This is a genomic window from Vagococcus sp. WN89Y (assembly GCF_052220145.1).
Classification (GTDB): Bacteria; Pseudomonadota; Gammaproteobacteria; order Enterobacterales; family Enterobacteriaceae; genus Kosakonia.
Map to the genome: position 1 here is coordinate 1 of NZ_JBQPOM010000032.1, position 56,922 is coordinate 56,922.

Sequence of the window (56,922 nt, forward strand, 5' to 3'; positions counted from 1 at the left end):
GAAAACCATCTTTACCGGAAAGATAATGTTGTACGGCAGCAAGCCGTAGCTCAAGTGAAAATTTACGACTACTCATAAAAAACTGCACCTCAGTCAGTTGGGTGTCCAACTTTTGGGGTGCAGTCCACGAGATGCCGGGCTTTTTGTTATTTAAGATAGGTAAACGCCGTGGTCACGCGCTTCACGCCGTTGACGCGGCTGGCAATATCGGCCGCGGCCTTGCCTTCGCGATCGGTGACCAGCCCCATCAGGAACACTTCGCCATTTTCTGTGGTGACTTTCACGTTTGACGATTTGACCTGGTCGCTGCCCAGCAGCTGAGAGCGGACTTTCGTGGTTATCCATGTGTCGGACGACGCGGTGCCCAGGCCTACCGGCTGGCCCTGACGAATTTCGTTAAAGACTTCGACCGCGCCTTCGGTACCGACGGCTATCTGTTTGGCTCGCGACGACAGTTCACTGTTCGGAGACTGTCCGGTCAGCAGCACTTTTCCCTGATAAGCGGTGACATTCACCCGCGCTTCTTTTTTGATTTGCTCATCTTTCGACAGCGCGCTATTCACGCGCAGTTCCAGCGTACTGTCATCCACCTGGGTACCGACGGTGCGCGGGTCCGTTGCGGCTTTGGTACCCACAGCCGCAGAACCTACCACTACTGCGCCAACACAACCTTGTAACAGCAGTGCGGAAATAAGGACTGCGAGGGGCGTAAATGCCTTCATGTGTACTCCTTAATCATCCTGGTGAGGGAAAAGCGTGTTATCAATCAAATCGCATAAGCAATTTACCGTCAGCATGTGCATTTCCTGAATGCGCGCGCTGCGGTGAGAAGGAATACGTATTTCAACATCTTGTGGCCCCAGCAAACCCGCCAGTTCGCCCCCGTCATAGCCCGTCAGCGCCACGATAGACATATCACGCGTGACCGCAGCCTCTACGGCTTTGACAATATCGCGCGAATTGCCCCTGGTGGAGATGGCAAGCAGGATATCGCCGGCATGGCCGAGCGCACGAACCTGCTTGGCATAAATCTCATCATGCAGACGATCGTTCGCTATTGCCGTTAAGACCACATTATCGGTATTTAGTGCAATCGCGGGTAAACTTGGGCGCTCGGTTTCAAAACGGTTAATCATGCTGGCAGCAAAATGCTGTGCGTTGGCGGCAGAGGTGCCATTGCCACAACAGAGGATTTTGTTGCCATTTAGCAGGGAGTGAACCATGGTCATGGCCGCACGGGAAATTGCGTCCGGCAGCGCTTCCGCCGCCGCAATCTGGGTTTGAATGCTTTCTGTAAAGCAAACTTTAATTCGTTCGAGCACGATAATCCCTATTAATTCAGCAATTATGAGTGGTCGTTAAACGCATTTTGTATCCACTCAAGATCATTTCCGGTGAAGGCTACCACATCAAACCGGCAATCCACAGTATCAAAACTCCCATTGTGCCGGGCAAGCCACAGGCGTGCGGTATGCAGAAGCTTCGCTTGTTTAGCGCGTGTGACACTCCCCGCTGCACCGCCAAAACTGGCCGACCGGCGGTAGCGCACTTCAACAAAAACGGTGGTGCGACCGTGGCGCATTACCAGGTCTATTTCTCCACCTCGCTCGCGGACGTTCGCGGCAATAAAACGCAGTCCTTTGCCTTCAAGCCAGCGACGCGCACGGGTTTCCCACGCGTCGCCGGTCTGTTTACGGCTTAATTCGCCGGGACGATTTGCCCCTGCTGGTATTTGAGCCATGACAACTTCCTGTTGATCACGCAGTCCTGATTAGCGGTTAAATCACCGGTATTCCCGTACAGCTCGAAACCCGGCACCTGGCGCATTTGCGAGAAGTTGTTCGCCAGCGTCCACGCATCCGCGCCCATGGCGTAAAGACGCGCCAGGGAGTAATCATTATTCACCGATCTCAGCGCCTGCTGCATTAGCGACGGGTTAGCGCCAGCCAGCATCGGGATTTCATTAAATTGCAGGCCTTCCATTTCGAGACGGAAATCTGGCCCCGCGCCGCCTTGTGCGCTGCGCGAGCTGGCATACAGCATCACGTTGCTCTGGCTGCCGGTACGCAGGGTAATCATCGGTTTCAGTAGCGCGATCTCATCTGGCGTCGCCACAATATACGCCGCATCGACTTTGCCGCCGCCGCTAATTTGCGCATCCGTCGGCGGCGCAGGGATGTTCAGACCGCCAATTGTGACGCCTTGCTGCTGCGGCAGGCTGGCGGTCACCGGGCTACCGGTCATGGCAATCCCGGAACCGCTGTTCAGGCCCATACGCAGCTCGGCGGTCGAGCCGAATTTTTGCTGCAATACGATACCGCCGCCCAGGTTTTGCCACTCCTGCGCAAAGGCGTTGCTGACACGCTCGCCCAGTGCGCTGCGAGGCACCAGCAGCAGAGGAGCCTGACGCCCCTGGGCATGGATATGACGCGCCGCATCGCGGGCTTCATCTTCCGGTGAGAGGGCGAAATAACAAATATTGGCGCGGTTCTCGACATTTTCCGGCTGGTTAAGCGCCAGCACATTGAGTGGGGTCTGGCTGCGCATCAGTTCCTCAACATTATTTTTCAGCAGCGGGCCGATAATAATGCTGGCACCCTCTTGCTGGACCTGGTTGAGCAACTGATCCATGGGCTGTGCGCTGGTGTCGTAGATTTTTAGCTCAGCGCCTGGGTTTGCCGGGGCGTTGGCGACCGTGGGTGAGGAGGCCGCGGCAGTGGTTTGCTCGCCAGAGGCTGTTGATGCATCGTCGGTGCTTTCTGCGCTCTGCGCTGCGCTATCGGGAGCCTGCACGGGCGAAGCTTCAGGCGCGGCGTTTTGCTGCGCCTCGGTAAGATCGCTGACGTTCGCCTGCGCAGGGCTGACCACATCCTGCGTGGCGGCCTGGGCTTCCTGCGTTGGCACCGCCGGACCGGACACCGCCGCCGCGCCGTTTTTCGCCGCTTCAAAACCTTGCTGAATGGCGCGGCCAAACACCGCCGCCTGGCCGTTTAACGGCAGCAGCAGCGCAATTTTGTTGGTCGATGCGGCCTGGAAGTTTTGCATGTTCGCCAGCTGCGTTGGCAGCATTTTCGCGCCCGGGTTTTGCGGGTAGCGAGTCTGCCAGTCAGCGAGGCCCGCTTTGAGCATACTGGCATCGCTGCGGTTATCGAACCAGACGCGTTGCAAATCAAGCCAGCCTTGCAGCGTGACTTCATCAGCATTGATAACCAGCGTTTTGGCTTCGTCCTGGGACATAGAGGCGAGCGCTTGCCATGTGCTGTCGATATTTTTTTGTTTTTCCGCCGGTGCGGTTAACAGCGGTTCTTGCGCAATCAGCGCGCGCAGCAGCGTCAGGGAAGGTTTGCCCTGCGCAGCGGCGATAGCAATGCGCCAGTAGCGCTCCTGCTGGGCCTGCTCAAGCTTGCCGGGATCAATCTTCTCAAGCAGTGCCTGCGCGCCAGGGGCATCACCCTGGGCCACTTTTAGCCCTGCGTCCAGCAATGCGCGCTCGTTGCGCTGGTTTTCATTCAGATCTTGCGGCAACTGGCTAAACACTTCGCTTGCCCGCTGGGTTTTCCCCTCGTTCAACAGCGCACGAATGGCGAGTAATTGCCAGTTGGTCTTGCTATCATCTGAACTTTGCTGCATTTGTTGCAGATAGTAACCAGAATCAGCCTGCGCAGCACCCTGCATATGACTGGCGCTTTGGTCTGTGGACTGCGTTCCGCATCCTGCAAAAATCAGGGCGGCCAGCACCACAGGCAGACAGCGTGTGGCTTTTGAGGGTAAAAATCTTGACGGTAGCATACTGTATCCAGTGACATTTTTTACGCAATGCTCAATATTAAATCGGCAATACGGATGAAACAATGAAACAACACGAATCAGCGGAGAATTCTCAAGGTCAGCTTTATATTGTACCCACTCCTATCGGGAATTTGTCTGATATTACACAGCGTGCGCTTACCGTGTTGCAAAGCGTTGATTTGATTGCTGCTGAAGATACCCGCCACACCGGTTTACTGCTTCAACATTTCGCTATAAACGCCCGTTTGTTTGCGCTGCATGACCATAACGAGCAGCAAAAAGCCGAAACGCTGGTGGCGAAGTTACAGGAAGGGCAAAACATCGCGCTGGTTTCGGATGCCGGAACGCCGCTGATTAACGACCCTGGTTATCATCTGGTACGCACCTGCCGCGAGGCCGGTATTCGCGTGGTGCCGCTGCCTGGACCTTGCGCGGCTATCGCTGCGTTGAGCGCTGCGGGGCTGCCGTCGGATCGTTTTTGCTATGAAGGTTTTTTGCCAGCGAAATCAAAAGGCCGCCGGGATGTGCTCAAAGCGCTGGAAACCGAAAGCCGCACGCTGATTTTTTATGAATCTACGCATCGTCTACTGGAGAGCCTGGAGGATATGGTCGCGGTGTGGGGCGAAGGGCGCTATGTCGTGCTGGCGCGCGAATTGACGAAAACCTGGGAGAGCATCCGGGGCGCACCGGTGGGCGAGCTTTTAGCATGGGTTAAAGAGGATGAGAACCGGCGAAAGGGCGAAATGGTGCTGATTGTCGAAGGGCATAAAGCGCAGGATGATGCGCTGCCCGCCGATGCACTGCGTACACTTGCGCTCTTACAGAGCGAGCTGCCGCTGAAAAAAGCCGCTGCGCTGGCGGCGGAAATTCACGGCGTGAAGAAAAACGCGCTGTATAAATACGCGCTGGAGCAGCAGGAGTAATGCTTTTATGAGCCAGTATGTGCCGCCCTTTACCATTACGCCGCAAATTCTTAGTCAGGTTGTAGAGATTGGGGAGCTTTTGGGGCACTGGGCGGCGCAAACCGGGCGCGCTTCGCCCTTGTTGCGTAAAAATAACCGTATCAGAACCATCCAGGCTTCTTTAGCGATTGAACATAACAGCCTGACGACAAACCAGGTCACTGCTTTGCTGGAAGGTAAAAGGGTGCTGGCACCTGTTAAAGATATTCAGGAAGTTCGTAATGCTATTAAAGCGTATGAACGTATGTCGTCGTGGAAAAGCCATCGTGCGTCAGATTTATTGAAAGCTCATGGATTATTGATGCAGGGTCTGGTGGATTATCCTGGGCGGTTGCGCAACAGTAATGTCGGTATTTATCGTGATACCCGGCTTATCCATATGGCTCCCCCGGCCTCCCGGGTACCGCTACTGATTGATGATTTACTGGCGTGGCTTAAAACGACGGATTTGCATCCGCTGGTCGCCAGTTCAGTTTTTCACTATGAATTCGAGTTTATCCATTCTTTCGCCGATGGTAACGGGCGCATGGGGCGCTTATGGCAAACGCTTATCCTCAGCGAGTGGCGTAGTGAACTGGCATGGCTGCCGGTAGAGACAATTATCCATTATCAGCAAGAGCGTTATTATCAGGTACTGGGTGAGTGTGACAGAACGTGCGATTGCACCTCTTTTGTCGCATTTATGCTGTCTGCGGTAACAGCGGCACTGATCGAAGGTCTGGACCCAGGCTTTGTGCTGTCGGAACAAGTGTCGGAAGAAATGTCGGAACAAATTTTCCCTGTTTCCCCTCGCGAGAAAGCGATTCTGCAGGCGCTGCGTGAGCAACCAGCACTGACGGCGGTGGCGCTTGCCGATAAATTAGGCGTCAGCGCCCGCAGTATTGAGCGTTATCTAAAATCGTTGCAGCAAAAAAATAAATTACAACGCATTGGCGCAAAAAAAGGCGGCTACTGGCAGGTCAATTAAACACGGCTTGCAGTTGGGGGGAGTTTATATGTCGGCACCAGGAAATTCGTACGTTGTTTACCGGGCTGGCGGGTTATGGCTTCTATTTCGCGTTTTTTGATAGATCATTTCTGTGCATCTTAAATAATCGACGCATTGCTTTAGCAATTCTCAAATTTTCCTGTTGGGTAAATTAGGCATGAGAAAGGATAAACAATGATTCCACTGGTTACTAAACGCGAGCCATTTATACAATTAGTCACTGACACAATTATACAGCAGGGTAAATTTCTGCTTCATTTTTTAAACAGTATTACAAACAGTACCGAAGTTAAAAATAATAATACGGAGCTTGATTTTCCTTTTTTTTATGAGGAGAAGCCGCAAAGTGGTTTTCTGCCGCGCGGGATAGATGAGAGTGCCTGGATCGCTTCGCTATTTTTATCTGGCTACGTGTTCTGTTTTTTATATCAAAATATGCCCGCGTTACCTTTTTTCTCGAAATCCTGTAACAATAATACGGCGCTACCGGTCGACTGGTTAACGAAAATGCCTGCGCATATTCAGGAAAAAGTGGCGCAAATCAGAGCGCTATCCGCTTTAAATTCGCAGCTCTCTTTTTACCATATTTTGGCTGGCGTAAGTTTTTCGGGCAATGAACAGCAAATAAATAAACAGCTTGATGTTGTAATGCGCAGAATAAACGATGAGCTTATTGATTTTTTTGACGCTCATCCTATGACTTATCATACGCTTTTCTTTAATAACGCCTTTACGCTGTTTGAAACGGAACCCGAAAGAATGATTTCGGGTAATGCTGCGTTTATTCAGCTCATTGCCCTGGCGAATAGCGTTCAGGATGATGCCATTCGCGCCAGAGCGCATCGTCTCTACGCCCGGTATCTGCATCACAGTGAAATTGCCTGTTATACGAACGTCCCAGAATTTGGGCACCCGGAAACTCGATCGATTGACTGGGAGAACAGGCATGCCAATAACTATATTATGTTGCCTGCCAGCTATTTTAAAATCGGTATGCTGGTTTCGCAGGATACGCTCCATAAAATGATGAGCACAGAGCCGGTAAAACCCAATAAATCTTTTTTTCATCTTTATACGCCATCAGGTGTGCAGCTGGATTTTGAAGAGTACCCGCTAGAAGATTTTTTTGCCGGGCATTATCCTCTGTTTTTAGAGTGCACCGAACGCGTATCGCGCGAAAATCACTTTGCTAAACTGCTGGGGAAAATCATTCCGCACAATGAGTCCATGCGCAATCTTTTTCTTTCGGCGCGGCAACAACGTCTCTCTGAAGAAAAGCTTATCGGGAGCACAAACAATACTAATTTACTCATGGTATTCGCTCCCCGGTTAAGAATCTCTCAGGGGCATGATGTGTTTATACTGGATGAAAAACATTGCCAGACATTATTAAAAACGTTTAAGTTTGCAGGCAAAAGCCCTACTGATCAGGCGAAAATGCTGCTAAGTCTGGCGACATTCTTTATAAAAAGCGCCGGGGAACATATTTTTGGCACTCGAGAAGAATCGCCTGAAGCTATCCGAATTTATGCCTGGGCGCTGATGAATAAAGCATATCAACTGGACAGGACAATTTTTAAAAGCGGTATTGAGGACTGGAGCAATGTTTTATTATCGGCGAGGGAACATCCTCAAAATAGTGATATTCTTGCCAGAACAATGATTGAGCATCATAAGCTGGAATTTCCTGACGTGCTGGCAGAGATTTTCCCGCCGGCCTGGTATGAATAAGCTGCGTTTGAACGGTAATGGTAGATAAAAAAAAGCATGGCCGGAGCCATGCTGAACGATGAGGCTTACATCATTATTTTAAGTATCAGGTTACCGGCGCCGGGTTGAATACCGCCAGCTGATTGTGCAGTCCCCATTGATCGGAGAAGGTCTTTTTGCGACCGCTGGCGACATCAAGAATAAAGTGGAACAGCTTCCAGCCCACATCTTCAATGCTCTCCTCGCCAGTAGCGATAGTCCCGGCGTTGATGTCCATCAGATCATACCAACGGTTTGCCAGCTCGGTACGGGTGGCCATTTTGATTACCGGCACGGCGACCAGGCCATAAGGCGTACCGCGACCCGTGGTAAACACCTGTACGGTGATACCTGAAGCTACTTGCTGCGTACCACAAACGAAATCGCTCGCCGGTGTTGCCGCATAAATCAGCCCGCGTTTTGTCGGGCGCTGGCCCGGAGAGAGCACTTCAGAAATGGCGCTCTTACCCGATTTGGCAATCGAACCCAGCGCTTTTTCAACCACATTTGCCAGGCCGCCTTTTTTGTTGCCCGGCGAAGGGTTAGCGCTGCGGTCAGTTTTGCCCATATCCAGGTAGTTATCGTACCAGGCCATCTCTTCAAGCAGGCGCTTGCCTACCTCTTCGTTAATGGCGCGCGGTGTCAGCAAATGGATGGCGTCGCGCACTTCGGTCACTTCTGAGAACATCACCGTTCCGCCGCAGCGGATAAGCAGGTCGGAGGCATAGCCGACCGCCGGGTTTGCCGTCACACCAGAGAACGCATCGCTGCCGCCGCACTGCATACCGACAACCAGTTCAGAGGCCGGGCAGGTTTCGCGTTTGCGCTGGTTCAGTTTTTCCAGATGGCGCTCGGCAACCTGCAAAATATCATCGACCATGGAGCGAAAACCGACATGGTGCTCATCTTGTAAACGCACAATGCTGGCACCGTCTGCCGGGATCGCTTGCACATCATCGGTACCCTGTAACAGACGCTCCGGCTGGAGTTTTTCACAGCCGAGACCAATCACCATCACTTCGCCGCCGAAGTTTGGGTTCAGCGAGATATTATGGATGGTACGGATGGGGATCACCGCCGCCGGGGCGTTAATCGCCACGCCACAGCCGTATAAATGGTTCAGACCGACCACGCCATCTACGTTCGGGTATTTCGGCAACAGGTCGCGCTCGATAATTTTCACCACATAGTCCACCACGCCAGCCACGCAATGTACGCTGGTGGTCAGACCGAGCAGATTCTTGGTACCCACGCTGCCATCTGCGTTGCGGTAACCTTCAAAGGTGTATCCTTCCAGCGGCGGGAGCGGCTCCGGCACTTTGGTCGCCAGCGGCAGCGTATTCAGCGGCGGCGCTTTTGGCAGCTCCACCATGGATTCATCAATCCAGCTACCGCGAGGAATATCGCGCACGGCGTAGCCAATCACTTCACCGTAACGCACAATTTCGCCATGATGGGGAATATCCACAAGCGCCACTTTATGGCCCTGCGGGATATGCTCAATTAGCTCGAGACCGTCAGGAAAACGGGTTCCCGCCTTTAATCCATTGTCATTGACGATGATAGCGACATTATCCGTGTCGTGTACCTTAATATAAAACGCCCCAGGCGATTGCTGTCTAATTTCAATGTCGGACATTCTCAAGTAATCTCCAGCTAGCTATACGATGCATTACTCAAATAAAAGAGGAACCATTTTTGAGTCAGTAATTATTTCAAAAATAAAAATCTCATTTGTTGAAAATAAGAATGTCAGGAGTCCTCATAATAAAATGTGATCAAAATCACTTATTTTTGTGATTACCCGGCTGGCGGGGCTGGATATTGCAAGATCTGTGCATTAGCGCCCAGGCGTATGTGCAGATGCATAAAATAATCTTTTCGAATAATGCGAAAATTGAGCAAGCCACCAGTGTGTGGCCCAGGGGCGCTGATTATACTGAGGGCTAATAAAATCGAAGTGCCAATTATCTGATATTAATTTTTGTGCTTAAACGAAATCAGATAATCAAGATCAAAATAATTATATTCTAAATTTAGCGGTGCCCGAGGAAATTAAAATGACTATTGAACATACCGTCGAAACTAAACGGGGAATACCCACCCGTTATTTAATTCTGCTGATAATATTTATTGTCACCGCGGTCAACTACGCAGACCGCGCGACACTCTCTATTGCCGGAACTGAGGTCGCAAAAGAGCTGCAACTTGATGCCGTCTCTATGGGATACATCTTCTCAGCATTCGGCTGGGCCTATTTGCTGATGCAAATTCCCGGCGGCTGGCTGCTGGACCGTTTTGGTTCGAAAAAAGTTTATACCTATAGCTTGTTTTTCTGGTCGCTGTTTACCTTCTTACAAGGCTTTGTTGATATCTTCCCTATCGCCTGGGCCGGTATTTCAATGTTTTTCATGCGCTTTATGCTGGGCTTTTCCGAAGCGCCTTCCTTCCCGGCGAACGCCCGTATCGTCGCGGCATGGTTTCCGGCTAAAGAGCGCGGTACCGCATCGGCCATTTTTAACTCTGCTCAGTACTTCTCTCTGGCGCTCTTCTCGCCACTGCTGGGCTGGCTGACTTTTGCCTGGGGCTGGGAACATGTCTTTACCGTGATGGGGGCCATCGGTTTTGTCCTGACGTTCGCCTGGGTGAAATACGTCCATAACCCGACAGACCACCCGCGCATGACCCGCGAAGAGCTTGACTATATCTCGCAAAACGGCGCCGTTGTTGATATGGACCACAAAAAAGCCGATGCGGGCAAATCCGGTCCGAAGATGGATTACATCAAGCAGCTGCTCTCCAGCCGTATGATGCTCGGCGTGTTTTTTGGGCAGTACTTCCTGAACACTATTACCTGGTTCTTCCTGACCTGGTTCCCGATTTATCTGGTGCAGGAAAAAGGCATGTCGATTCTGAAAGTCGGTTTCGTTGCCTCTATCCCTGCGCTGTGCGGCTTTGCCGGTGGCGTGATGGGCGGGTTGTTCTCAGATTACCTGATTAAACGTGGCTCAACCCTGACCGTGGCGCGTAAAGTGCCTATCGTGCTCGGCATGTTACTGGCCTCCAGCATTATTTTGTGTAACTACACAAATAACACGGCGCTGGTGGTTGCACTGATGGCGCTCGCGTTCTTCGGTAAAGGTTTTGGTGCGCTGGGCTGGCCGGTTATCTCTGATGTGGCACCGAAAGAAATTGTCGGTCTGTGCGGTGGCGTATTCAACGTATTCGGCAACGTGGCGTCTATCGTAACGCCGCTGGTTATCGGATACATGGTTAAAGAGTTGCATTCTTTCAATGGTGCGCTGGTGTTCGTGGGCTGTTCTGCGCTGATGATGATGGTCTGCTACCTGTTCGTGGTAGGTGACATCAAACGTATGGAATTGAAGAAGTAAGCAACAACTAAATAAAGGTACAAAAGATGAATAACGATATCTTCCCAAACAAATTCAAAGCCGCGCTGGCGGCACAACAGATTCAAATCGGTTGTTGGTCTGCGCTGGGTAGTCATATCAGCACTGAAGTTCTGGGCCTGGCAGGCTTTGACTGGCTGCTTCTGGATGGCGAACACGCCCCTAACGACGTGCTCACTTTTGTACCGCAATTAATGGCCTTAAAAGGCAGTGCCAGTGCGCCGGTGGTGCGTGTGCCAACGAACGATCCGGTCGTTATCAAGCGCCTGTTGGATATCGGTTTTTATAACTTTCTCATCCCGTTTGTGGAAACCGAAGAAGAAGCGGTGAACGCTGTCGCCGCCACCCGTTATCCGCCGGAAGGCATTCGCGGTGTGTCCGTTTCTCACCGCGCAAATATGTTTGGCACCGTGCCGGATTACTTCCGCCAGTCCAATGCGAACATCACCATCCTGGTGCAGATAGAGAGCCAGGCAGGCGTTGATAATCTTGATGCCATTCTGGCGACCGAGGGCGTTGACGGCGTGTTCGTCGGGCCAAGTGATTTGGCGGCCACGCTTGGCTATATCGGCAACGCGGCGCACCCGGAAGTGCAGCGTACTATCCAGCACATTTTTTCTCGCGCTAAAGCGCATAACAAACCGAGCGGTATCCTCGCGCCAGTTGAGGCAGACGCGCGTCGCTACCTGGAGTGGGGAGCTACTGTCGTTGCCGTTGGTAGCGACCTGGGCGTGTTCCGTTCGGCTACGCAGAAACTGGCCGAAGCCTTTAAAAAATAATTAAACCACCATTTATAGAGAGAGACGCAATTATGACGATGAAAGTTGGTTTCATTGGCCTGGGTATTATGGGTAAACCAATGAGTAAAAACCTCATTAAAGCAGGTTACTCACTGGTGGTCGTGGACCGTAACCAGGAAGCGGTTGCTGAGCTGATCGCCGCAGGCGCAGAAGCGGCGACCAGCGCGAAAGCGGTGGCTGAAAAATGTGATGTGATTATTACCATGCTGCCCAACTCCCCGCATGTAAAAGAAGTTGCGCTGGGCGAAGGCGGGATTATTGAAGGCGCGAAAGCCGGCACCGTGCTTATTGACATGAGTTCTATCGCGCCGCTGGCAAGCCGTGAAATCAGTGAAGCACTGAAAGCGAAAGGTGTGGAAATGCTGGACGCGCCGGTAAGCGGCGGTGAACCAAAAGCTATCGACGGCACGCTCTCTGTGATGGTGGGCGGCGATAAAGCTACCTTCGATAAATACTACGATCTGATGAAATCCATGGCAGGTTCCGTGGTGCACACCGGTGATATCGGTGCGGGCAACGTGACCAAACTGGCAAACCAGGTGATCGTGGCGCTGAATATTGCCGCCATGTCTGAAGCCCTGACGCTGGCGACCAAAGCAGGCGTGAACCCGGATCTGGTGTTCCAGGCCATTCGCGGCGGTCTGGCTGGCAGCACCGTGCTGGAAGCGAAAGCGCCGATGGTGATGGATCGTAACTTCAAACCAGGCTTCCGTATTGATCTGCATATCAAAGACCTTGCTAACGCGCTGGATACTTCTCATGGCGTCGGCGCTCAGCTGCCGCTGACGGCGGCGGTGATGGAGATGATGCAGGCGCTGCGTGCTGACGGCCTGGGCAACGCTGACCATAGCGCCATTGCGTGCTACTACGAGAAACTGGCGAAAATCGAAGTCTCCCGGTAAGCCGAAGGGCGCAGGCGCGCCCTTTGCACTTGCTTCTTTAGAAAGAGGCACAGTAAACGCAACATCATGGATGCTGCACTGTAGCGGGCAGAAAGCCTTGCCAACAGTGCGGCATCGCTAAAGATACTCTGTAGATGCCTTTCGTGGCACTGTCAGGCTAACCATTATGAAAATCGTAATCGCCCCAGACTCGTATAAAGAAAGCCTGTCCGCTACTGAAGTGGCTCAGGCGATAGAAAAAGGATTCCGGGAAATTTTTCCCGATGCGCACTATGTTTCAGTTCCGGTCGCGGACGGCGGTGAAGGTACGGTAGAAGCCATGATAGCCGCCACAAAAGGTGCTGTGCATACTGCGCATGTTACCGGCCCGCTGGGCGAAAAAGTTGCTGCCTGCTGGGGAATGTCCGGGGATGGCAAGACGGCGTTTATCGAAATGGCTGCTGCCAGTGGTTTAGCGTTGGTTCCGCCTGAACAGCGCAATCCGCTGGTGACGACCTCGCGCGGCACCGGGGAGCTTATTTTGCACGCGCTGGAGCACGGTGCTTCCAATATCATTATCGGGATTGGCGGCAGCGCGACCAACGATGGCGGCGCGGGGATGGTTCAGGCGCTCGGCGCAAAGCTTACGGATGCCAACGGCACAGAGATTGGTTATGGCGGCGGGAGTTTGATGAGCCTGAACGCTATCGATATTTCCGGGCTGGACCCGCGTCTTAGCCGCTGCACTATCCGGGTCGCGTGCGATGTGACTAACCCACTTATCGGCGAGGAAGGCGCTTCGCGCATTTTTGGGCCGCAAAAAGGCGCGACCGACGCGATGATCGCTGAGTTAGACCGCAATCTGGATCATTATGCCGATGTGATTAAAAAATCGCTGCGTGTCGATGTGAAAAACGTTCCTGGTTCAGGAGCGGCAGGCGGTATGGGCGCGGCGCTGATGGCGTTTCTTGGCGCAGAGTTGCGCAGCGGTATTGAGATAGTGACGCAGGCGTTGAATCTGGAGGAGCATATCCACGATTGTACGCTGGTGGTGACGGGCGAAGGGCGTATCGACAGCCAGAGTATTCACGGAAAAGTACCGGTCGGTGTGGCAAAGGTTGCCAAGAAATATCACAAACCGGTGATTGGCATCGCGGGCAGTTTAACCAGTGATGTTGGCGTGGTGCATCAGTATGGTATCGACGCGGTATTTAGCGTATTGACGAGTATTACTACGCTCGAAGAGGCGTTTCGCGGCGCGTTTGACAATATTTATCGCGCTTCGCGCAATATTGCCGCGACCTTGCAAGTTGGAATGTTGACGGAAGGGTGACAGCGAGGCGCAAACCCACTATACTGCGCGCCGAAGCTGACCAGACAGTCGCCGCTTCGTCGTCGTCCTCCTTCGGGGGAGACGGGCGGAGGGGAGGAAAGTCCGGGCTCCACAGGGCAGGGTGCCAGGTAACGCCTGGGAGGCGCAAGCCTACGACCAGTGCAACAGAGAGCAAACCGCCGATGGCCTGCGCAAGCAGGATCAGGTAAGGGTGAAAGGGTGCGGTAAGAGCGCACCGCGCGGCTGGTAACAGTTCGCGGCACGGTAAACTCCACCCGGAGCAAGGCCAAATAGGGGTTCACAAGGTACGGCCCGTACTGAACCCGGGTAGGCTGCTTGAGCCAGTGAGCGATTGCTGGCCTAGATGAATGACTGTCCACGACAGAACCCGGCTTATCGGTCAGTTTCGACTTTTCTAAGAAAACCCGTCAGTGAATAGCTGGCGGGTTTTTGTTTTTAGAGGCGGGCAGGAAGATGAATGACTGTCCACGACGCTATACTCAAAAGAAAGCGGCTTATCGGTCAGTTTCGACTTTTCTAAGAAAACCCGTCAGTGAATAGCTGGCGGGTTTTTGTTTTTGAGCGGGCAAAAAGATGAATAACTGTTTGATCAGCTCCCCGTTTCAGGTTATTCCAAATTCTCACCAGACTGCATAGCACAAACTTATCAGTGGCGTGAAAATCAAAAGACGGTCAAATAGTGGCTATTTCATTCAGGGGCGGAAATAGTTTTGATTTTCTATACATCAAGCGAATGAAATGAATTGCACAATGCACAAATAACGTATTGATATTAATAATTAATAATATCAAGTCAGCAGCAAATGTTACTTTCAATGTAAATCCAATGTAAATTGGAACATAAATTTTAAATGGCCTGTTGTAATTATTTTTTCATATTGTTTTAACAAACACACATTGATACCTACTCAACATATAAGGTAGTTTCTTTGCAGAAATGCTATTAATTTTATGCATTATAACGTAACGATAATTAATACTCTCTCACAAGGAATTGAGGTTAACGTCACCGAATGAAAAACGAACGGATACTTATTATCGCGGATCAAATACATGATGCACTCCCCATGCCTGTGAATAAATTCAGAAAAAAGCTTGAGGATGAATGCTTTGTTATTTGGAAATTACCCTATTTTAAAAAGGAAGATCTTACAGAAACTCCCGTTCTGCCTGATTACGTTAACTACGTGGAATCAAAAAACTCAGATTTACATGGGGCATATTTAGCAGCTCATTTTGAGGCAGGTTTATGGCCAGTAGTTTACCAGGGTGAGAATGACGGTCATCTTATTCGTCATGTTTGTCCAATGATGCAATCAGAGAGTGAAATTAGTTCTTACGGAGCCAAATTTGATTTCTATCCGCACGTTGATAACCCTGACCTGTCTATAACTGGTGAAACTCCATCACACAGATTAGGCTGTTGCCCGGATACGTTAACTTTATTATGTTTACGGAAAGAACATGGTGTTAATACCAGTCTTTTGCTATTGGATCAGGTAATATCTCTACTTTCTGAACAAACTATTGAGATACTTTCTCAACCACTTTTTATAATCAAAAGGCCAGCTAGCTTTTCCTCAGAATCTCTGGTTGAGGGGGTTCCTGTCATTGTTAATAAAGAAGGAACCTGGTACTCGCGCTTCGACTGGCATAATACAATGGGTATGACCCCAGCAGCAGAACTCGCACTGGAGAGGATGCGGTATATTACGCTTGAAAAAAAGCTATGGTTCAATGTACCTCTTGAACCCGGTGATGCCGTTACATTTTTGAATCAAAGAACGATGCATACCCGGAATGCTTTCGAACCTCGATTCGATGGTTCAGACAGGTGGCTACTCCGCATTTTTGGAATGAAAAACCGACCATTAGAGACACAGCTACTTGAGCCAGAGAGTTGTCTTCATCATTTGCGCACCCTTTAACGGAGTTCATCATGTTTGAATTTATAACCCCCTCAATATTTGTTGATGGAAGTATCATTGCAAAATATTTTGTAATTGGCATGTTCTTGTTAATTTTAGCTTCTTTTGTGGCTGGTTATATAGACGCAATTGCAGGAGGTGCAGGGTTAATACTCATTCCTGCCTTTATCCTCACAGGATTGCCTCCACAACTCGCTTTAGGGCAAGAAAAACTCGTCAGCACTGTTGGCACTATCGCTGCAATTAAAAACTTCGTTAAAAACAAATCGGTGATATGGTCCGTCATTCCTGCAGGCCTGGTATCTGCGCTCGCAGGTGCTTATGTTGGCGCAAAGGTGATACTATTACTTCCAGCCGAAACACTATCTATAATAATAGTTGCATTACTACCGGTAGGATTAATTGCGGCTACCGTTAAGGGGCGTATAAAAGATTCAGCTATAGAATCAACTAAAAACAGTTTTATTTCTATTTTTATTGTTTGTTTTATTGTCGGTTTTTATGATGGTTTTTTCGGTCCAGGTACCGGTAGTTTATTTATCATTGCTCTCACAGTAATCAATAAGTTTGGTTTATTACAGGCGTCAGCAACAAGTAAAATATTCAACTTCTCATCTAATATCGGTGCATTTATTGCATTTGCTATTGCCGGGAAAATGGCCTGCTTTATTGGTATTCCAATGATTATTGCAAGTCTTGCTGGTAACCATATTGGTAGCATGCACGCTATAAAAACAAACGGTGAGATTATACGAAAAGTATTGTTTGTTTCTGTAGGGGCAATGATGGTGACTCTTTCTGTTAAATACTTTGTAGGGATGTAATATTCTATAGCCGGGTATTTTCGTAGCCACTGGACTGGAGAGTTTCTTTTAACTTACCAGTGGCGGATGATTCAATTTTAACGGAAACAAACACCACATGATGGCGCTACCCATATCAGAGTTCATTTATGTGGCACCTAAACCCGCTGGCCTCACCGCGTTTTGCTTTGTGAACGGCGTCATTTTTTTGAACTGACTGTCCCGATAGAGTAGAGTTAAAAATAATCATCCGGAAGACGATGCACACCACTCACATAAAATCATTACGACAGGAGTTGGCACGCCGTGGACAAGAAACCCGTTATGATTATCCAGGCCGGAGCTGCTCCGCAGCCCCTGAGTGATGCGCACGGCGATATCCCTCTCTGGTTCTGCCAGCTGTTAGATTGTTCGCTGGAAGATGTCGACGTTGTGCGGGTTTTCGAAGGTGAAACGCTTCCCGAACCCGATGTCTCGCAGGTTGCGATCATCACCGGCTCCTGGGCGATGGTGTCAGACAAACTGCCGTGGAGCGAGAAAACCGCTGCATGGATCCGTGAAGCGATGACCATCAGCATGCCGCTTTTTGGCGTCTGCTACGGTCACCACCTGATGGCATGGGCGCTGGGCGGCAATGTTGAGTATCACCCCAAAGGCCGCGAAGCGGGCACCAAAACCATTTACTTAAATGAAGCGGGTGCAGGCGATCCGCTGCTCAGCCATCTCCCGGAAAACTTCCCTGCGCATCTGACGCACCGCCAGACCGTCACGCGTCTGCCGCAAGGGGCTGTGGCGCTCGCCGCCTCCGTTCACGATAACTATCAAATTGTCCGGTATGGCCCAAAGGCGGTTTCCGTTCAGTTTCACCCGGAAATGACGCCGGACATCGCTACCGACCTGTTACGTTTAAATCGGGCCAATATTGAGAAAGAAGGCACCGATGCCGACAGCTTAATCGCGGGCGTCTTACCGGCCCCCGGAGCGGCAGAAATTCTGCGCCGCTTCGCTCAGGAGGTTGCCGTGTGGAGTGAGCTAGCGCAGGCTTCCCAGTAGCCTGTCTTGCGCGGCACCCGCCACAAGCCGGGTGAGCTCTTCGCAGCGGATAATCAGCCCGTCCCGCAGCGTAAAATGCGCAAACACCTCAATGCGTGATTGCTGCCCCTCTTTTTTAACCGTCACAATATGATGCGTCAGAACGGTCGAACTCTGCCCGGCAATAGCGACCAGCTCAATATCCATCGCCTGGGTAAGGCGTTTAAGCGTGGCCATATGGCTGACAAAACCGGCGAAATCGAGCGTCTCACCGTCAACATATTGTTGATAGTCCGCTGAGAAAAAATCGCGGATTTTTGCTTCGCTATGTTCTGGGTGGCAGATGATTTCACGCAACGCCTGCGCGACATGCTGAATATTATTCATCGTATTTATCTCACTGATTGTCGTTATAAACAGCATATCGCCAGCACCGTGCGGTATATTAGCCGTAACAGGACAAAAAATACGGTGAATCGGCCATGTTGATTGTGCAAAGCCAGACGCTCTCACATCAAAGCAAACATCATACGCCGTGGCATCAACATGCCACCGGCCAGCTATTTGCCATCCGGCGCGGCATGATGATTGTGCAAACGGAGCGCGCGCAATGGGCGCTCACGCCCGCCACCATTGGCTGGTTTCCGGCGGGTTTGCGGCATTGCGCGTGGACGGTGGGCGAGACCGAAGGGTGTAGCGTGCAACTCAGCCAGGCCGATGTGCTCCCCACCGGCGCTGGCGTCTGGCCTGCCGATCCCTTTTTAATGCTGCTAATGGAAAGGGTAAGCAATATTGACCTGACGCATACGCAACTCTCCCGGCAACAGCATCTTCTGGCGGTCATAGCTGATGAGATTCGTCTGGCACCGGTTGCGCCGCTGCAACTGCTGCTTCCGACTGACCGGCGGGCGCGGCAGGTCGCCGAACAGTTACTGTTAGCGCCAGAGCGCAATCAGCAACAAGCAGCGCTGGCGTCGCATTGTGGCCTGAGCGTCAGGACATTGCGCCGGCTTTTTAGCGAGCAAACCGGCCTGAGTTTCAGCCAGTGGCGGCAGCAGGCGAGGATTCTTGCTTCGATGGGCTGGTTGCTGCAAGGAGAAACAGTGAGTGAGGCGGCAGCAAAGTGCGGGTACGATAACGTCAGCGCGTTTATCGCGGCATTCAAACTGCGCTTCGGCATGACGCCAGGGACGTTTCGGCTGAATAATGCACACGAATCCCGGCCTGAGCATGCTCTGCGGTGAAAGGGTTGACGCCAGGGCCGTGCAGCCCCGGCGAGGTGGTCAGGCCTGCTCCTCTTCAGCCAGCCTGATTTTGGCTTCGTCAACAATCGCTTCCAGTTCTGTCAGCATCTCTTCAAAACCAAACGCCTGGGATGTGTGCTGATTAGTCATCATTGTCTTACTTCTCACTTTTATCAAAATATTAAACAGGTAGATCGATTAATAGCGCCCGCAGCGGCGTATTGGCGACCAGGCGTATATGCGCCTCGTCACGAATAAACGCACCGTCACCACAGGTCAGGGCTTCTCTTGCTTCGCCCGGCGTGACCGCTTGTACCGTGCCGTGAATAGACTGCAAGTAGGCGCGCGGCCCGTGCAGCTGAAAACTTAGCTCTGCGCCTCGCTCCAGCTCGATATGATGCAGCCATACCTGCTGGCGTAGTTGTAAGCTCTGCTGGCTGCCATCCGGCGAGGCGAGCAACTGTAACGGGCGCTGGTGAAGCGTTGTTTTCTGTACCGGCGGGTTTTCCCGCTCCGGGCAGGCATCAAGCCAAAGCTGCATACGGGTCAGGGATTTGTCTTTGCTCAGATTGTGCTCGCTATAGCTAACACCAGGCTGGGCCGCTATCAACAATGCTTCGCCCGCCTTCGCCTGGAGATGGTTACCTTCGCTGTCGCGATATTCTGCTTCGCCTTCAAGGATTAAATTTAAGATATCCACCTTCGGGTAAGTACGCGGCTGGAAGGAGGCGCCGGGTGCCAGCACTTCCTGGTTTAATACGCGCAGTGAGGCATAGCCCAGAAGCTTCGGGTCAAAGTAGTGCCCAAAAGAAAAGGTGTAGCGAGCCTGAAGCCAGCCGAAGTCAGCTTGTCCGCATTGTTTGGCTGTACGGGTCGTAATCATAATCTTTACCTCTCTTTACCTGAAACAATGTTAAAGGTATGGACGCTGCATTGTTAGCCAGATATTCTGCCTGGTATATTCAAATTTCCTGAATGACAAAACATGGCAAAAGAAAGGGCACTGACGCTCGAAGCGTTACGCGTGATGGATGCAATAGACCGGCGCGGCAGTTTTGCCGCTGCGGCCGATGAGTTGGGGCGCGTGCCTTCCGCGCTCAGCTACACCATGCAAAAGCTGGAAGAAGAGCTGGACGTCGTGTTGTTTGACCGCTCCGGCCATCGTACAAAATTTACTAACGTAGGGCGGATGCTGCTGGAGCGCGGCCGCGTGCTGCTGGAAGCGGCAGATAAATTGACAACCGATGCGGAAGCGCTGGCGCGTGGCTGGGAGACGCACCTGACGCTGGTCACCGAGGCGCTGGTGCCGATCCCGGCGCTGTTCCCGCTGGTGGAAAAACTCGCCGCGAAAGCCAACACTCAGCTGTCGCTCATCACCGAAGTGCTGGCGGGCGCATGGGAGCGCCTGGAGCAGGGGCGCGCAGATATCGTCGTCGCGCCCGATATGCATTTTCGCTCCTCGTCGGAAATAAATTCCCGCAAACTCTATTCGGTCATGAATGTGTATGTTGCCGCGCCGCAGCATCCGATTCATCAGGAGCCGGAACCGTTATCCGAAGTCACCCGCGTGAAGTATCGCGGCGTTGCGGTGGCGGATACCGCTCGCGAGCGGCCCGTATTAACCGTGCAGCTGTTAGATAAGCAGCCAAGGCTGACGGTGAGCACCATTGAAGACAAGCGGCAGGCTTTGCTGGCAGGGCTGGGAGTCGCCACTATGCCGTATCCGCTGGTCGAGCAGGATATTGCCGAAGGGCGCTTGCGCGTGGTGAGTCCTGAATACACAAGCCAGGTAGACATTATTATGGCCTGGCGGCGTGACAGTATGGGCGAGGCAAAAGCCTGGTGTCTGCGCGAGATCCCAAAGCTATTCGCGGGTAAGTGAACCTTCCGGGTCGCTTTTCGGCTCCGGGCCGAAGCGGTTCTCTTCTGGCGTGCCGTGCTGGCTGTAAAATGCCAGCAGCGCCAGCCAGCCAAAGACCGGGAACGCCAGTAGCAGCAGCCAGCGCCAGCTGCGATCGGTGTCGTGCAGGCGGCGTACCTGTACTGCCAGCGACGGTATAAGCACCAGCAATGTGTAAAGCAGGCTAAGGCCGCCATGCTGCCAGCCGAGGATTTTATCCACCACAATCAGCACACCATAGAGAACGCTACTGACCAGGGTGAACATCCAGAATTCACGGCGGTGCGCCCGCCCATGAAAGGTTGCGTAGTGGCTTAGTACTTTGAAATACCAGTCCAAATGTCTACCTCGCTCAACGATCGCGTCGTTGCTTTCTGGCGATTAACGTAAGAATAGACGGCAAAAATACAAAGCGATAAATACAGCGAGGAAATTTTTGGGCGCGTTGTGACGCGCCCGGAAATTCAGGCGAAACGCACATCGCGCCCGTGGGGTTCGTCCAGATCCTGCCACGGCCCGATAGAGATAATGCCCGTCGGATTGATGGTTTTATGGCTGCGGAAATAGTGGTTGCGGATGTGGGCAAAATCGACCGTTTCAGCAATGCCCGGCATCTGGTAAATATCGCGCAGGAAACCGTGCAGGTTGAGATAATCGCTGATGCGATGTTTGTCGCACTTAAAATGCGTGACATACACCGGGTCAAAACGAATAAGCGTTGTCCACAGGCGAATATCCGCTTCGGTCAGGCGATTGCCGGTTAAAAACCGGTGCTGGCCGAGGATCTGCTCCAGGCGTTCCAGCGCGTTAAACACATTTCCCACCGCGTCGTCATAGGCCTGCTGGCTGGTGGCAAAACCCGCTTTATAGACGCCGTTATTGACGTTGTCATAGATCCAGCTATTCAGCTCATCAATCTGGCTGCGTAATTCCGGCGGATAGTAATCCCCGGCTTTGGCGCCCAGCGCGTCGAAAGCTGTATTAAACATACGAATGATTTCAGCAGACTCATTACTGACAATCGTCTGATTCTTTTTATCCCACAGCACCGGCACGGTGACGCGCCCGCTGTATTGTGGGTCTGCATGCAGATAGAGCTGGTAGAGAAAATCATGCTGATACAGCGTGTCGCCGGTCGCCGCCGGGAAGTCGTTGCCAAACGTCCAGCCATTTTCCAGCATTAACGGATGAACAACCGAAACGTTGATAAAGGGTTCCAGTCCTTTCAGCTTGCGCAGGATCAGCGTGCGGTGTGCCCACGGGCAGGCGAGCGAAACATATAAATGGTAGCGATCTTTTTCAGCCGCAAAGCCGCCTTCGCCTGAGGGGCCAGGCGCGCCATCGGCTGTCAGCCAGTTACGAAATGCAGAGACGGAGCGCTGGAAACGCCCGCCGGTGGATTTGGTGTCATACCAGGTGTCATGCCACACACCGTCGATCAGTTGTCCCACGTTGTCATCTCCTTGCGAACAAAGTGAAATGAAAAAGCGAGGCGTTGTTCCTCGCTTTTGCTCTGTTTCTGCCTGTCAGTATAGTGGGTTTACCACTTTTTATTCAGTACACGGTCGATACTGAATGCGCCAGGACCGGTAATGGCAAGCAGCAGGAAGCCACCGGCAATCGTCAGGTTTTTCATGAACATTATTGAGTTCACGCCCTCTGCAAAATTGTTGTGGAAGAGTACCGCCGTCAGTAGCGTAAAGACCGCCGTAAAGATAGCCGTGGTACGGGTCAGGAAACCAAACAGAATGGCCAGGCCGCCGCCAAACTCAAGCAGAATGGTCAGCGGGAGTAAAAATCCAGGAACGCCCATCGACTCCATATACTGTTGTGTACCGCTGTACGCGGTGATCTTGCCCCAACCTGCTGTGATAAAAAGGATTGGCATCAGGATACGCGCCACCAGAAAACCAACATCTTCAAACTTTTTCATCTTTCTCTCCAGGGAACCTCAAAGGTACCGAATCAATATTCTTAATTAATATAGTCCGCGCCGTGCGCTGCGTGACTGCTGTTTCTGGAAAGGATATTAATCGCGCCATGAATACATTGTTAGCAAGGAAATCTGTCGAAATTTATCAAAAAAACTGAGTAATAATTCGAGGGGACAACGATGAGAAAAGGGCGACAGTGATGTCGCCCTGGAAGAGAGGTTAGCGCCCGGGGGCGCTGAGTGTGGTTTTAACCAGCCGCCACAGGCTCCAGACGCCAAGCCCGCGTTTTGTCCAGCGCACCAGCATATTAGGATGGCGCACCGTCCAGATAGCCATTGCGCTGCTGCCGACCAGTAGCCAGGAACGCATGCTTAGAAAGGTGTTCCAGCCGCGATCGTACGCGCCGGTAGCCTCAAGCCAGTCGCGGCGCCCGGCGCTAAGATCCAGCCTCTGCTGCTGGATCTCGCTAAGCAGCAGGGCTTTACGTTTCAGACGCTCGGCTTTACCGCTCACGGTTTATCGTCCTCCAGCAAGGCGCGATCGTTTGCCAGCTCCTGGCGGGTATGGCGCAAAAGCGTTGTCGCGCGCGCTTTACGTAGTGTCCAGATGCCGCCAATCAGCGCCAGCACCAGCAACACCACGGTGGTTGCAATCATCGCGTTCAGGCGATATTGCGCATCAATGGCCCAGATAATCAGCACCATCAGGCTCATCAGACCGAAGGCGGCAAAAAGCATGGTCAGCCCCACCATCAGGAGCAACTGGAACAAGTTTGCTTTCTCTTCTTCCAGCTCGACCACCGCCAGCCGCAGGCGGGTTTCAACCATACTCACAAGCGTTGTGAGTATTCGCTGACCCACGCCCAGCGCGCTTTTACCCGGTCCCTGTGCTTGTCGTGACTCTGCCATCTTAGCGACGCGTCAGCAGTACGCCCAACATAACACCGATGGCTGCGCCAATGCCGACGCTGGCCCACGGATTTTCGCGAACGTACTCATCGGTACGTGCCGCTGCTTCGCGAGTCTGGCGGGCAAGGATATCGCCGGTTTCACCCAGACGGTGACGGCTGTCACGCAGTGCCTGCTCGGCTTTGCCGCGTAATTTACTCAGCTCTTCTTTCGATTTTTCCCCTGAATTGCTCAGCACTTCTTCCAGGGTATCCGCAAGGGATTTCAGTTCAGCGCGCAGATGATCAGCATTATCTTTCGACATAATTCTCTCCAGGTGAGTGAGTGGTGACTTCCTTAAACTCAATATTCACGAGCTTCCAGGGCTTTCAGCTCAAGCTGTGCCTCTTTCAGCTTCTGTTCACGTTTGCTTATCTTCTCCGCATCGCCTTTTTGCTTCGCTTCATCGAGATCCTGAAGGCGCTCAGCAATCTCTTCTTTTTGCTTAGCAATTTTCTTCTGGTGATCGGCGCGCAGTTTGCTGTCCGAGCAGTTCGCGCGCACTTCATGCAGCGCTTTATTCAGACCGTCAACACGGTGCTGATTGTGGTGTTTCTCGGCATAGCTGATTTCACGCAGGATCTCATGCTCCTTTTCGTGACAAAGAGAAGCGGCCTGGGAAATGGCGCTCACAGAAAAAAGGGTCAGCGCTAAAGCGATACGAGTTTTCATAATAGAACCTTCCATTGTTGGCCAGCGAAACAGACGTAACGCCAGCATCCAGTAACAGTCGAATGAACCCTAGTTCCGTGTACTCAAGCATAGTTAAGTTCACGCTAAACACCAAAGTCAGTGAAAAGATTCAGAATCCTGGAGAGTTATCCGAATCGATGAGTGCTGTTGCGCAAGCGGCTAAGCCATACGGAAGTCTGGCTGACTTCATCGTCCTGAGCGGCGATGATATAGCCCTGGGGAAGGGTGCGATCCAGTACGGCTTTCGCCGCTGCGCTTTGCGCGCGGGAGTCAAATTTAATCAATAACGTGTCGTCATCCTGTGGCGTAATGCTTTTAAAGCGGATGCCGTTAGCGTCAAGATGGTGCCAGATGGAAAAACCATCCGGCACGCTCACGTTTTGCGATGCCGGGCGGATTGCCAGCGTTGATTCGCGATGTTGCAGCGTCGCCCAGCACAACACCAGCGCACACACCAGCGCAATCACGCCGATGCCCAGCATCAGTGGGCGCATAAACGGACGACGCAAAAACATCTTGTTAGCCCCGGTTGCCATATTTTTTCTTCCATAGCACGACAAGCGAGCCGACAAGGCCAATCACCAGCAACACCACTGGCAGTAACATCAGGCAGGACATCAGCGCGTCTTCATATTTACGAAACACCGGCGTCTTGCCGAGCAGATAGCCCAGCGATGTCAGGATCAGTACCCAAAGCAGGCCGCTCATCCAGTTAAAGAACTGAAAGCGCGCATTGCTCAGGCCGGAAAGCCCGGCAATGGTTGGCAACAGGGTGCGCACAAACGCGATAAAACGGCCAATCAGTAGCGCAGACAGCCCGTGTTTATGAAACAGATGATGCGCCCGCTGGTGATAATGGGCGGGGAGATGCGACAGCCAGTTTTGCACAATGCGGGTATTGCCCAGCCATCGCCCTTGAATATAGCTCAGCCAGCAGCCGAGACTTGCCGCAACGGTCAGTAACAGAATCGTTTGCGGGTAGCCAAGGGCGCCTTTTGCAATCAACACGCCAATCAGAACCAACAGGCTGTCACCCGGAAGAAACGCGGCCGGAAGAAGACCATTTTCAAGGAATAAAATGACAAATAACACAAAATAAAGCATGCCAATCATACCGGGATTCGACAGCGTTTCGAAATCCTGGCTCCAGAGGGCATGAAGCAATTGACTTAAAAGTTCCATTCAGTGTTCCTGGTACATCGGGTTACGTCATGTCTGCTACCTGTACAGAACAGCACGGCGATAGCTTTAATACATTATGGTCGCTCGCGGCACATCCGGGTGCAGTTGTTATCCAGGTAAGAAACGCTGTGAGCAAGTACTAACGCACACAGTCGCGAAATGCATCCAATTGTAACCAATTCCGCGGTTGTGCGTCAGCCAGAAAAACGTTTAGTTTGATTGATTTTGCTTGTCAGAGGAGGGGGTGGCGAGGGTATTTACAAAGGCTGACACTCTATACTTTTTACTTACCCAAAACGGGCAGTCGGCGCAGGGGAATTCTGCGCCTGGCGAGCGGCCTGTTATTTGCTGCCGGTGGCGGCGGTATCGAGATGAACGACCGGATTTTCAGCGAATAAATACCGGTCGGCGTTAAACTCAAAGTCATCGCTGGTTTCGTTAAACAGCATCAGCTTGGTGTTTTCAAGATGCTGCCACATGGCCAGTTTCGCTGCGTGCGGATCTTTGCGGATCAATGCCCGCAGGATCTGGTCATGATCGTCACACCAGTTATCCACCGTGCGGAGATCGATATGGTCGTGCAGCTTTTTCCAGTACGGGTTATGTACGCGCTGCGTCCACATTTTTTCGACAATGGCCGCCAGCGCCGTGTTTTGCGTCGCCAGCGCTACCTGCACATGGAACTGCAAATCCCACTCGGAGTCACGAAAGCACTTCTCTTTGCGCGCTTTTTCCTGAATCTCCATCAGCTTCATAATATCCTGCTTCGTCACCTGGGTGGCGGCGAACTCCGCGATATTGCTCTCAATAAGCTGACGGGCCTGCAACAGTTCAAAGGGGCCATAGTTGGCAAACTCAAGGCTCTCATCCGGCACCTGGTTATAGCGCGGCTGATTAGAGATAACATGAATGCCGGAACCTTTACGCACCTCCACATACCCTTCAACTTCCAGCATGATGATGGCTTCACGAACCACCGTTCTGCTTACGCTTTTTTCATCAGCAATAAAGCGTTCAGCGGGCAGTTTGTCCCCGACCAGATAAACACCTTGCTCGATGCGGCTCTTAAGCTCGGCGGCAAGCTGCTGGTACAAACGTCGTGATTCGGAGATTTCCATGTAAGCTCCAGGCATAAGGAGGGTAATAATAGATTTGTTATACCACTTTTACACAATTCTCACCACAAAGGTTTAACGAAAAAGCCGCCCTGAATGCGGCGGCTTTTCACGATTTGTTATCGTTATGTATTGATAAGCAATATCTAACTTTGCGTAGCAGGGCCGCCTAGCGGATCGCCTTTCGATATCTCATCGGCAGGTTTATTTTTCAGCAATACCCAGATGAGAACCGCGCCCATCAGGTCAAACAGCGCCAGTACCGCAAACAGAGGGCTAAAGCCGATGGTATCCGCCAGCGCACCCACTACCAGCGCAAACATTGTGCTCGCCATCCATGCCGCCATCCCGGTCAGGCCGTTGGCGGTGGCTACTTCGTTACGACCAAACACGTCAGAAGAGAGGGTAATCAGCGCACCGGACAGGGACTGGTGAGCAAAACCACCGATGCACAGCAGGCCGATTGCAACATACGGGCTGGTGAACAGGCCGATCATACCTGGGCCGATCATCAGCAGCGCGCCAAGCGTTACCACCAACTTACGTGAAACGATCAGGTTCACACCGAAAATACGCTGGAACAGCGGCGGCAGATAACCCCCAACAATGCAGCCCAGGTCAGCGAACAGCATCGGCATCCAGGCGAACATGGCTATCTCTTTCAGGTTAAAACCGTAAACTTTAAACATAAACAGCGGGATCCAGGCGTTGAATGTCCCCCACGCCGGTTCAGCCAGAAAACGCGGCAGCGCGATGCCCCAGAACTGACGGGTACCGAGGATCTGCCAGACAGACATTTTTTTGCCGTTATTGGTCTGATGCTGTGCTTCCTGACCACCAATAATGTAGTCGCGTTCTTCATCGGAGAGTTTTTTCTGATCGCGCGGGTGTTTATAAAAGTACAACCACGCCATTGCCCAGATAAAGCTCAGAACACCAGAGATGATGAAGGCCATTTCCCAGCTGTGCATAACGATAGCCCAGACCACCAGCGGCGGAGCAATCATTGCGCCAATGGATGAACCAACGTTGAAGTAACCGACCGCGATAGAACGCTCTTTCGCCGGAAACCACTCAGACGCCGCTTTCAGACCCGCAGGGATCATGGCTGCTTCTGCTGCACCGACCGCGCCGCGCGCCAGCGCCAGGCCGCCCCAGCTGCCTGCAAGCGCCGTGGCGCCGCAGAACACCGCCCAGGTAATGGCGAAGAAAGCGTAGCCAATCTTGGTGCCGAGAACGTCAAGAACATAGCCTGCAACAGGCTGCATAATGGTATAAGCCGCGGAATAAGCCGCAATAATATAGGAGTATTGCTGAGTCGAGATGTGCAGCTCTTCCATTAGCGTTGGAGCCGCTGCCGCCACGGTGTTACGTGTCAGGTAACCGAGCACGGTGCCGACCGTCACCAGTGCTATCATGTACCAACGTAATCCTTTGATCTTACGCATGTAAACCTCATCGTTATGTAATTGCCGCTTGTACGGTCACCCCCATAGGGTGAAAACGGGAGGACGTCACCGGGAAACTCCCGATACGGCCAAACTTTGCCATTAGTAAGCGTGTTTAATCAGGCATCCGTACCGTTAAGTCCGATCAATTCATCATCGGAAATGCATTCCGTCGGCTTAGGTGTTCGACGGCGGAAAAGATAACTTGTCATACAACTTGAAAAGGTGAGTGACATCACAAAAGTGTTTTTCTTAGTGTGGTCTTTATCTTTGCAGAGGAAAGCCAGTTCTGGCGCGGCCTGGCGTGATATTCCGCCGGGAGAAGTGTAAATATTTGTCTGCTTTTATTGATCCAACTCACGAAAATATCTTCGGTCTATAGAAATTGGTGTGATAACTTTGTCAGCATCAAGGTAAACATCTGACGCACTCCCACAGAGGAAGACGATAATGACCCCGTTTATGACCGAAGATTTTCTGTTAGATACCGAATTTGCCCGCCGTCTCTACCATGACTACGCCAAAGATCAGCCGATTTTTGACTACCATTGCCATCTGCCGCCGCAGCAAATTGCTGAAAACTATCGTTTTAAAAACCTGTATGACATCTGGTTAAAAGGCGATCACTATAAATGGCGCGCCATGCGCACTAATGGTGTGCCGGAACGTCTGTGTACCGGCGATGCGACCGACCGCGAGAAGTTTGACGCCTGGGCGGCCACCGTACCGCATACTATTGGTAATCCGTTATACCACTGGACACATCTGGAGCTGCGTTGCCCGTTTGGTATTACAGGTAAGCTGCTTTCTCCGGCAACGGCCGATGAAATCTGGGAGCAGGGTAACGCGCTGCTGGCGCAGGATAAGTTCTCCGCGCGCGGCATCATGCAGCAGATGAATGTAAAAATGGTCGGTACCACTGACGACCCGGTGGATTCGCTGGAACATCACGCTGCCGTGGCGAAAGATACAAGCTTCACTATCAAAGTGCTGCCGAGCTGGCGTCCTGACAAAGCTTTTAATATTGAGCTGGCGACGTTTAACGATTACATGGCGAAACTGGGCGAAGTGTCTGATACCGACATTCGTCGCTTCGCCGATCTGCAAACGGCGCTGGGTAAACGTCTGGATCACTTCGCCGCTCACGGCTGTAAAGTCTCTGACCATGCGCTCGACGTGGTGCTGTTTGCCGAAGCCAGCGAAGCTGAGCTGGACAGCATTCTGGCTCGTCGCCTGGCGGGTGAAACCCTGAGCGAGAAAGAAGTGGCGCAGTTCAAAACTGCCGTACTGGTCTGGCTCGGCGCTGAATACGCTCGTCGCGGATGGGTACAGCAGTACCACATCGGCGCGCTGCGTAATAACAACCTGCGCCAGTTCAAACTGCTGGGGCCAGATGTCGGCTTCGACTCCATCAACGACCGTCCGCTGGCGGAAGAACTCTCTAAGCTGCTGAGCAAGCAGAACGAAGAGAACCTGCTACCAAAAACGATCCTTTATTGCCTGAACCCGCGTGATAACGAAGTGCTGGGAACGATGATCGGTAACTTCCAGGGCGAAGGGATGCCGGGCAAGATGCAGTTTGGTTCCGGCTGGTGGTTCAACGATCAGAAAGACGGCATGGAACGTCAGATGACCCAGCTGGCACAGCTTGGCCTGCTCAGCCGTTTTGTCGGCATGCTGACCGATAGCCGCAGCTTCCTTTCTTATACGCGCCATGAATATTTCCGCCGCATTCTGTGCCAGATGATTGGCCGGTGGGTGGAAGCGGGCGAAGCGCCGGCGGATATTCAGCTGCTCGGTGAGATGGTGAAAAACATTTGCTTTAACAATGCGCGTGATTACTTCGCGATTGAACTGAACTAAGGCCGTTTGAGGTTGATATGCAATACATCAAGATCCATTCGCTGGATAACGTTGCGGTAGCACTGGCAGATCTCGCTGAAGGCGCGGAAGTCGTTATCGACAACCACACCGTTCGGCTGCTCCAGGCGGTGGCGCGCGGGCATAAGTTTGCCGTGCAGCCCATTGCCCAGGGGGAGAATGTCGTCAAATATGGCCTGCCTATCGGTCATGCGACGACCGATATCGCACCGGGCGAGCATATCCATTCCCACAACGCGCGCACCAATCTGAGCGATCTGGATGAGTATAGCTATCAACCTGATTTTCAGGCGGAAAGCAGCCAGGCGGTGGACCGGGATGTCCAGGTTTACCGCCGCGCGAACGGTGAGGTGGGCATTCGTAATGAACTGTGGATCCTGCCTACGGTCGGCTGCGTAAACGGCATCGCCCGCCAGATCCAAAACCGCTTTCTGAAAGAGACGCATGACGCTGAAGATATTGATGGCGTCCATTTGTTCAGCCATACCTATGGGTGTTCCCAGCTCGGCGACGATCACATCAACACGCGTACCATGCTGCAAAACATGGTGCGTCACCCGAACGCTGGCGCGGTGCTGGTGATTGGCCTGGGGTGTGAGAATAACCAGGTGGATGCGTTTCGCGAGACGCTGGGGGAGTTCGACCCTGAGCGTGTGCACTTTATGATCTGCCAGCATCAGGATGACGAAGTGGAAGCCGGGCTGGAGCATTTGCATGCGCTTTATGAGGTGATGCGTCACGATAAACGCCAGCCGGGGAAATTGAGCGAGCTGAAATTTGGCCTCGAATGCGGCGGTTCTGATGGGCTGTCCGGCATTACCGCAAACCCGATGCTGGGGCGCTTTTCCGACTACGTGATCGCCAATGGCGGCACGACCGTACTGACCGAAGTCCCGGAGATGTTTGGCGCAGAGCAGATTCTGATGAGTCACTGCCGCGATGAGAGCACGTTTGAAAAGACGGTGACCATGGTTAACGATTTCAAACAGTACTTTATCGCGCACAACCAGCCGATTTACGAAAACCCATCGCCGGGTAACAAAGCGGGCGGTATCACGACGCTTGAAGAAAAGTCTCTGGGCTGTACTCAAAAAGCAGGCGCCAGCCAGGTGGTGGATGTACTGCGTTATGGCGAACGTCTGCAAACTCACGGTTTAAACCTGCTGAGCGCGCCGGGGAACGATGCGGTCGCCACCAGTGCGCTGGCCGGTGCTGGCTGCCATATGGTGCTGTTCAGTACCGGTCGCGGTACGCCTTACGGTGGCTTTGTGCCGACGGTTAAAATTGCTACTAACAGTGAACTGGCGGCGAAGAAAAAGCACTGGATCGATTTCGACGCGGGTCAACTTATCCACGGCAAAGCGATGCCGCAACTGCTCAATGAATTTGTTGATGTGATTGTGGATTTCGCTAACGGGAAGAAGACCTGTAACGAGAAAAATGATTTCCGCGAGCTGGCGATATTTAAAAGCGGCGTCACGCTTTGATTTAGCTGCATCTTTCGATTTACCTGCATCTTTCGCGCCATGGCTGTGTTGGCTGCATGCGTTCACCCCGGTTACTTACTCATGTAAGCTCCCGGGGATTTACCGGCATCTTTCACGCCATAGCTGCGTTGGCCGCACGTGTTCACCCCGGTCACTTACCAATGTAAGCTCCCGGGGATTCACGCGCTTGCCGCCTTGCCCTGACGCGAAAGCTTTTGGTAAATGGCTGCCATGAGTTTTTTTGTGGTAAATAAAATGATGCTAAGCGATGCCTTATTTCCTAAGGATTTTCCATGACTGCGTATTGGCTTGCCCAGGGCGTTGGGGTCATTGCTTTTCTGATTGGTATTACAACTTTTATTAACCGCGACGAGCGGCGTTTCAAAAAACAGCTCTCGCTCTATAGCGCCATTATTGGCGTGCATTTCTTCCTGATGGGCGCGTTTCCTGCCGGTTCGAGCGCCATACTCAACGCCATCCGCACCCTGATAACCCTGCGCACCCGTAATTTGTGGGTCATGGCGCTCTTTATTGTGCTGACCGGTGGGTTGGGGCTGGTCAAATTTCACCACCCTGTCGAACTGCTACCGGTTGCCGGAACCATTGTCAGCACCTGGGCGCTGTTTCGTTTTAAAGGGCTGGCGATGCGCTGCGTGCTCTGGTGCTCCACAGGCTGCTGGGTTATCCATAACTTCTGGCTGGGATCGATTGGCGGGACGCTTATCGAGGGAAGTTTTCTGCTAATGAACGGGCTGAATATTATACGCTTCTGGCGGATGCAAAAACGCGGCATCGATCCTTTTCATATCGACACCGCGCAACAAAAGCGTTAACTACGCAGCGGATCGCTTGCTAAACGCGCGTCTTCAGCCTGGCAAACGGCAGCGGTAAACAGCACGTCGGTCGAGGAATTCAGCGCGGTCTCGCAGGAGTCCTGCAACACGCCAATAATAAAACCAACGGCCACCACCTGCATCGCCACATCGTTCGGAATACCAAACATATTGCACGCCAGCGGGATCAGCAGCAGCGACCCTCCGGCCACGCCGGACGCACCGCAAGCGCACAGAGAAGCAACCACGCTTAACAACAGCGCTGTCGGAATATCAACCGTGATGCCAAGCGTATGTACCGCCGCAAGCGTCAGCACGGTAATGGTAATTGCCGCGCCCGCCATATTAATGGTCGCTCCCAGCGGAATAGAAACCGCGTAAGTATCACGGTTCAGATTAAGCTTTTCACACATTGCCATATTCACCGGAATATTGGCCGCTGAGCTGCGGGTGAAAAAAGCCGTCACGCCGCTTTCACGCAGGCAGGCAAATACCAGCGGGTAAGGATTGCGGCGGCTCTTCCAGAAAACCAGCAGCGGGTTGAGCACCAGCGCGACAAAAAGCATACAGCCCACCAATACCACCAGCAGCTGCGCATAGGCGAGCAACGTGGCAAACCCGGAAGCGGCAAGTGTTGAAGCGACCAGACCGAAGATCCCGATGGGCGCGCAGCGGATCACCACTTTTACCATAAAGGTCACCGCGCCAGAGATATCCTGAATCAGGTTTTTCGTGGTTTCATTACCGTGGCGCAGCGCAAACCCCAGCCCTACGGCCCACACCAGAATACCGATATAATTCGCTTCCATCAGCGCCGTGACCGGGTTGGCAATCATGCTGGTCAGTAACCCGCGCAGCACTTCAACAATACCGGATGGCGGCGTGATATCGGTGGCACCGGTGGATAAATGCAGCATTGAAGGAAAGAGAAAACTCACCACCACCGCCGTCAGCGCGGCACAAAAGGTGCCCAGCAAATAGAGAACAAGGATCGGGCGGATATGGGTTTTTTGCCCCTGCTGATGGCTGGCGATCGAGGACATCACCAGCATCAGAACCAGCACAGGTGCCACTGATTTCAGCGCGCTCACAAAAAGCGTACCTAAGATACCGCTGGCGAGCGCCGCGGCCGGTGAAATCCAGGCCAGCAAAATCCCCAGCAGCAGGCCAATAAGAATTTGTTTTACCAGACTGCCGTCAATAAAACGTTGCAGCATTCCGGTGGAACGTTGTGTAGTCATACCTTCTTCCTTCGTGTTGTCGAGCCACATCCCCCTGACGTATTTTTGGCTTACGTTTGCGGGATGTAACAAAAGTTTGCACCAAGGAGTATATGGCGACGGAAAAGATAAAGAAGCACAGCGTATTGCTTTTTCGACCTTTTTTCTAATTTTTAACTTTTGTTTATCATTTTTGTGACATATCCGGCAAGGTGAGGAAAAACTCGCCCGACACTCAGGCCGGACGACTCAGGCACGGTTTACGCCGCGTTTTTCTTGTCGTGCTGGTAATTCACCCAGGCGTTGATGATAAGCGTCACCACCAGGATACCGCCGACCACGCCAAGCGAGAGAGCGATAGGAATATGAAAGAAATCAACGATCAGCATCTTGATACCGATAAACACCAGAATCACCGACAGGCCATACTTCAGCATGGAGAAGCGCTCTGCGACGCCCGCCAGCAGGAAATACATCGCGCGCAGCCCTAAAATAGCGAACAAGTTTGAAGTCAGCACGATAAAGGGATCGGTCGTTACCGCGAAAATCGCCGGGATGCTGTCGACGGCGAAAATCACATCGCTTAGCTCCACCATAATAAGCACCAGCAGCAGCGGAGTGGTGTAGAGCAGACCGTTTTTGCGCACAAAAAAACGTTCGTTTTCGATGCTGTCCGTCATGCGTAAATGGCTGCGCAGCCAGCGCACCAGCGGTTTTTCGCCAATCCCTGTTTCGTCTTCTTTTGCCAGCGCCATCTTCACGCCGGTAAAGAGCAAAAACGCGCCGAAAACATACAGCAGCCACGAAAACTGCGTGATGAGCCAGCTTCCCGCGAAGATCATCACGGTGCGCAGGACAATCGCGCCGAGCACGCCATAAATCAGCACCCGGCGCTGCAACGCCGCAGGCACCGCGAAGTAACTGAACAGCATCAGCCAGACAAAGACGTTATCTACCGCCAGCGCTTTTTCAATCAGATAACCGGTAAGGAATGCCAGCGCCTGGGTGTCGGCTACCGCGCGCCCTTCGGTCTGCGTCAAATACCACCAGAAGGCAGCGTTAAAAAGAAGAGAGAGGCTAACCCAGACAGCTGACCAGATGGCCGCCTGCTTCATGGTCATCGTATGAGCGCCGCGACGCCCCTGAAGCAGAAGGTCTATCGCCAGCATAATGACTACCACGACGGCGAAACCGCCCCATAACATCGGCGTACCAACAGTATTCATCGTAAGCTCCTGAAAACAAAAACGGCTAACATCGAAAGACGTTAGCCGCTTGCTTCAGGTGCAATGGGAGCCCGCCTTTCGGCAAGGTCTCACTTACGTCGTTAAGACGCCCGGCGACCGGATGCGGTTACGCATCGTAATGACGATCCACCGGCGAAAAAGTTACTCCCCTTTGCGCGTAACAAAGTATGTCAGCAAATGATGACCGTCAATGTCACAAACGCCCTGTTTTACGAACCTTTACGCGGTGATCTGCTGGTCGACATCATCTGCCGGGAAAATCACGCCGGTTTGTCGGCGGATCTCGGTGAGCAGCTTCGCCGTGGTGCGACTGACGGCGAGACCCGGATGATTTATCTCGTTATCCTCCACCAGGCGGGCAAAGGTCTGGGCTTCGTACAGCATGGTATTGATGTGCTGCGGCTGGGTCAGCTCCTGCGCTTTGCCGCCGCGCGGCACAAACGCAACTTTCTGACACTCAGAGAGATGCTCAATGACCAGCGAGCCGTCTTCCCCCTGGATTTCGCTCGCCAGCGCGGAATCGCTCACTTTCGAGTGGTGCAGCGTGACGCTGAAGTCACCGTAATCCATCACCACGACGCCGTGCGCATCCACACCGCTTGCCAGCTTGCTCGCCGTGGCCTGCACGCCATGCGGCTCGCCCCACAGCGCAACGGCTGAGGCCAGGCAGTAGAAGCCAATATCCATAATCGATCCGTTAGAAAACGCCGGATTAAAGGTGTTCGGGTTTTCCCCGTCCAGATAGCGCTGGTAACGTGACGAATACTGGCAGTAGTTAAAAAACGCTTTGCGCAGTTTGCCCGCTTTGGCCAGCGACTGTTTTAACAGGATGAAATTCGGCAGGCTGGCGGTTTTAAAGGCTTCAAACAGCACTACCTGATTTTCGCGCGCGCAGGCAATGGCGGCTTCCACTTCACGCAGGTTAGAGGCCAGCGGTTTTTCGCAGATAACATGCTTCTTATGCTGCAAAAACTGCATCGTTTGCGGGAAATGCAGGGAATTAGGGCTGGCAATATAAACGGCGTCAATAGCGTCGCTGCGGGCCATATCCTCGGTCGAGGTAAACAAATGTTCAACGGGATAATCGCTGGCGAACGTTTGAGCCTGTTCAAGGCTGCGGGAGTAGACGGCGGTGAGCTTATATTTGCCCGTTTCATGGGCGGCATCGACAAACTGGCGAGTTATCCAGTTGGTGCCTATGACAGCGAAACGTATCATAAAGGCGCTAATTCTCCGTAGAAGGGTTCCTCCTCACTCTATCACGACAGGATGACAAAACCAGTGGGCAGGAGCAGAGTCAGCTTTTTCCCGACAAAAAATTTACACGTTGCGAGCCAGCGCAAGATGCGTCAGCCAGAGGCGGGTATCAAACTCCAGCTGATGATACTGAGGTTCCATATGGCAGCACAGCTGGTAGAACGCTTTGTTATGCTCTTTCTCTTTCAGGTGCGCCAGCTCATGCACCACAATCATGCGTAAAAACGCCTCTGGCGCGTCGCGAAAAACCGTCGCGACGCGGATTTCGGCTTTTGCCTTCAACTTGCCGCCCTGCACGCGCGACACGGTGGTATGCAGGCCGAGCGCATTATTCAGCACATGAATTTTGCTGTCATACATCACTTTATTCACCGGCGCGGCGTTACGCAGGAACTGATTTTTCAGCGCCTGCACGTAGAGATACAACGCTTTATCGGTACTGATCTCGTGGCTGTCCGGGTAGCGTTTTTGCAGCACCTCGCCCAGCCGGTTCTGATCAATAAGCGTGTTAACCTGGCTTAGCAGGGATTCAGGGTAGCCCTGAAGGTAGGCAAGCGTATTCATGGCGAAAAAAGTTTACTTCTCCGGGCGATTAAGCGATAAAACGCGCAAATATTAGCACTGCGGAGGGGCGATGAGCCAGGTTGAGTTAAACGGACAAGCATTCACTTTAGACAGATTCCCTGTCGGCGTGGAAGAGGCGTCGCTACAGGCGTGGGATGCAGCGGATGAATACCTGCTGCAACAGGTGAGTGATGTCGCAGGCCCGGTACTCATCTTTAACGATAGCTTCGGCGCGCTGGCTTGCGCGCTGGCGCATACGCACCCGGTCAGTATTAATGATTCATATATTACTGCGCTGGCAACCCGACACAACCTGCGCATTAACGCGCTGGATGAAGAGCAGGTCACGATTCAGGATAGCCTGAGCAAGTTGCCTGAAAACCCGGCGCTGGTGTTAATTAAAGTGCCCAAACAGCTGGCACTGCTGGAGCAGCAACTGCGCGCGCTACGCAAGGTGGTGACGCCGCAGACGCGGATTATTGCCGGTGCCAAAGCCCGCGACGTGCATAACTCTACCCTCGCTCTGTTTGAAAAAATTCTTGGCCTGACCACAACCACGCTTGCCTGGAAGAAAGCGCGGCTGATCCACTGCACATTCAGCGCGCCAGCGCTCGACGATGCGCCGCAACTGGCGAGCTGGCGTCTGGATGGCACCGACTGGACTATCCATAACCATGCTAACGTTTTTTCCCGCAGCGGCCTGGATATTGGCGCGCGCTTCTTTTTGCAGCATCTGCCGCAGGAAAGGGAAGGGGAGATGGTGGATCTCGGCTGCGGTAACGGGGTGATTGGCCTGACGTTGCTGGCGCAAAACCCACAGGCGCGCGTGCTGTTTGTTGATGAGTCGGCAATGGCGGTGGCCTCGGCACGGTTGAACGTTGAGGCAAACCTGCCACAGGCAAGCGGGCGCAGCGAGTTTATGATTAATAACGCCCTGTCAGGCGTCGATGCGGATCGGTTTTCTGCCGTCTTATGCAACCCGCCTTTTCATCAGCAAAGCGCCATCACCGATCATATCGCCTGGCAGATGTTTAACGATGCTAAGCGCTGCCTGCAATATGGCGGCGAGTTACGTATCGTTGGCAACCGCCATCTGGACTATTTCCGCAAGCTAAAAAGGGTGTTTGGTAACTGCGAGACGCTGGCGACCAATAACAAATTCGTGATCCTCAAAGCGGTAAAAGTGCGTAAAAAGCGCTGAGATGCCAGGCCCTATAAGGGCCTGGGCTTCAGATTGCCAGCGCAAGGGTGGTGCCCTGGGCTATCGCCCGGCGCGCATCCAGCTCCAGCGCCACGTCGCAACCGCCAATAAGATGCACCGTTTTGCCCGCTTCGCGCAGCGGTAGCGCCAGGCTGCGTTCCGGCTCCTGACCGGCGCAGATAACCACATGATCCACGCTAAGTACCTGAGGTTCTCCGGCGATCAACACATGCAGACCGGCATCATCTATCTTCTGGTAACTCACCGCCGGGATCATTTTAACCCCGCGTGACAGCAGCGTGGCCCGATGGATCCAGCCGGTGGTTTTCCCCAGGCCTTCGCCCGGTTTGCTGGCTTTACGCTGTAGCATCACAATGCGGCGCGGGCTTTTGGCGAGCTGTGGCCCTTCCGGGCGCAGGCCGCCTGATATTTTCAGGCTGGTATCGATGCCCCATTCAACGCAAAACTCCGCGATACTCTGGCTGGTGGACTCTCCGCTCTGGCTCAGGTACATGGCGGTGTCAAAGCCTATTCCGCCGCAACCAATAATCGCCACGCTTTCGCCGACCGGCACTTTGTCGCGTAATACATCCAGGTAGCTCAGCACTTTTTTATGCGTGATCCCCTCGATCGCTGGCATTCGCGGCACGATCCCGCAGGCCAGGATCACCTCATCAAAGGGTAAAAGCATCGAAGGATCGACGCGCTGGTTAAGATGCAGCGTCACGCCGGTCAACTCGAGCATGCGCCGGTAGTAGCGCAGCGTTTCGTAAAATTCCTCTTTGCCGGGGATCTGTTTGGCAATATTAAACTGCCCGCCAGGTTCTGCCTGCGCATCAAAGAGCGTCACACGATGCCCGCGCTGTGCGGCGTTCACCGCAAATGCGAGGCCCGCCGGGCCTGCGCCGACCACCGCCAGGTTTTTCTTCTGCGTTGCCGGGATGAGCGGGAGCAGGGTTTCATGGCAGGCGCGTGGGTTGACGAGGCAAGAGGTCACCTGGCCGACAAAAATCTGATCAAGGCAGGCCTGGTTACAGCCGATGCAGGTGTTGATTTCATCCGCGCGGCCGCTTTGCGCTTTTGACAAAAGCTCTGCATCGGCAAGAAACGGTCTTGCCATCGACACCATATCCGCGTCGCCGTGGGCGATTATCGCATCGGCAACCTGTGGGTCGTTGATACGGTTGGTCGTCACCAGCGGAATGTTGACCTTGCCTTTCAGCTTGCGCGTCACCCAGCTAAAAGCGCCGCGTGGCACCGGCGTGGCAATCGTCGGAATGCGTGCTTCATGCCAGCCAATACCGGTGTTGATAATGGTCGCACCGGCGGCTTCGATGCCTTGCGCCAGGGCAATGGCTTCGTCCAGCGTACCGCCGCCCTCGACCAGATCCAGCATCGATAAGCGGAAAATAATAATGAATTCGCGACCGACGCGCTCGCGCACCGCGCGCACCACTTCGAGGGCAAAACGCATACGACGCGGGTAATCACCGCCCCATTCATCTTCGCGGTGATTGGTTCGCGCCGCGAGAAATTCATTAATCAGATAGCCTTCGGAACCCATTACTTCCACACCATCGTAACCGGCCTGCTGCGCCAGTTGTGCGCAGTGCGCGAAATCGTCGATCAGGGCGAGGATTTCATCATGGGTTAAGGCATGCGGTGTAAAACGGTTAATCGGGGCCTGTACTGCAGAGGGGGCCACCAGTTGCGGCTGGTAACTGTAGCGCCCGGTATGCAGGATTTGCAGCGCAATTTTGCCCCCTTCCTGATGCACCGCATCGGTGATTTGCCAGTGGTGCGGCAACTGGCTGGCGTGGCTGAGCACCGCGCCGCCTTCCATCGTCACGCCGGAAGGCGCAGGCGCAACACCGCCGGTGACAATCAGCGCGACGCCGTGGCGGGCGCGCTCGGCATAAAAAGCCGCCAGCCGCTCAGCACCATCGGGACGTTCCTCCAGCCCGGTGTGCATCGAGCCCATCAGCACTCGGTTTTTCAGGGTAGTAAAGCCCAGATCGAGCGGGGCAAATAACGACGGGTAATGGCTCATGCGCGCTTCCAGTGTAAAATTATTGTTATGTGGTCGGATGAGTTCTACTGTAGCCGTCGTTACGGAAAATGGAACTGCGGCAGCGAAGAATGTGATGGAATTCAAAGATTGTTTCCCCTTCGCGCCTGTTGCAAGGGCGAAGGGGGAAACTTACGCTTGCGCGGGCACCATTCGTAAAGCGGACAGCGCGCGGCCAGCGGCTTGCAACACCTGTTCACACAGCTCAATGGTCAACGTCAGCGGCGGCTCGATACGGATGGTTTTGGCGTTATTCAGCGTTCCGGCTACCAGCACGCGCTGGCGGAACATCTCACTGGCAAAGTTATAGCCTGTTTCGTTATCAACAAATTCAATCGCCATCAACATGCCTCGGCCCCGTACCTCATGTATCAGTTCAGGGTACTGGCGTGCCAGCGCCTGAAAGCCATCCAGTAGCATGTCGCCTTTCTGCTCTGCCTGCGCGGGCAGGTTTTCTTCCAGCAGCACATTGATAGTTGCCAGCGCTGCCGCACAGGCGAGCGGATTGCCGCCGAAGGTGGTGGTGTGCAGGAAAGGATTATCGAACAGCACTGAAAACACCTCTTGCGTGGCGATGGTGGCGCCAATCGGCATCACGCCGCCGCCCAGGGCTTTGGCAAGGCACAGAATGTCCGGCTGCACGTTTTCATGCTCGCAGGCGAACATTTTGCCCGTGCGTCCCATACCGGTTTGCACCTCGTCGAAAATCAGCAGCGCGCCGAACTCATCACAAAGCTGACGAACCGCAGGCAAATAGCCCGCAGGAGGCAAGATGACGCCGCCTTCACCCTGGATAGGTTCAAGGATCACCGCCGCCACATCGTCACCGGTTTTATGGCAGGCGCTCAGCAACGTGCGCATTGCGTCGATATCGCCAAACGGCACATGGCGAAAACCGGGCAGCAGCGGCATAAAAGGTGTGCGGAAGGTGGATTTAGCGGTTGCCGAGAGCGCGCCGAGGGACTTGCCGTGGAACGCACCGCTGGCGGCCACAAACGTAAATCTGCCCCGTGGAGACTGGTATGCTTTGGCGAGTTTCAGCGCAGCTTCGACGGATTCTGTCCCGCTGTTACTAAAGAAGCTGTATTTCAGTTTGCCAGGCGTCAGCGCCGCCAGGGTTTTAGCCAGCATCGCCCGTAGCGGGTCCAGAAGCTCCTGGCTATGCAGAGGTTGTTTAGCGAGTTGATTCTCTACGGCGGAAACCACAACTGGATTACGGTGCCCCACATTAAATATTCCAAATCCACCCAGGCAATCCACAAACTCATGTCCCTGGGTGTCGACAAGCGTATTTAAACTCCCTGCTTGCCATTCTACGGCTCCGTAATCCCCGCCAGCGGTAACAGATTTTCGATACTCTAAAAAACCCGGATTAATATGCTCTTTGAAATAATCGACGACCTCTCGGTTTAAAGCTTTCATTTCTTCATGATCAAGCGTTCGCTTTTCGATGAGATTCAGGGCGTGAGCGCTGCACGCTAAAGCCGATGCGCTGGAAGGTAACCTGTTCAAAATATGCTCCCGGAGCTGGCGTATCACGTGATACCAAATTAAGTATTGCAGGGATTACGCCACTTCAGCACAAGCGCTGAAAATCGGGATAAACACCAGGGCAAAATAAAAGAGTACAAAATTTAATCATGCCGTAGCGCTTTAAAGCGCGTTTTGGCGTGATTAAAAATTGAGCTATTTTTGTGCTATTTTTAATAGGCGGTGCCAGAACAGTGCAAGCCATGTTTACTCATGGTGCGGTGTTAAAAGTGCTAATCAGATGAGTTTTCGGCGAATTAAAGAAAATCAAGATTTTATAAAGCATGCAATAAATGCGGTTTTAATCAAAACTGCGATCTAATTCAAATTTAACAACTAAAGATAAATTAATTATCGCCGAAATAACATCTGCAATTTTTTTTAACAGTCACACAACCTGCACAGGACGCAATCATGTCTTCTCCTCCGTACGTCAGCCAACAAAACTTTGAGTTGGACGATGATGCCACGCTTATGTCGACCACCGATCCGCAAAGTCAGATCACCCATGCGAACGATGCTTTCGTGCATGCCAGCGGTTATCGTCTGCAAGAGCTCGTCGGCCAGCCGCACAATATTGTCCGCCATCCGGATATGCCCAAAGCCGCTTTTGCTGATATGTGGTGCACCCTCAAGCAGGGAGAGCCGTGGAGCGGCGTGGTAAAAAATCGCCGGAAAAATGGCGATCACTACTGGGTACGTGCGAATGCAATCCCGATGATACGTGGCGGTAAGCTCAGGGGGTATATGTCGATTCGCACCCGCGCGACGAAGGAAGAGATTGCCGCCGTGGAGCCGCTCTATAAAGCGTTGCGCAAAGGGCACGGCAATAAACGTATTTATAAAGGTATGGTTATCAGCAAGCACTGGTGGGGAAAAGTTGCCAGTGTACCGCTGCGCTGGCGCGCCCGAAGCGTGATGGTGTGTATTTGGGTCGCCCAGTCGCTGGCCCTGTGGCTGGCTGGTAGCGGCTTGCCAGCGCTGGGAGTCGCTACGCTGGCGCTACTGCTGGGAGCGATAGCTTCTGAGTGGCAAATTGTTCGCCCGGCGGAAAATGTCGCGCGCCAGGCGCTGAACGTTGCAACAGGCACAAGCGACAGCGTCAAGCCGCTCAATCGCAGCGATGAGCTGGGGCTAACGTTGCGTGCAGTAGGGCAACTGGGGCTAATGTGTCGCTGGCTTATTAATGATGTATCCGGGCAGGTGAACAGTGTGAGCAATGGCAGCGAAACGCTGGCCAAAGGCAATGACGATTTAAATGAACGCACCCGCCAGACTGTGGCCAACGTGCAGCAGACTGTCGCCACCATGAATCAGATGGCAGAATCGGTGAAAACGAACTCCGAAACGGCTACGGCTGCAGACCAGCTCTCCAGTGCGGCCAGCAGTGCGGCAATTGAGGGCGGCAAGGCCATGCAAACGGTGGTGCATACAATGGATGAAATAGCCGACAGCACGCAACAGATTGGCTCAATCACCAAGCTGATTAATGATATTGCTTTCCAGACAAATATTCTGGCGCTAAATGCGGCCGTCGAGGCGGCACGGGCGGGAGAGCAGGGTAAGGGTTTTGCGGTGGTTGCAGGCGAAGTGCGCCATCTGGCAAGCCGTAGCGCCAGCGCGGCTAACGATATTCGTAAACTTATTGATGCCAGCGCCAGCAAAGTACAGTCAGGTTATGATCAGGTGCATGCGGCGGAGCGTACCATGGAAGATATTGTCAGCCAGGTGCAAAACGTGAATGCGCTGATTGCTCAGATAAGCCAGTCTTCGTCAGAACAAGCTGCCGGGCTGACCGATCTCACGCGAGCCGTAGCAGAGCTGGATGCGATCACGCAGAAAAATGCGGGCCTGGTCGAAGAAAACGCAACTGTTTCGGCAATGGTGAAGCATCGCGCCGGGCGTTTGCAGGACGCGGTGTCCGTACTGCATTAAGCTTCCGCGTGTTTCCTCTCAACCGCCTGCTTTTCCGGGCGGTTTTTTTATCGACAAAATAAATGTTGTTATTGTGTGATAATAATATTTTAGTATTGTTAATTTATTATTGGGTGCGCATCTAATTATCGCGAGCTTATATTATGTCGCGATTTATATTTTATTGGGGATTAATAATAATTAAGCCGCATTAATATATGTGGTCATTAGCAGTTATTACGAACATATAACGATCGATAAAGTGTCATTAATCGTTCTTATCTATCAGTGTGAGTGGTAAATAAATAAAAAAACGATCAAACTCATAAAGTTAGCGTAATGGTTACCGATAACGTGTAGTGGTTGCATTCCTTTGATTTGCGCCAGGGACTTAAGCACGCCTTCAGGATCGTGGCGCGGCGCTTTCGTCAGTAAAATAAGCCAGTCTATGGAGAAAATATGTTTTTACGCGACGTAAAAATAGGCACGAAGTTATTTCTTGCGTTCGGGTTTTTTATTGTGTTGATGGTGGTAAGTTCTTCTCTTTCACTTTTCAGCCTGAACCGCGCAAATAATGGAATGCAGAAGATAGTGCATACAGACTATCCCACCACAGTGAAGGCCAACCAACTTGTCAATGACTTCAATAATTTTACCAATACCCAGCAACTGATGCTGCTGGATAGCGAAGGTAAATGGGCGGCGCAGACCCAGCAGCAACTTACCGATATCAGTTCTCGTATTACCGCATTGTTTGCTGACTTGTCGAAAAACGCGCACGACGACGCATCACAGAAAATTCTTGCCGAACTTCAGGTTATCCGTAAACAGTATCTTGATTCCCGCTTCCGCATCCTTGATGCCGTAAAAAATAGCGATCGCGCAGCGGCTATCGAAGAGATGATGACCACGACTGTCAATTTACAAAATGCCTACAAAGCGAAAGTGATGGCGCTGATTACGATTCAGGATCGGCAAATGCGTGATGCAGGCGATCGGGTGCAGGAAGATTTCACCTCCAACCGCCTGATGCTTATCCTGCTGGCTGTGCTGAGTATCGCCGCAGGCAGCCTGATGGGGGGGTACATCGTGCGGATGATTACGCGGCCTCTGGGCGAAGCGGTTGAATTTGCCGAAGCGATTGCAGGCGGTGATTTGACCCGTAACATTCATTCACGTCACGGCGATGAAACGGGTGTGTTGCTGCGCGCGCTCTCAGAGATGAAAAACCGCCTGGTAGAGATTGTTCATCAGGTACAAAACGGCTCTGAAAGTATCTCCAGCGCGGCAGCGCAAATCGTTGCAGGCAACCAGGATCTGGCAGCCAGAACAGAAGAGCAGGCCAGTTCTGTTGAGCAGACGGCAGCATCGATGGAGCAAATTACCGCAACGGTTAAAAACACCGCAGAACATACGTCTGAAGCCTCGCAGCTTTCAGCCGGGACGGCAACGGTTGTGAAAAGTAACGGTGAGATGATGAAGCAGGTGACGGAGAAGATGCGCGTTATCAACGACACGTCTAACCGTATGTCAGATATCATTAACCTGATTGATGCTATCGCTTTCCAGACAAATATTCTGGCGTTGAATGCGGCGGTGGAAGCGGCGCGCGCTGGCGAACATGGTCGTGGTTTTGCTGTTGTTGCAGGCGAAGTACGCCAGTTGGCACAGAAAAGCGCCTCGTCGGCGAATGATATTCGTCATTTGATTGAAAGCTCGACCAGCCAGACCCGGGAAGGCATGTCGCTGGTGGAAAAAGCCAGCTCGCTGATTAACGGTATGGTGAATAACGTTGAAGAGATGGACGTGATCTTGCGAGAGATTGGCCAGGCAAGCCGCGAGCAGACCGACGGGATTTCGCAGATTAACAGCGCCATTGGGCTTATCGACTCAACCACGCAGCAGAACTCCAGCCTTGTGGAGGAGTCCGTGGCTGCCGCCGCTGCGCTAAATGATCAGGCGCTGCATCTGCGCGAGCTGGTGAAGGTTTTCCGCCTGCACGATGCACCGGTGCCTGCTTAATCCAGCTGTGAAATATCCCGCGCAGCATCAACAGGCGCAACATTTTGCAGGTATAGGCAGGCTTTCAGCCAGCGCCATGCGTTAATGACTGCTTAATCCAGTTGTGAAATATCCAGCGCTGCGCGGTCGATAATACCGATTATCTGTTTAAGCTGCGCGGCGCTGAGCTCGCCCTGATTGACGCGTAAATCCAGCACGGCTTTAAAATTTTCCAGCGCCCGTTTCATTTGCGGGTTCTTACGCAGCTGATAGCCAATATTGCGTGCGCTGATCCGCTGCTGGATTTGCTCCAGATGCGCCTGGTGTTCAGCAAGCCAGTGCTGGCCTAATCGGGTTATCGCGATTTTCTTACGCCCGTTCTCCTCTTCACTGACGCTGATGAACTCGTGCTCTTCTAAGAGATCCAGCGTCGGATAGATCACGCCAGCGCTCGGCGTATAGTTGCCCTGAGTCAGGTTTTCGATCTCTTTAATCAGTTCATAGCCATGGCTGGCGTTATTGCCGAGTAAATAAAGGATCACCAGCCGCAACTCGCCGTGGCCGAAAAAGCGCTGACGGCGGCCATGATGGCGCTCGCCGTGGGCTTCGTTGTGATGAGGTCGCATTCAGTTCTCCGGGATAATCTGATATATCTAATTTATATCTAAAGATGCTTTGTGAACAGTTTAAAAGTTATTTATTTTTATAATTTGTTGATTGATAAATGCTTTTGTTCTCGTTTGGCAAGCCGTGCGCTTGCGAGAGCTATATCGTAAAAAGATCTTGCCTTCTTTTGTATTAACAATCATTATCATTTGCACAATATTTAGATATATCGAATTTATTTCACGAAGGCCGATTATGACTATCCAAAAACGATACCCTCAGCGCGTGCGAAATGAGCTGCGTTTTCGCGAATTAACCGTTTTACGTGTCGAAAAGCCAGGCGTTGGTTTTCGCCGCGTGGTGCTTGGCGGCGAACAGCTTGATGGTTTCACTTCACGCGGTTTTGATGATCACTGCAAAGTTTTTTTCCCAAAACCAGGGGAGCATTTTCTGCCGCCAGTGGTGACCGATGAGGGGATTCTTTGGGGCGACGGTCCGCGCCCGGCCTCGCGTGATTATACGCCGCTGTATGATGCCAGTCGGCACGAACTGTTGCTGGATTTCTATATCCATAACGATGGTGTAGCCTGCCAATGGGCGCTGAATGCTCAGCCAGGCGATACACTAACCATCGGCGGGCCGCGGGGTTCGCTGGTGGTGCCGGAAGACTATGCCTGGCAACTGTATGTGACCGATGAATCAGGAATGCCCGCATTGCGGCGTCGCCTGGAAGGGCTAAGTCAGCTTGCTGTGCGCCCGCATGTCACGGCGGTTATTTCAATCAACGATGCTGCTTATCAGGACTATCTGGCGCACCTGGACGGTTTTGATATCCGCTGGGTGGTCGGGCATCAGCAGGAGCGCCTTGCCGATGCGCTGGCATCCCTCTCTGTTCCTGCGCAGGATTATTTTATCTGGTTAACCGGGGAAGGAGAGGTGGTGAAATCGTTAATTAATCACTTTGAAACGCTGGCAATTGATACGCAATGTATGCGTGCGCAGGCATACTGGCATAAAAAGTAACAAGATGGCCCGCAATCTCATCGGGCCTGTTGCATTCAGGCAACTTCGTCGTATTCAGCTTCGCTGACCTGTTGCTCCAGCGCCTGGCGAATCTCATTAAGCGCTTTTTCCTGTTGGCTGAAGTAGGTTTCTTGATCGCCAAGCGAAGAGACCAACTGCCAGGACTCTTCTTCTTCAAGCGCTGCCAGTTCTTCAATCAGACTGGTAATATGCTGCTTAACTTCCCCGATTCGCTGGCGCAAGCGCTGCAGATCATTTAAACGGTCGCTTGCCATTAGCGGTTCCAGTCCTTTTTGCAGGCGGCTCAGAATCGAGCGAATGGCTTTCAGATCGCCTCGCTGGCGAGCCTGATTCAGCTGTACCATTGTGCCGTTAGCTTCTTCCTTCAACTCATTATCGACCAGGTCCGGGTGGCAGAGTTTGCTGGCCTGGCGCCACAGGCGTTTCAGCTCCAGACGTTCATCTTCGCTCATTTTTTGCTCAAAGCTGAAGCGGCGTTCCGCGTCGTGTTGCTGCTCCTGATGATTTTCATACTCATGGCGTGCTTCTTCCCGTGCCTGGCGAGCGGGTTCTTCCTCACGCGTAAGGCCGCGCTCAAGTTCTTGCGCTTCAGCCAGTAATGAAGCAATTAACTCATTTTGCTGCTGCAAATGTTTACGCGCTTCCGCCGCCTGCATAGAGTGCGCAGGCATGCTTAGCCAGCGCTGTGTCAGCGTATTCAGCACGTCGACGGCCTGGGAAAGGTATTTCTGGCAGCGCAGGTAGTCTGCCTCACGGCGTCGGGCTTCTGCTTCCTGGCGGCGAACTGCCGCTTCAGCGAGAATTTTACGCAAGCGCAGGATCTGTGACATCAGCGGCCCAAGGCGATTCATATAAAGGTCGTTGAAATCATCCAGCAATTGCAGGCGCGCATTGCGCTTATCGATCAACTCGCGCAGTTGCTCCTCAAGAGCCTTCAGTTCAAGTTTACTCGCTGCAACCTGCGGGTCCTGCCAGGCGACGACGGAACGCTGGCTTTGCAACCAACTGGTGATGGCGCGCATCGCTTCGCTGTAATTCTTCTCATCAAGCGCATGGACGATAAACGCCAACTCCGGGTCCGTGACTTCATTTTTCAGCAAAGGAAGCTGACTCAGGATGATCCCGTCATCCTCCAGTTCGATGGCGTATTTAATGATTTCAAGCCGTTTTATAGGTTTGTTCATGGCGTTTCGTCAAAGCGCTTAATGAGTCGGTTAAAGGTCCGTTCTCATATTACATGGGACATATTTCAATGCGTAAGCATTTATATGAAAAATATTTTGTGAATCAAGAAATTCCACGTAAGTCTGCGTTTTAGCCCATTTTTTAAGCTTAAGGCGAAGGGGGAATCAGCACTCCAGTGCATCTGCTCATGTAGTTTTAGCCTCGAACACGTTTCGGTGTATACGTCATGGCGCTATACGGCCAGCGTAGCTTCTGGCACAAAATTCAGGGGAAAGTAAATGCGAAAAATTATTTTTCATTAAGATTTTTATCTCAACTATTATTAATGACTCCAGTAATAAGAACATTTTAATTAATTAGCTAAAGATAATTTCCTGACGTAAATATAATGATTCGCGTGACCAAATTCACAACATCAAGTAATTCATAATGCTAATATCAACGCCGCTGAAGATTAGCGCTATAAGTTGTATCAATAGATTAAATTTATTGTATTAATCTTCAGTATGAAAATTAGCGAGTAGTGTTTGTTCTGGTAAATTTCAGCGTTTATTAGCTGTAGCAGTAAAATATTAAACAGATGAAAGATGTTATATCCAGAATATGCTTGTTGTTAATGGAAGCTGTTTTGAATACTACGATGGAGATGTGAGATATGTTTACGATTCTGGATCAGGCTCTGGTTGAATTAGACCGAATGAATACGTCCGTTTCTGCACCGCATTCGGTTGATGAGAGCAAAGCTAAAGAGATGTTAAGCTATCTGAAATCATTAGGTTTTCCTCTGGCGGGTGAGAGGATCAGGAAATTTGGCCTGATAAAAGGATGGAATGAAGAATACACCAGAAAAATGGCAGGGTGGGCAGATAAAATTAATGTCGGCGAACGGGTTGTTATTAAACATCCTGGACAGCTCACTGAGTTATTTAAAAACAGACTAACCGACCATTTATAAAAATATCTGTTTCATAACGAAGGCCACAATGTTGGCCTTTTTTAAATGCCTGATGCAATATTATGAGGTGTGTTATTACACTTTGCTATATTTTATATAGATAAAAGATATCGTGATAACCCATAAGATAGCCAGTGGTGCATTATAGTCAGGGATAAAGCGAAAAATAACGCACAACCCCATCACCATGATAGCGAAAAGGATTTCAGGAAAAAATGATTGCAGCAGCCACAAAAACATACACTTAATTATTTTTAATAACTTCACCCAAAACATTTTTGTTTTCCCTGATTATCAGCAGAAAATATTCTGATAAATATCGCCCGGAATTGGCATCGCAAATATAAAATTATAAAATCAGCACGTCAACGATCAGAGAAGCATAAACGTGCTGCCTGGTGGAGGTAAAGGAAAAACCTCTCTCATGCTCATTGTTACATCATATAAAAGATCGGATGAATGGTCTGCCAAAATCAGGAAAGACTGCCTTTTTGGGCCTCACAGGTCTGGTGCGCCCATGGTAATGTGACAGCCAGGTCGTCTCTGTATCTGATTCGCGCGAACTTTGAGAAATATCTGCAAATTGCTTAGCAAACCCTCAGCCACTATGTATTTGAACGCAGCGCCAGGTATCAGCTCAACCAGCATCGCTGTTGTAGTGTGCGCTCTCCAGTTCGTTGTGGGGAGAGGTCAACCGTGGTTGCCTAAATAACACTGGTGCGATGATTTTAACGGGGTCGATTGCTGAGCCATAACGCTGGTATGCCAATTTCAGATTTTGTCGAGGCGGTATTTTAATGCCTCTGCCATCGATTTTATTGCGATATATAAATTTTGAGCGCCACTTTTGGGACAATCTGACACTAAGATAATAAAAAAGCCATCACAAGGGATGGCTTAATCATATGATTTTAAAGCTAAAATTTGGTGGCCCCTGCTGGACTTGAACCAGCGACCAAGCGATTATGAGTTCCTACCGGAACAACCGAAAATCAATAGTTTGCATTTAAAAACAGCAAGTTAGATTATCAAAAATTATCTACGATTATCATTGTTACTCATTTTTACCGCCACTTTATCGCCACTCACGGCTAATGGATTGAGCTTAACGGCATCCTCCAAATGGTCAGGGGCGAAGTGAGCATATCGCATAGTCATTTTGATATCTGTATGGCCGAGTACGCGCTGCAAGACCAGAATATTACCTCCATTCATCATAAAGTGGCTGGCGAAGGTGTGGCGTAAAACGTGGGTAAGTTGCCCAGCCGGTAATTCGATGCCTGTTCTTTCCAGCGCAGACCGGAATGCGCCATAGCAATCACTAAACAACTGACCTTTTTTATCACCAGGCAGAGATTCGTAAAGCTCTTTGCTAATGGGTACGGTACGGTTTTTTCTGCCTTTCGTGTTGGTGTAGGTAATTTTATATTTCGCGAGCTGACTTTTTCTCAGGCTCTCAGCCTCAGACCATCGAGCGCCAGTGGCGAGACAAATTCTTACCACGGTTTCTAAATCAGGGTGGTCATGCCGCTTACATTCTCCGAGCAACAGCTCAATCTGGTCTTGAGTTAGCCAGGCCATTTCCATTTCTTCTGTGCGGAAGGGGCGCATATTTTTCAGTGGATTTTCCCCCTTCCATTCTCCGAGGCGATTAAGCTCATTGAACACCGCCCGAAAGTAGGCCAGCTCAAGATTAAGTGTGCGGGGCGATACCTCTTTAACCCTGTTTGAGCGGGCATATTCACCCTTTAACCGCTTTTCACGGTAGCGGGAAAACATCTGCGCATCGAAGTCGCGTGCGAGCGGTTCGCCCATACACTCAAAGGCATGATGCATTGCTAACTGACGTTTTAGTCCGTCTTTCAGAGTAATGCCGTGAGCGCTATACCATGCGTCAATTAACTCTTTGACAGTGCGCCTGTCTTCTTTTTCTTCCTGCCACGGATTTTGAACCGTATATTGTTCAAAGGCCAGCGCCTCGCCTTTGGTAGCGAATTTCTTTCTAATGCGTTTGCCTTTCGCTCCGTTTGGATAGAGCTCGCAAATCCAGCCGCCAGCAGGATTTTTACGGACGGTCATCAGTTAACCTCGCTGTAAACCCCAATCACTCGACCGATTGTTTTTATGTCGTCGACATGGCATTCGAAAGGTACTTTTCCTCCGGCAACGTGCAGTTTTTTACCAGGTAAAATAGTTAACTCACGAATGCTTTTAGCTCCCTCAATGTCTACAAGCCATGCTCCATCTGATAGTAAGGCATCGGGTTCAATAAAATGCGCAGCATTGTCTGTCAGAATGCGTTGTGGGTTGCTTGGAGTTCGGCTGAAGAAAGTTTTTGATATTCTCAAATTGGAACCTTCTATCAACCTACCTTCACTTAGTGTGAATGATTTAACTGTTAAATCTTCATATCCGGTAGATGTATTAACGTTGCTGCCAGATAGTTTTTCTCCTTTACCAGTGAGCAACCACTCTACGTTTGCACCTGTTTCCAAAGAACAGTGAACTATGAAGTCATAAGAGATAGCACCACGGGTATAGCGGTTTTGAAGAGAGCTGGCCGCGATGTTGAAGTGCCGTGCAAGCTGGATTTTTTGCGTAAATCCGTAGACCTCACAGATTCTGTCTAAGACATGCTCGTTACTGATTCCTGAATCGATTTCCATAAAATTCGCACTCACGTATTGACCGTTGCGGCTTATGCGCATTAATATGCGGCTAAACCTTAATTCATTGATGATAATCGCTGACAATCGAAGAGCTTCAATGACAATTATTGATAAACAGGGAATGATGCAATATGGCTTCTGAAATTACAATTGTGAAAATTCCAAGTGCGATAGTCTCCCCCCATGAATTTGCAGCTCTAGAGAGAGTCTCTATCGCTACAGTTCGTCGCTGGACTACGGGTAACAATCCTTGCATACCAATCGAGCCGCGAGTCATTAAGCCAGGCAGCAAACGAGCAAGCGGTATGGTTCGCATCTATTATGCGCGCTGGAAAGAAGACCAGTTGCGTAAGGCATTGGGTCATTCCCGTTTTCAACTCATCATTGGTGCTTGATTCACTTTATGTGAATTATAAGGACGCAACATGTTAGATTTTCGCGTTTCCTCACATGCACATTTTGATGAGTCGTGCAGGAAATTTGCAGCTACGCACAATGTGAAAGAGCTTGCGGATAAAGCAGGCATTAAACCGCACACGTTATATAACAAGCTAAACCCGGAGCAGCCGCACCAACTGACACCTCGTGAAATTTGGCTGCTGACTGACCTGACCGAAGACTCAATTCTCGTTGACGGTTTCCTGGCTCAGATTCATTGCCTGCCATGCGTGCCGGTTAACGAGATGGCAAAAGACAAATTGCAGTCTTATGTCATGCGCGCAATGAGCGAACTCGGTGCGCTGGCAAGCGGTACCGTAGCAACAGAGCGTCTCACGCCCGCACGTAAGCACAGCATGATTGAAAGCGTTAATGCTGGTATTCGCATGCTGTCTTTATCAGCACTGGCCTTACAGGCGCGGCTTCATGTTAATCCGGCAATGTCGGGCATGGTTGATAGCGTGAGCGGCATCGGTGCCTCTTTCGGGCTGATTTGAGGTGTTTATGCTGAACAATGAACCTTCGTTCGCATCATTGCTTGTAAAGCAAAGCCCCTCAATGCATTACGGTCACGGCTGGATCATGGGTAAGGATGGCAAGCGCTGGCATCCGCAGCGTAATCAGTCTGCATTATTAAGTGAATTGCAAAGCCGTGTGAAATTCTCTTTTCGCGCCAGGCTCAAAAGATTTCTGGAGGCGTTATGAATAACAATGGTGCTACTGCGTCAGATTTTGCCGCGAATCCGTTTATCAATGCTGATTTAAATCCACCAAAAATGAGCGGGCGGGAATGTTTCGCGCGTTTTCATCAGAAATTAAAAGCCACTCAAAACGGGGCGCTGCGTAATTTCAATAAATTAAGCGATGATTTTAAATTCGTCGTTATGACTCTGGCGAACCGTCACAATCCAGGGACTTTCAAACACGACGAAATCGGCCAGCCCTTTGAATATTTTGATCAGGAAAGGCGAGTGCTGATTATCCAGGCAATGAATGAGATTGCACGGTGGGGCACGTTATTACCGCGGCGTTTTTCTATTCACGAATGCGTATTACCTAAAGATTAAATAACCCGACCATAAAAAATGGCGTAAACCCGCCGGGCATTGTTTTGCCAAAAATCAGGAGAAAGCATTATGCAAAATATCGAAAGCCATAAATTCAGTGCTGATAACGACGCATTAGTCGCATTGCTGAATAAAGCAAAAAGTGAAGAGCGTAAAGACCGCGCTTTAGCAGTATCGCTGCGCCTTGAAGCGCTGGCTATTCACATCACCCGAGAAGGTATGAACGGTAAAGAAGCCGCTGAACTCCTTCGCCGTGAGGCAGTTCGCTATGAAAACGAATCTCAGGAGCTGCACTAATGGCCGATGCAATGGATCGTGCGCAGCAATGGGAACAGGAATCACGCGAGCTGCATATCAATAATGCGCGCAGCCGCATCCTTTTACCTTCCCGCTTTATCTGTGAAGAATGTGATGCTCCAATCCCCGAAGCACGCCGCGCTGCGATTCCTGGCGTGTCCTGCTGCGTCACATGCCAGCAAATCATAGAGCTGAAAAGCAAACACTACCGTGGGGTTTAGCGTGGCAATTTCCTACGCTCATCAGTGGAACGCACCACGGTCAGCAATAGCCAGCCCCTATATTACCTACGCCGAACAGTATCGCCGCGATCGCATGATTGCGGCTTTGCTGCATGCGCGAAAAGCGCTTTCTCTCCAGCCTGAGTGTGTTCGTTATGACGTGCTTCGCACGGCTGACGGACTGGAAAAACATCAGGGCAGTCACCGCGCCAATGCTTTTTTAGTTACCTTCTGCAAGAGAGCATTACCACGGCTTGAACTGGTCGCAAAAAAATACCAGGTCACCGGTATTAAAAGCGATGTTTCCGCCTCGGTATTTGGTGGTCATTTTGATACTGAGTTGCAGCAATATGTCGCCTCACGCATGGTCAATATGGTGGCTCGCTATAACCGGCTTCCTGATATGTCGAGAGCCGATATCGATTTACTGGCTGCTGATATCGCGAATTTTATTCGCTCTGAACTGGCTGATAATGATGATGCTGATTTAGGCGAACTGGCGACACTCAACGCCTGGTATATGCGCGCCGGGTTAATCACGCTGCAATTTAATGTCACTCCGCCGCATTGGGGAGGAACGACAACAAAGTATTGGGATCAGGATAAAGTCGCCCCGGCAGTGATCCGCATGTTTACTGAAACGTGGTGGCGTAGCCGTCTGCGTAAAGTCGCAGCGTCGTGGCGCGAACATCTGCAAATCGCGATGGGTAATGTCAGCAAGAAAAAACACGCATACGCGAGTAAAAATTGCGTAACCGACTGGCGTGAACAAAAGCGCCGCACGCGCGAATTTCTCAAAGGTCTTGAGCTTGAAGACGAAGACGGCAACCGCATCAGCCTGATTGAAAAATACGATGGCTCGGTCGCTAATCCGGCGATCCGTCGTTGTGAGCTGATGACCCGTATTCGTGGCTTTGAAAATATCTGCAATGAGCTCGGTTACGTTGGCGAATTTTATACGCTGACCGCACCATCGAAATATCACGCTACAACAAAAGCCGGATACCGTAACCACAAATGGAGCGGTGCCAGCCCGTCCGATACACAAAATTATCTCACCGATTTATGGGCGCGTATTCGCGCAAAACTCCATCGCGAAGAAATCCGTATTTTCGGTATCCGTGTTGCTGAGCCACACCATGACGGCACGCCTCACTGGCATATGTTGATGTTTATGCTGCCGGAAGATGTCGAGCGTGTGCGTAGCGTTCTGCGCGATTACGCATGGCAGGAAGATGCGCACGAACTGAAAAGCGATAAAGCCAAAAAGGCGCGCTTTCATGCCGAGGCGATTGACCCGGAGAAGGGCAGCGCAACGGGGTATGTCGCTAAATACATTTCGAAGAATATCGATGGTTATGCGCTCGATGACGAAAAAGACGATGAAAGCGGAGAGCTATTGAAAGAGACGGCTCCCGCTGTTTCAGCCTGGGCGGCGCGCTGGCGCATCCGACAGTTTCAGTTTATCGGCGGTGCGCCGGTTACCGTTTACCGGGAATTACGCCGCCTGACTGACACCGAAACCGCTCATGGTCTGAGTGTTGAGTTTGCTGCTGTTCATGATGCTGCTGACGCGGGTGATTGGGCTGGCTACGTTAACGCTCAGGGTGGCCCGTTTGTTCGCCGTGACGATCTCCAGGTACGCACGTTGTATGAAGCGCGCACCGAATATAACCAGTACGGTGAGGAGACCGTATGTATTCGTGGTGTTTATGACACTTATATCGGCGATGGTTCCCCGATTTTGACCCGTCTTACGCAGTGGAAGATTGTGCCGAAGCGTGCGCAGGTCGAGGGGGTTGAAGTTAAGGGCGCGCCTGCGCCCTCTCGGAGTTCTGTCAATAACTGTACGGGAAGCGAAAGCGATCCGCCGGTGCTGGATTTATCGAAGCCGTTGAGTCGATATGAAAGGAGGCAGCTAACAAATCGGATAAGGGATAAAAAGCCTGTTATGCGACGCAATTTCATGCACGGAACGGATAAACAAAGCGAATCAATAGCTCGCACTATCGATGAGATTAGAATCACTACTGGTACTGAAATCAGCCGGGGCGAAGCCCTGCACCTGGTATCTGGCGGTAAGAGCTGTTTTAACGGCAAGTGGTGCAGAGGTTCGGCTCAGGGAGAGGTATTTTCGGCAGCTCCATCGTACCAGGAGAAAGCCCTTAAAATTCTCAAGCGTTTTGAGACACTGGTTGATGCGGTAAAGCAGGATTAAATTTAATTGTCGATATATCAGACAGATATACTTTTCACTGAGTCGCTGTTTTTTCTTTTCATCTTTTTTTAATGCGCTATACTGTATAAATAAACAGTGAATTGCAAGGGGAGCACGAGTGGCGGAAGAGTTAAAAGAATGGGTCATGCTGGAACGAGTTGAGATGATTGCGCGTTTGACTGCCGAAGGGGTATGCCGCGAAAGGGATCGTGAAATTGCGTTAGATTTAATCGCAGAAATGGCGAGAGATAACTTACTAAAAAATAATTTTTATCAAGTATCCTTCTCAGCGGCTCCTTTAGAACAAAAGTAAAATTATTGCAGTGTCCTGCCTGGCCCGGAGTATTGATAATCTATTCAATACTTCCGGGTGAACATGTGATGTAATCTATTGATTTGTAATTATTTTTTCGACTAATTCCATCTATTGTATTTTATATATACAACAGAAACTATGACTATCCACAGAAAACTAAGTAAGCCAGCATAATTTGGGATAAAACGCGCAAAGGCATAAACCCCTGCTACTATAATAGCAGCAGGGACTAAATATAAATGCTGCTGTAATAGCCAAAGAATCGCACGCTTCATTTTCTTAAAATCTCGTACAGAGCATCTCCAATTTTTTCTTCGTTATTATCGCCTGAGTTAATTTGATAAATTATTTCTGACATGTTTGGCTCAATAAGAAAGTAGAGCATTTCAAGGTTTTCTTTATACAGCGCCTGATAGTAAGTAGAGTCTTGATACTTGAGTCTATTTGCTGCTGATGCAGCTACTTGCGCTTTGGAATATAACGTCAATCCATTCACAAACCAAGTTGAAAAACTATTGACGATTTTAATGTGTTTCTGCTGGAA

Annotated in this window: 57 protein-coding genes and 1 other RNA gene (1 of these 58 only partly in view); 29 read left to right on the top strand and 29 right to left on the bottom strand. The window is 51.5% G+C overall.

Annotation, left to right across the window (positions count from 1 at the left end):
* Positions 1-146 precede the first annotated feature (146 nt).
* Genes dolP through ACTU3N_RS13685 form a run of 4 tightly spaced genes read right to left on the bottom strand, consistent with a single transcriptional unit; the run spans position 147 to position 3,789 of the window.
* Entirely contained in the window at positions 147-722 is a 576-nt protein-coding gene (dolP, locus tag ACTU3N_RS13670) for a division/outer membrane stress-associated lipid-binding lipoprotein (RefSeq protein WP_443086688.1), read from the bottom strand.
* A gap of 9 nt (positions 723-731) precedes the next feature.
* Positions 732-1,322: a DnaA initiator-associating protein DiaA gene (gene diaA / locus ACTU3N_RS13675; protein ID WP_443086689.1), complete on the bottom strand. Its 591-nt coding sequence runs from the start codon at positions 1,320-1,322 to the stop codon at positions 732-734.
* 23 nt (positions 1,323-1,345) lie between these two features.
* Positions 1,346-1,741 carry a YraN family protein gene (locus ACTU3N_RS13680; RefSeq protein ID WP_443086690.1) on the bottom strand — a complete coding sequence of 132 codons (396 nt, stop codon included), beginning with the start codon at positions 1,739-1,741 and terminating at the stop codon, positions 1,346-1,348.
* The gene (locus ACTU3N_RS13685) at positions 1,699-3,789 is read right to left on the bottom strand and encodes a penicillin-binding protein activator (RefSeq protein WP_443086691.1); all 2,091 of its coding nucleotides are present in this window, start codon (positions 3,787-3,789) and stop codon (positions 1,699-1,701) included. The genes ACTU3N_RS13680 and ACTU3N_RS13685 overlap by 43 nt, the downstream gene beginning before the upstream one ends.
* Positions 3,790-3,851: 62 nt before the next feature.
* Here ACTU3N_RS13685 and rsmI point away from each other — a divergent pair, with 62 nt between their 5' ends.
* The 3 genes from rsmI (at position 3,852) to ACTU3N_RS13700 (ending at position 7,470) form a co-directional block, all read left to right on the top strand.
* Positions 3,852-4,712 carry a 16S rRNA (cytidine(1402)-2'-O)-methyltransferase gene (gene rsmI / locus ACTU3N_RS13690; RefSeq protein ID WP_443086692.1) on the top strand — a complete coding sequence of 287 codons (861 nt, stop codon included), beginning with the start codon at positions 3,852-3,854 and terminating at the stop codon, positions 4,710-4,712.
* A gap of 7 nt (positions 4,713-4,719) precedes the next feature.
* Entirely contained in the window at positions 4,720-5,718 is a 999-nt protein-coding gene (locus ACTU3N_RS13695) for a Fic family protein (protein WP_443086693.1), read from the top strand.
* Positions 5,719-5,913: 195 nt separating this feature from the next.
* Positions 5,914-7,470, top strand: coding sequence for a hypothetical protein (locus tag ACTU3N_RS13700; protein ID WP_443086694.1), 1,557 nt, complete (start codon positions 5,914-5,916; stop codon positions 7,468-7,470).
* An 85-nt stretch (positions 7,471-7,555) separates the two neighbouring features.
* Here the strand turns inward: ACTU3N_RS13700 and garD are convergent, their stop codons facing one another.
* Entirely contained in the window at positions 7,556-9,127 is a 1,572-nt protein-coding gene (gene garD, locus ACTU3N_RS13705) for a galactarate dehydratase (RefSeq protein ID WP_443086695.1), read from the bottom strand.
* A 421-nt stretch (positions 9,128-9,548) separates the two neighbouring features.
* On the opposite strand from garD, the gene ACTU3N_RS13710 reads away from it, so the two are divergent.
* The 8 genes from ACTU3N_RS13710 to ACTU3N_RS13745 all read left to right on the top strand — a co-directional run bounded on the left by ACTU3N_RS13710 (position 9,549) and on the right by ACTU3N_RS13745 (position 17,717).
* A complete protein-coding gene (locus ACTU3N_RS13710) occupies positions 9,549-10,880 on the top strand; it encodes an MFS transporter (RefSeq protein WP_443086696.1) in 1,332 nt (443 codons plus the stop codon).
* Between the two features lie 26 nt (positions 10,881-10,906).
* Positions 10,907-11,677, top strand: coding sequence for a 2-dehydro-3-deoxyglucarate aldolase (garL, locus tag ACTU3N_RS13715; RefSeq protein WP_443086697.1), 771 nt, complete (start codon positions 10,907-10,909; stop codon positions 11,675-11,677).
* Positions 11,678-11,715: 38 nt separating this feature from the next.
* Positions 11,716-12,600 (top strand): 2-hydroxy-3-oxopropionate reductase, encoded by an 885-nt coding sequence (gene garR, locus ACTU3N_RS13720; RefSeq protein WP_443086867.1) that lies wholly within the window; start codon positions 11,716-11,718, stop codon positions 12,598-12,600.
* 166 nt (positions 12,601-12,766) lie between these two features.
* Positions 12,767-13,912, top strand: a complete 1,146-nt coding sequence (gene garK, locus ACTU3N_RS13725; protein WP_443086698.1) for a glycerate 2-kinase — start codon at positions 12,767-12,769, stop codon at positions 13,910-13,912.
* A 32-nt stretch (positions 13,913-13,944) separates the two neighbouring features.
* Positions 13,945-14,324: RNase P RNA component class A (gene rnpB, locus ACTU3N_RS13730), an RNA gene on the top strand.
* A gap of 622 nt (positions 14,325-14,946) precedes the next feature.
* Positions 14,947-15,861 (top strand): hypothetical protein, encoded by a 915-nt coding sequence (locus tag ACTU3N_RS13735; protein ID WP_443086699.1) that lies wholly within the window; start codon positions 14,947-14,949, stop codon positions 15,859-15,861.
* Between the two features lie 11 nt (positions 15,862-15,872).
* A complete protein-coding gene (locus tag ACTU3N_RS13740) occupies positions 15,873-16,685 on the top strand; it encodes a sulfite exporter TauE/SafE family protein (RefSeq protein WP_443086700.1) in 813 nt (270 codons plus the stop codon).
* Positions 16,686-16,970: 285 nt separating this feature from the next.
* Positions 16,971-17,717, top strand: coding sequence for a glutamine amidotransferase (locus tag ACTU3N_RS13745; RefSeq protein WP_443086701.1), 747 nt, complete (start codon positions 16,971-16,973; stop codon positions 17,715-17,717).
* On the opposite strand, the gene ACTU3N_RS13750 is transcribed toward ACTU3N_RS13745, so the two are convergent.
* Positions 17,697-18,083, bottom strand: a complete 387-nt coding sequence (locus ACTU3N_RS13750) for a nuclear transport factor 2 family protein (protein WP_443086702.1) — start codon at positions 18,081-18,083, stop codon at positions 17,697-17,699. The genes ACTU3N_RS13745 and ACTU3N_RS13750 overlap by 21 nt on opposite strands.
* 95 nt (positions 18,084-18,178) lie before the next feature.
* Here ACTU3N_RS13750 and ACTU3N_RS13755 point away from each other — a divergent pair, with 95 nt between their 5' ends.
* The gene (locus ACTU3N_RS13755) at positions 18,179-18,940 is read left to right on the top strand and encodes an AraC family transcriptional regulator (RefSeq protein ID WP_443086703.1); all 762 of its coding nucleotides are present in this window, start codon (positions 18,179-18,181) and stop codon (positions 18,938-18,940) included.
* A gap of 181 nt (positions 18,941-19,121) precedes the next feature.
* On the opposite strand, the gene ACTU3N_RS13760 is transcribed toward ACTU3N_RS13755, so the two are convergent.
* Positions 19,122-19,823 (bottom strand): pirin family protein, encoded by a 702-nt coding sequence (locus ACTU3N_RS13760; RefSeq protein ID WP_443086704.1) that lies wholly within the window; start codon positions 19,821-19,823, stop codon positions 19,122-19,124.
* Between the two features lie 102 nt (positions 19,824-19,925).
* Between ACTU3N_RS13760 and ACTU3N_RS13765 the strand changes: the two genes are divergently transcribed.
* Positions 19,926-20,822, top strand: a complete 897-nt coding sequence (locus ACTU3N_RS13765; protein ID WP_443086705.1) for a LysR family transcriptional regulator — start codon at positions 19,926-19,928, stop codon at positions 20,820-20,822.
* On the opposite strand, the gene ACTU3N_RS13770 is transcribed toward ACTU3N_RS13765, so the two are convergent.
* The 11 genes from ACTU3N_RS13770 to ACTU3N_RS13820 all read right to left on the bottom strand — a co-directional run bounded on the left by ACTU3N_RS13770 (position 20,805) and on the right by ACTU3N_RS13820 (position 28,159).
* The gene (locus ACTU3N_RS13770; RefSeq protein WP_443086706.1) at positions 20,805-21,179 is read right to left on the bottom strand and encodes a DUF805 domain-containing protein; all 375 of its coding nucleotides are present in this window, start codon (positions 21,177-21,179) and stop codon (positions 20,805-20,807) included. The genes ACTU3N_RS13765 and ACTU3N_RS13770 overlap by 18 nt on opposite strands.
* 125 nt (positions 21,180-21,304) lie before the next feature.
* Positions 21,305-22,291 (bottom strand): glutathione S-transferase family protein, encoded by a 987-nt coding sequence (locus ACTU3N_RS13775; protein WP_443086707.1) that lies wholly within the window; start codon positions 22,289-22,291, stop codon positions 21,305-21,307.
* An 89-nt stretch (positions 22,292-22,380) separates the two neighbouring features.
* Positions 22,381-22,773, bottom strand: coding sequence for a DoxX family protein (locus ACTU3N_RS13780; protein ID WP_443086708.1), 393 nt, complete (start codon positions 22,771-22,773; stop codon positions 22,381-22,383).
* Between the two features lie 220 nt (positions 22,774-22,993).
* Positions 22,994-23,287, bottom strand: coding sequence for a YqjK-like family protein (locus ACTU3N_RS13785; protein WP_443086709.1), 294 nt, complete (start codon positions 23,285-23,287; stop codon positions 22,994-22,996).
* A complete protein-coding gene (locus ACTU3N_RS13790) occupies positions 23,284-23,682 on the bottom strand; it encodes a phage holin family protein (protein WP_443086710.1) in 399 nt (132 codons plus the stop codon). The genes ACTU3N_RS13785 and ACTU3N_RS13790 overlap by 4 nt, the downstream gene beginning before the upstream one ends.
* A gap of 1 nt (position 23,683) precedes the next feature.
* Positions 23,684-23,986 (bottom strand): DUF883 family protein, encoded by a 303-nt coding sequence (locus ACTU3N_RS13795; protein WP_443086711.1) that lies wholly within the window; start codon positions 23,984-23,986, stop codon positions 23,684-23,686.
* A 38-nt stretch (positions 23,987-24,024) separates the two neighbouring features.
* Complete coding sequence (locus tag ACTU3N_RS13800; protein ID WP_443086712.1) at positions 24,025-24,393, bottom strand: DUF1090 domain-containing protein; 369 nt, start codon at positions 24,391-24,393, stop codon at positions 24,025-24,027.
* Positions 24,394-24,539: 146 nt separating this feature from the next.
* A complete protein-coding gene (mzrA, locus tag ACTU3N_RS13805) occupies positions 24,540-24,950 on the bottom strand; it encodes an EnvZ/OmpR regulon moderator MzrA (RefSeq protein ID WP_443086713.1) in 411 nt (136 codons plus the stop codon).
* Positions 24,934-25,596 (bottom strand): DedA family general envelope maintenance protein YqjA, encoded by a 663-nt coding sequence (gene yqjA / locus ACTU3N_RS13810; protein WP_443086714.1) that lies wholly within the window; start codon positions 25,594-25,596, stop codon positions 24,934-24,936. Before yqjA ends, mzrA begins: the two co-directional genes overlap by 17 nt.
* Positions 25,597-25,937: 341 nt before the next feature.
* Entirely contained in the window at positions 25,938-26,714 is a 777-nt protein-coding gene (exuR, locus tag ACTU3N_RS13815; RefSeq protein WP_443086715.1) for a transcriptional regulator ExuR, read from the bottom strand.
* A 143-nt stretch (positions 26,715-26,857) separates the two neighbouring features.
* The gene (locus ACTU3N_RS13820; RefSeq protein WP_443086716.1) at positions 26,858-28,159 is read right to left on the bottom strand and encodes an MFS transporter; all 1,302 of its coding nucleotides are present in this window, start codon (positions 28,157-28,159) and stop codon (positions 26,858-26,860) included.
* 450 nt (positions 28,160-28,609) lie between these two features.
* On the opposite strand from ACTU3N_RS13820, the gene uxaC reads away from it, so the two are divergent.
* From uxaC to ACTU3N_RS13835, 3 genes are all read left to right on the top strand, one after another.
* Positions 28,610-30,022, top strand: a complete 1,413-nt coding sequence (uxaC, locus tag ACTU3N_RS13825) for a glucuronate isomerase (RefSeq protein ID WP_443086717.1) — start codon at positions 28,610-28,612, stop codon at positions 30,020-30,022.
* Between the two features lie 17 nt (positions 30,023-30,039).
* Positions 30,040-31,527, top strand: a complete 1,488-nt coding sequence (locus ACTU3N_RS13830; protein WP_443086718.1) for a UxaA family hydrolase — start codon at positions 30,040-30,042, stop codon at positions 31,525-31,527.
* Positions 31,528-31,820: 293 nt separating this feature from the next.
* Positions 31,821-32,360 (top strand): YgjV family protein, encoded by a 540-nt coding sequence (locus ACTU3N_RS13835; protein WP_443086719.1) that lies wholly within the window; start codon positions 31,821-31,823, stop codon positions 32,358-32,360.
* Here the strand turns inward: ACTU3N_RS13835 and sstT are convergent.
* From sstT to ACTU3N_RS13855, 4 genes are all read right to left on the bottom strand, one after another.
* On the bottom strand, positions 32,357-33,577 hold the full coding sequence (sstT, locus tag ACTU3N_RS13840) for a serine/threonine transporter SstT (RefSeq protein ID WP_443086868.1): 1,221 nt from the start codon (positions 33,575-33,577) through the stop codon (positions 32,357-32,359). The two genes, ACTU3N_RS13835 and sstT, sit on opposite strands and share 4 nt — an antisense overlap.
* Before the next feature lie 263 nt (positions 33,578-33,840).
* On the bottom strand, positions 33,841-34,806 hold the full coding sequence (locus ACTU3N_RS13845; RefSeq protein WP_443086720.1) for a TerC family protein: 966 nt from the start codon (positions 34,804-34,806) through the stop codon (positions 33,841-33,843).
* Positions 34,807-35,046: 240 nt separating this feature from the next.
* The gene (locus ACTU3N_RS13850) at positions 35,047-36,045 is read right to left on the bottom strand and encodes a Gfo/Idh/MocA family protein (protein ID WP_443086721.1); all 999 of its coding nucleotides are present in this window, start codon (positions 36,043-36,045) and stop codon (positions 35,047-35,049) included.
* A 102-nt stretch (positions 36,046-36,147) separates the two neighbouring features.
* Entirely contained in the window at positions 36,148-36,648 is a 501-nt protein-coding gene (locus ACTU3N_RS13855; RefSeq protein ID WP_443086722.1) for a M48 metallopeptidase family protein, read from the bottom strand.
* Between the two features lie 70 nt (positions 36,649-36,718).
* Between ACTU3N_RS13855 and rlmG the strand changes: the two genes are divergently transcribed.
* Complete coding sequence (gene rlmG, locus ACTU3N_RS13860; protein ID WP_443086723.1) at positions 36,719-37,849, top strand: 23S rRNA (guanine(1835)-N(2))-methyltransferase RlmG; 1,131 nt, start codon at positions 36,719-36,721, stop codon at positions 37,847-37,849.
* A 28-nt stretch (positions 37,850-37,877) separates the two neighbouring features.
* Here the strand turns inward: rlmG and ACTU3N_RS13865 are convergent, their stop codons facing one another.
* Together ACTU3N_RS13865 and ygjG are read right to left on the bottom strand one after the other, a co-directional pair.
* Positions 37,878-39,899, bottom strand: coding sequence for an oxidoreductase (locus ACTU3N_RS13865; protein ID WP_443086724.1), 2,022 nt, complete (start codon positions 39,897-39,899; stop codon positions 37,878-37,880).
* Positions 39,900-40,049: 150 nt separating this feature from the next.
* The gene (gene ygjG, locus ACTU3N_RS13870) at positions 40,050-41,456 is read right to left on the bottom strand and encodes a putrescine aminotransferase (RefSeq protein WP_443086725.1); all 1,407 of its coding nucleotides are present in this window, start codon (positions 41,454-41,456) and stop codon (positions 40,050-40,052) included.
* Between the two features lie 405 nt (positions 41,457-41,861).
* On the opposite strand from ygjG, the gene ACTU3N_RS13875 reads away from it, so the two are divergent.
* Complete coding sequence (locus tag ACTU3N_RS13875) at positions 41,862-43,382, top strand: methyl-accepting chemotaxis protein (protein ID WP_443086726.1); 1,521 nt, start codon at positions 41,862-41,864, stop codon at positions 43,380-43,382.
* A gap of 438 nt (positions 43,383-43,820) precedes the next feature.
* On the top strand, positions 43,821-45,383 hold the full coding sequence (locus ACTU3N_RS13880) for a methyl-accepting chemotaxis protein (RefSeq protein WP_443086727.1): 1,563 nt from the start codon (positions 43,821-43,823) through the stop codon (positions 45,381-45,383).
* 92 nt (positions 45,384-45,475) lie between these two features.
* Here the strand turns inward: ACTU3N_RS13880 and ACTU3N_RS13885 are convergent, their stop codons facing one another.
* The gene (locus ACTU3N_RS13885; protein WP_443086728.1) at positions 45,476-45,988 is read right to left on the bottom strand and encodes a PadR family transcriptional regulator; all 513 of its coding nucleotides are present in this window, start codon (positions 45,986-45,988) and stop codon (positions 45,476-45,478) included.
* 235 nt (positions 45,989-46,223) lie between these two features.
* Between ACTU3N_RS13885 and ACTU3N_RS13890 the strand changes: the two genes are divergently transcribed.
* Complete coding sequence (locus ACTU3N_RS13890; RefSeq protein WP_443086729.1) at positions 46,224-46,991, top strand: siderophore-interacting protein; 768 nt, start codon at positions 46,224-46,226, stop codon at positions 46,989-46,991.
* Positions 46,992-47,026: 35 nt separating this feature from the next.
* Here ACTU3N_RS13890 and ACTU3N_RS13895 read toward each other — a convergent pair whose 3' ends face one another.
* Positions 47,027-48,196 carry a hypothetical protein gene (locus ACTU3N_RS13895; protein WP_443086730.1) on the bottom strand — a complete coding sequence of 390 codons (1,170 nt, stop codon included), beginning with the start codon at positions 48,194-48,196 and terminating at the stop codon, positions 47,027-47,029.
* Between the two features lie 656 nt (positions 48,197-48,852).
* On the opposite strand from ACTU3N_RS13895, the gene ACTU3N_RS13900 reads away from it, so the two are divergent.
* Entirely contained in the window at positions 48,853-49,152 is a 300-nt protein-coding gene (locus tag ACTU3N_RS13900; protein ID WP_443086731.1) for a DUF1889 family protein, read from the top strand.
* A 1,035-nt stretch (positions 49,153-50,187) separates the two neighbouring features.
* Here ACTU3N_RS13900 and ACTU3N_RS13905 read toward each other — a convergent pair.
* Together ACTU3N_RS13905 and ACTU3N_RS13910 are read right to left on the bottom strand one after the other, a co-directional pair.
* Positions 50,188-51,231, bottom strand: coding sequence for a phage integrase (locus tag ACTU3N_RS13905; protein WP_443086732.1), 1,044 nt, complete (start codon positions 51,229-51,231; stop codon positions 50,188-50,190).
* Complete coding sequence (locus ACTU3N_RS13910) at positions 51,231-51,833, bottom strand: phage repressor protein CI (RefSeq protein ID WP_443086733.1); 603 nt, start codon at positions 51,831-51,833, stop codon at positions 51,231-51,233. Before ACTU3N_RS13910 ends, ACTU3N_RS13905 begins: the two co-directional genes overlap by 1 nt.
* Before the next feature lie 119 nt (positions 51,834-51,952).
* Here ACTU3N_RS13910 and ACTU3N_RS13915 point away from each other — a divergent pair, with 119 nt between their 5' ends.
* From ACTU3N_RS13915 to ACTU3N_RS13950, 8 genes are all read left to right on the top strand, one after another.
* A complete protein-coding gene (locus ACTU3N_RS13915) occupies positions 51,953-52,216 on the top strand; it encodes a hypothetical protein (protein WP_443086734.1) in 264 nt (87 codons plus the stop codon).
* A 30-nt stretch (positions 52,217-52,246) separates the two neighbouring features.
* Positions 52,247-52,756, top strand: coding sequence for a phage regulatory CII family protein (locus ACTU3N_RS13920; RefSeq protein ID WP_443086735.1), 510 nt, complete (start codon positions 52,247-52,249; stop codon positions 52,754-52,756).
* A gap of 7 nt (positions 52,757-52,763) precedes the next feature.
* Positions 52,764-52,964, top strand: coding sequence for a phage filamentation protein Fil family protein (locus tag ACTU3N_RS13925; RefSeq protein WP_443086736.1), 201 nt, complete (start codon positions 52,764-52,766; stop codon positions 52,962-52,964).
* On the top strand, positions 52,961-53,326 hold the full coding sequence (locus tag ACTU3N_RS13930) for a hypothetical protein (protein ID WP_443086737.1): 366 nt from the start codon (positions 52,961-52,963) through the stop codon (positions 53,324-53,326). The genes ACTU3N_RS13925 and ACTU3N_RS13930 overlap by 4 nt, the downstream gene beginning before the upstream one ends.
* Before the next feature lie 69 nt (positions 53,327-53,395).
* Positions 53,396-53,623 (top strand): DUF2732 family protein, encoded by a 228-nt coding sequence (locus tag ACTU3N_RS13935; RefSeq protein ID WP_443086738.1) that lies wholly within the window; start codon positions 53,396-53,398, stop codon positions 53,621-53,623.
* Positions 53,623-53,844, top strand: coding sequence for a TraR/DksA family transcriptional regulator (locus tag ACTU3N_RS13940; protein ID WP_443086739.1), 222 nt, complete (start codon positions 53,623-53,625; stop codon positions 53,842-53,844). The genes ACTU3N_RS13935 and ACTU3N_RS13940 overlap by 1 nt, the downstream gene beginning before the upstream one ends.
* A gap of 1 nt (position 53,845) precedes the next feature.
* Positions 53,846-56,062, top strand: coding sequence for a replication endonuclease (locus tag ACTU3N_RS13945; protein WP_443086740.1), 2,217 nt, complete (start codon positions 53,846-53,848; stop codon positions 56,060-56,062).
* A gap of 118 nt (positions 56,063-56,180) precedes the next feature.
* A complete protein-coding gene (locus tag ACTU3N_RS13950) occupies positions 56,181-56,375 on the top strand; it encodes a hypothetical protein (protein ID WP_443086741.1) in 195 nt (64 codons plus the stop codon).
* A 274-nt stretch (positions 56,376-56,649) separates the two neighbouring features.
* Here the strand turns inward: ACTU3N_RS13950 and ACTU3N_RS13955 are convergent, their stop codons facing one another.
* Positions 56,650-56,922: the final stretch of a hypothetical protein gene (locus ACTU3N_RS13955; protein ID WP_443086742.1), read on the bottom strand. 438 nt of this gene lie beyond the right edge of the window; 273 of the gene's 711 nt are visible here — the last part of the coding sequence; its start codon lies off the right edge, out of view — the gene reads right to left on this strand; the stop codon is at positions 56,650-56,652.

Bases quoted from the DNA above. Each gene is read 5' to 3' on its own strand.
- dolP (WP_443086688.1), bottom strand. From the start codon at position 722: ATGAAGGCATTTACGCCCCTCGCAGTCCTTATTTCCGCACTGCTGTTA.
- ACTU3N_RS13680 (WP_443086690.1), bottom strand. From the start codon at position 1,741: ATGGCTCAAATACCAGCAGGGGCAAATCGTCCCGGCGAATTAAGCCGT.
- ACTU3N_RS13685 (WP_443086691.1), bottom strand. From the start codon at position 3,789: ATGCTACCGTCAAGATTTTTACCCTCAAAAGCCACACGCTGTCTGCCT.
- rsmI (WP_443086692.1), top strand. From the start codon at position 3,852: ATGAAACAACACGAATCAGCGGAGAATTCTCAAGGTCAGCTTTATATT.
- ACTU3N_RS13695 (WP_443086693.1), top strand. From the start codon at position 4,720: ATGAGCCAGTATGTGCCGCCCTTTACCATTACGCCGCAAATTCTTAGT.
- ACTU3N_RS13700 (WP_443086694.1), top strand. From the start codon at position 5,914: ATGATTCCACTGGTTACTAAACGCGAGCCATTTATACAATTAGTCACT.
- garD (WP_443086695.1), bottom strand. From the start codon at position 9,127: ATGTCCGACATTGAAATTAGACAGCAATCGCCTGGGGCGTTTTATATT.
- ACTU3N_RS13710 (WP_443086696.1), top strand. From the start codon at position 9,549: ATGACTATTGAACATACCGTCGAAACTAAACGGGGAATACCCACCCGT.
- garL (WP_443086697.1), top strand. From the start codon at position 10,907: ATGAATAACGATATCTTCCCAAACAAATTCAAAGCCGCGCTGGCGGCA.
- garR (WP_443086867.1), top strand. From the start codon at position 11,716: ATGAAAGTTGGTTTCATTGGCCTGGGTATTATGGGTAAACCAATGAGT.
- garK (WP_443086698.1), top strand. From the start codon at position 12,767: ATGAAAATCGTAATCGCCCCAGACTCGTATAAAGAAAGCCTGTCCGCT.
- ACTU3N_RS13735 (WP_443086699.1), top strand. From the start codon at position 14,947: ATGAAAAACGAACGGATACTTATTATCGCGGATCAAATACATGATGCA.
- ACTU3N_RS13740 (WP_443086700.1), top strand. From the start codon at position 15,873: ATGTTTGAATTTATAACCCCCTCAATATTTGTTGATGGAAGTATCATT.
- ACTU3N_RS13750 (WP_443086702.1), bottom strand. From the start codon at position 18,083: ATGAATAATATTCAGCATGTCGCGCAGGCGTTGCGTGAAATCATCTGC.
- ACTU3N_RS13755 (WP_443086703.1), top strand. From the start codon at position 18,179: ATGTTGATTGTGCAAAGCCAGACGCTCTCACATCAAAGCAAACATCAT.
- ACTU3N_RS13760 (WP_443086704.1), bottom strand. From the start codon at position 19,823: ATGATTACGACCCGTACAGCCAAACAATGCGGACAAGCTGACTTCGGC.
- ACTU3N_RS13765 (WP_443086705.1), top strand. From the start codon at position 19,926: ATGGCAAAAGAAAGGGCACTGACGCTCGAAGCGTTACGCGTGATGGAT.
- ACTU3N_RS13780 (WP_443086708.1), bottom strand. From the start codon at position 22,773: ATGAAAAAGTTTGAAGATGTTGGTTTTCTGGTGGCGCGTATCCTGATG.
- ACTU3N_RS13790 (WP_443086710.1), bottom strand. From the start codon at position 23,682: ATGGCAGAGTCACGACAAGCACAGGGACCGGGTAAAAGCGCGCTGGGC.
- ACTU3N_RS13795 (WP_443086711.1), bottom strand. From the start codon at position 23,986: ATGTCGAAAGATAATGCTGATCATCTGCGCGCTGAACTGAAATCCCTT.
- ACTU3N_RS13800 (WP_443086712.1), bottom strand. From the start codon at position 24,393: ATGAAAACTCGTATCGCTTTAGCGCTGACCCTTTTTTCTGTGAGCGCC.
- mzrA (WP_443086713.1), bottom strand. From the start codon at position 24,950: ATGGCAACCGGGGCTAACAAGATGTTTTTGCGTCGTCCGTTTATGCGC.
- yqjA (WP_443086714.1), bottom strand. From the start codon at position 25,596: ATGGAACTTTTAAGTCAATTGCTTCATGCCCTCTGGAGCCAGGATTTC.
- exuR (WP_443086715.1), bottom strand. From the start codon at position 26,714: ATGGAAATCTCCGAATCACGACGTTTGTACCAGCAGCTTGCCGCCGAG.
- ACTU3N_RS13820 (WP_443086716.1), bottom strand. From the start codon at position 28,159: ATGCGTAAGATCAAAGGATTACGTTGGTACATGATAGCACTGGTGACG.
- uxaC (WP_443086717.1), top strand. From the start codon at position 28,610: ATGACCCCGTTTATGACCGAAGATTTTCTGTTAGATACCGAATTTGCC.
- ACTU3N_RS13830 (WP_443086718.1), top strand. From the start codon at position 30,040: ATGCAATACATCAAGATCCATTCGCTGGATAACGTTGCGGTAGCACTG.
- ACTU3N_RS13835 (WP_443086719.1), top strand. From the start codon at position 31,821: ATGACTGCGTATTGGCTTGCCCAGGGCGTTGGGGTCATTGCTTTTCTG.
- sstT (WP_443086868.1), bottom strand. From the start codon at position 33,577: ATGCTGCAACGTTTTATTGACGGCAGTCTGGTAAAACAAATTCTTATT.
- ACTU3N_RS13845 (WP_443086720.1), bottom strand. From the start codon at position 34,806: ATGAATACTGTTGGTACGCCGATGTTATGGGGCGGTTTCGCCGTCGTG.
- ACTU3N_RS13850 (WP_443086721.1), bottom strand. From the start codon at position 36,045: ATGATACGTTTCGCTGTCATAGGCACCAACTGGATAACTCGCCAGTTT.
- ACTU3N_RS13855 (WP_443086722.1), bottom strand. From the start codon at position 36,648: ATGAATACGCTTGCCTACCTTCAGGGCTACCCTGAATCCCTGCTAAGC.
- rlmG (WP_443086723.1), top strand. From the start codon at position 36,719: ATGAGCCAGGTTGAGTTAAACGGACAAGCATTCACTTTAGACAGATTC.
- ACTU3N_RS13865 (WP_443086724.1), bottom strand. From the start codon at position 39,899: ATGAGCCATTACCCGTCGTTATTTGCCCCGCTCGATCTGGGCTTTACT.
- ACTU3N_RS13875 (WP_443086726.1), top strand. From the start codon at position 41,862: ATGTCTTCTCCTCCGTACGTCAGCCAACAAAACTTTGAGTTGGACGAT.
- ACTU3N_RS13880 (WP_443086727.1), top strand. From the start codon at position 43,821: ATGTTTTTACGCGACGTAAAAATAGGCACGAAGTTATTTCTTGCGTTC.
- ACTU3N_RS13885 (WP_443086728.1), bottom strand. From the start codon at position 45,988: ATGCGACCTCATCACAACGAAGCCCACGGCGAGCGCCATCATGGCCGC.
- ACTU3N_RS13890 (WP_443086729.1), top strand. From the start codon at position 46,224: ATGACTATCCAAAAACGATACCCTCAGCGCGTGCGAAATGAGCTGCGT.
- ACTU3N_RS13895 (WP_443086730.1), bottom strand. From the start codon at position 48,196: ATGAACAAACCTATAAAACGGCTTGAAATCATTAAATACGCCATCGAA.
- ACTU3N_RS13900 (WP_443086731.1), top strand. From the start codon at position 48,853: ATGTTTACGATTCTGGATCAGGCTCTGGTTGAATTAGACCGAATGAAT.
- ACTU3N_RS13905 (WP_443086732.1), bottom strand. From the start codon at position 51,231: ATGACCGTCCGTAAAAATCCTGCTGGCGGCTGGATTTGCGAGCTCTAT.
- ACTU3N_RS13915 (WP_443086734.1), top strand. From the start codon at position 51,953: ATGGCTTCTGAAATTACAATTGTGAAAATTCCAAGTGCGATAGTCTCC.
- ACTU3N_RS13920 (WP_443086735.1), top strand. From the start codon at position 52,247: ATGTTAGATTTTCGCGTTTCCTCACATGCACATTTTGATGAGTCGTGC.
- ACTU3N_RS13925 (WP_443086736.1), top strand. From the start codon at position 52,764: ATGCTGAACAATGAACCTTCGTTCGCATCATTGCTTGTAAAGCAAAGC.
- ACTU3N_RS13930 (WP_443086737.1), top strand. From the start codon at position 52,961: ATGAATAACAATGGTGCTACTGCGTCAGATTTTGCCGCGAATCCGTTT.
- ACTU3N_RS13935 (WP_443086738.1), top strand. From the start codon at position 53,396: ATGCAAAATATCGAAAGCCATAAATTCAGTGCTGATAACGACGCATTA.
- ACTU3N_RS13940 (WP_443086739.1), top strand. From the start codon at position 53,623: ATGGCCGATGCAATGGATCGTGCGCAGCAATGGGAACAGGAATCACGC.